Origin of the sequence: Microcoleus sp. F4-D5, assembly GCF_036704885.1 — a bacterium.
Lineage (GTDB): Bacteria > Cyanobacteriota > Cyanobacteriia > Cyanobacteriales > Microcoleaceae > Microcoleus.
The window spans coordinates 246-53,561 of the sequence record NZ_JAUBSX010000051.1; the positions used below are offsets into that span (position 1 = coordinate 246).

46 protein-coding genes, 1 rRNA gene and 3 pseudogenes are annotated in these 53,316 nt (G+C 46.6%); 24 read left to right on the forward strand and 26 right to left on the reverse strand.

Going from position 1 to position 53,316, the window contains the following annotated elements:
- Positions 1 to 419: 419 nt before the first annotated feature.
- Entirely contained in the window at positions 420 to 1,112 is a 693-nt protein-coding gene (locus QUA80_RS21480; RefSeq protein ID WP_333427111.1) for an SRPBCC family protein, read from the reverse strand.
- A gap of 18 nt (positions 1,113 to 1,130) precedes the next feature.
- Complete coding sequence (locus tag QUA80_RS21485; RefSeq protein ID WP_333427112.1) at positions 1,131 to 2,294, reverse strand: baeRF3 domain-containing protein; 1,164 nt, start codon at positions 2,292 to 2,294, stop codon at positions 1,131 to 1,133.
- Positions 2,295 to 2,545: 251 nt separating this feature from the next.
- Here QUA80_RS21485 and QUA80_RS21490 point away from each other — a divergent pair, with 251 nt between their 5' ends.
- The 3 genes from QUA80_RS21490 to QUA80_RS21500 all read left to right on the forward strand — a co-directional run bounded on the left by QUA80_RS21490 (position 2,546) and on the right by QUA80_RS21500 (position 4,170).
- The gene (locus QUA80_RS21490) at positions 2,546 to 3,223 is read left to right on the forward strand and encodes a DUF2834 domain-containing protein (protein WP_333427113.1); all 678 of its coding nucleotides are present in this window, start codon (positions 2,546 to 2,548) and stop codon (positions 3,221 to 3,223) included.
- 182 nt (positions 3,224 to 3,405) lie between these two features.
- Complete coding sequence (locus QUA80_RS21495; RefSeq protein ID WP_333427114.1) at positions 3,406 to 4,005, forward strand: class I SAM-dependent methyltransferase; 600 nt, start codon at positions 3,406 to 3,408, stop codon at positions 4,003 to 4,005.
- Between the two features lie 21 nt (positions 4,006 to 4,026).
- Positions 4,027 to 4,170 carry a hypothetical protein gene (locus tag QUA80_RS21500; RefSeq protein ID WP_333427115.1) on the forward strand — a complete coding sequence of 48 codons (144 nt, stop codon included), beginning with the start codon at positions 4,027 to 4,029 and terminating at the stop codon, positions 4,168 to 4,170.
- Positions 4,171 to 4,320: 150 nt separating this feature from the next.
- Here the strand turns inward: QUA80_RS21500 and QUA80_RS21505 are convergent, their stop codons facing one another.
- Complete coding sequence (locus tag QUA80_RS21505; RefSeq protein ID WP_333427116.1) at positions 4,321 to 4,806, reverse strand: GNAT family N-acetyltransferase; 486 nt, start codon at positions 4,804 to 4,806, stop codon at positions 4,321 to 4,323.
- Between the two features lie 331 nt (positions 4,807 to 5,137).
- On the opposite strand from QUA80_RS21505, the gene ycaC reads away from it, so the two are divergent.
- The 3 genes from ycaC to QUA80_RS21520 all read left to right on the forward strand — a co-directional run bounded on the left by ycaC (position 5,138) and on the right by QUA80_RS21520 (position 7,107).
- Positions 5,138 to 5,779, forward strand: a complete 642-nt coding sequence (gene ycaC, locus QUA80_RS21510; RefSeq protein ID WP_333152046.1) for an isochorismate family cysteine hydrolase YcaC — start codon at positions 5,138 to 5,140, stop codon at positions 5,777 to 5,779.
- 215 nt (positions 5,780 to 5,994) lie between these two features.
- Entirely contained in the window at positions 5,995 to 6,675 is a 681-nt protein-coding gene (locus QUA80_RS21515) for an antibiotic biosynthesis monooxygenase (RefSeq protein ID WP_333427117.1), read from the forward strand.
- A gap of 147 nt (positions 6,676 to 6,822) precedes the next feature.
- Positions 6,823 to 7,107 (forward strand): hypothetical protein, encoded by a 285-nt coding sequence (locus QUA80_RS21520; RefSeq protein ID WP_333427118.1) that lies wholly within the window; start codon positions 6,823 to 6,825, stop codon positions 7,105 to 7,107.
- A gap of 848 nt (positions 7,108 to 7,955) precedes the next feature.
- Here QUA80_RS21520 and QUA80_RS21525 read toward each other — a convergent pair.
- The 8 genes from QUA80_RS21525 to hflX all read right to left on the reverse strand — a co-directional run bounded on the left by QUA80_RS21525 (position 7,956) and on the right by hflX (position 19,262).
- Positions 7,956 to 10,457, reverse strand: a complete 2,502-nt coding sequence (locus QUA80_RS21525; RefSeq protein WP_333427119.1) for a glycosyltransferase — start codon at positions 10,455 to 10,457, stop codon at positions 7,956 to 7,958.
- A 606-nt stretch (positions 10,458 to 11,063) separates the two neighbouring features.
- Positions 11,064 to 11,645, reverse strand: coding sequence for a hypothetical protein (locus QUA80_RS21530; RefSeq protein WP_333427120.1), 582 nt, complete (start codon positions 11,643 to 11,645; stop codon positions 11,064 to 11,066).
- A gap of 167 nt (positions 11,646 to 11,812) precedes the next feature.
- The gene (locus tag QUA80_RS21535; RefSeq protein WP_333427121.1) at positions 11,813 to 13,651 is read right to left on the reverse strand and encodes a CHAT domain-containing protein; all 1,839 of its coding nucleotides are present in this window, start codon (positions 13,649 to 13,651) and stop codon (positions 11,813 to 11,815) included.
- Between the two features lie 108 nt (positions 13,652 to 13,759).
- Positions 13,760 to 14,899 carry a Gfo/Idh/MocA family oxidoreductase gene (locus tag QUA80_RS21540; RefSeq protein ID WP_333427122.1) on the reverse strand — a complete coding sequence of 380 codons (1,140 nt, stop codon included), beginning with the start codon at positions 14,897 to 14,899 and terminating at the stop codon, positions 13,760 to 13,762.
- 101 nt (positions 14,900 to 15,000) lie between these two features.
- Positions 15,001 to 15,960 carry a glutathione synthase gene (gshB, locus tag QUA80_RS21545; RefSeq protein ID WP_333427123.1) on the reverse strand — a complete coding sequence of 320 codons (960 nt, stop codon included), beginning with the start codon at positions 15,958 to 15,960 and terminating at the stop codon, positions 15,001 to 15,003.
- 67 nt (positions 15,961 to 16,027) lie between these two features.
- Complete coding sequence (gene grxC, locus QUA80_RS21550; protein WP_333427124.1) at positions 16,028 to 16,291, reverse strand: glutaredoxin 3; 264 nt, start codon at positions 16,289 to 16,291, stop codon at positions 16,028 to 16,030.
- Positions 16,292 to 16,485: 194 nt separating this feature from the next.
- The gene (locus tag QUA80_RS21555; protein WP_333427125.1) at positions 16,486 to 17,184 is read right to left on the reverse strand and encodes a PEP-CTERM sorting domain-containing protein; all 699 of its coding nucleotides are present in this window, start codon (positions 17,182 to 17,184) and stop codon (positions 16,486 to 16,488) included.
- A gap of 482 nt (positions 17,185 to 17,666) precedes the next feature.
- Entirely contained in the window at positions 17,667 to 19,262 is a 1,596-nt protein-coding gene (hflX, locus tag QUA80_RS21560; protein ID WP_333427147.1) for a GTPase HflX, read from the reverse strand.
- A 49-nt stretch (positions 19,263 to 19,311) separates the two neighbouring features.
- On the opposite strand from hflX, the gene QUA80_RS21565 reads away from it, so the two are divergent.
- The 3 genes from QUA80_RS21565 to QUA80_RS21575 all read left to right on the forward strand — a co-directional run bounded on the left by QUA80_RS21565 (position 19,312) and on the right by QUA80_RS21575 (position 20,636).
- Complete coding sequence (locus QUA80_RS21565; RefSeq protein ID WP_263053573.1) at positions 19,312 to 19,437, forward strand: hypothetical protein; 126 nt, start codon at positions 19,312 to 19,314, stop codon at positions 19,435 to 19,437.
- A gap of 404 nt (positions 19,438 to 19,841) precedes the next feature.
- Positions 19,842 to 20,054, forward strand: coding sequence for a chlorophyll a/b-binding protein (locus tag QUA80_RS21570; RefSeq protein ID WP_333427126.1), 213 nt, complete (start codon positions 19,842 to 19,844; stop codon positions 20,052 to 20,054).
- Positions 20,055 to 20,357: 303 nt separating this feature from the next.
- Complete coding sequence (locus QUA80_RS21575; protein ID WP_333427127.1) at positions 20,358 to 20,636, forward strand: Photosystem I reaction center subunit PsaK; 279 nt, start codon at positions 20,358 to 20,360, stop codon at positions 20,634 to 20,636.
- Positions 20,637 to 22,039: 1,403 nt separating this feature from the next.
- Here the strand turns inward: QUA80_RS21575 and QUA80_RS21580 are convergent.
- Complete coding sequence (locus QUA80_RS21580; RefSeq protein WP_333427128.1) at positions 22,040 to 23,473, reverse strand: ABC transporter substrate-binding protein; 1,434 nt, start codon at positions 23,471 to 23,473, stop codon at positions 22,040 to 22,042.
- A 196-nt stretch (positions 23,474 to 23,669) separates the two neighbouring features.
- On the opposite strand from QUA80_RS21580, the gene QUA80_RS21585 reads away from it, so the two are divergent.
- Positions 23,670 to 23,804, forward strand: a complete 135-nt coding sequence (locus tag QUA80_RS21585; protein WP_333427129.1) for a hypothetical protein — start codon at positions 23,670 to 23,672, stop codon at positions 23,802 to 23,804.
- A gap of 359 nt (positions 23,805 to 24,163) precedes the next feature.
- Positions 24,164 to 24,463 (forward strand): annotated as a pseudogene (locus QUA80_RS21595) (IS701 family transposase); the annotation flags it as partial.
- A 60-nt stretch (positions 24,464 to 24,523) separates the two neighbouring features.
- Here the strand turns inward: QUA80_RS21595 and QUA80_RS21600 are convergent.
- Positions 24,524 to 28,414: a PAS domain S-box protein gene (locus QUA80_RS21600; RefSeq protein WP_445302276.1), complete on the reverse strand. Its 3,891-nt coding sequence runs from the start codon at positions 28,412 to 28,414 to the stop codon at positions 24,524 to 24,526.
- 62 nt (positions 28,415 to 28,476) lie between these two features.
- Positions 28,477 to 28,770: a helix-turn-helix transcriptional regulator gene (locus tag QUA80_RS21605; RefSeq protein ID WP_333427131.1), complete on the reverse strand. Its 294-nt coding sequence runs from the start codon at positions 28,768 to 28,770 to the stop codon at positions 28,477 to 28,479.
- A gap of 777 nt (positions 28,771 to 29,547) precedes the next feature.
- Here QUA80_RS21605 and QUA80_RS21610 point away from each other — a divergent pair.
- The 3 genes from QUA80_RS21610 to mutT all read left to right on the forward strand — a co-directional run bounded on the left by QUA80_RS21610 (position 29,548) and on the right by mutT (position 31,633).
- Positions 29,548 to 30,507 (forward strand): RNA polymerase sigma factor, RpoD/SigA family, encoded by a 960-nt coding sequence (locus QUA80_RS21610; RefSeq protein ID WP_333244335.1) that lies wholly within the window; start codon positions 29,548 to 29,550, stop codon positions 30,505 to 30,507.
- Between the two features lie 220 nt (positions 30,508 to 30,727).
- A complete protein-coding gene (locus QUA80_RS21615; protein WP_015174476.1) occupies positions 30,728 to 31,069 on the forward strand; it encodes a DUF760 domain-containing protein in 342 nt (113 codons plus the stop codon).
- Between the two features lie 159 nt (positions 31,070 to 31,228).
- A complete protein-coding gene (mutT, locus tag QUA80_RS21620) occupies positions 31,229 to 31,633 on the forward strand; it encodes an 8-oxo-dGTP diphosphatase MutT (RefSeq protein ID WP_333427132.1) in 405 nt (134 codons plus the stop codon).
- A gap of 83 nt (positions 31,634 to 31,716) precedes the next feature.
- Here mutT and QUA80_RS21625 read toward each other — a convergent pair.
- A pseudogene (locus tag QUA80_RS21625) lies at positions 31,717 to 32,010 on the reverse strand (IS1 family transposase); the annotation flags it as partial.
- A gap of 166 nt (positions 32,011 to 32,176) precedes the next feature.
- On the opposite strand from QUA80_RS21625, the pseudogene QUA80_RS21630 reads away from it, so the two are divergent.
- Positions 32,177 to 33,314, forward strand: a pseudogene (locus QUA80_RS21630) (IS4 family transposase).
- A 418-nt stretch (positions 33,315 to 33,732) separates the two neighbouring features.
- On the opposite strand, the gene QUA80_RS21635 reads toward QUA80_RS21630, so the two are convergent.
- Positions 33,733 to 34,647, reverse strand: a complete 915-nt coding sequence (locus tag QUA80_RS21635; RefSeq protein ID WP_333427134.1) for a M23 family metallopeptidase — start codon at positions 34,645 to 34,647, stop codon at positions 33,733 to 33,735.
- Position 34,648: 1 nt separating this feature from the next.
- Between QUA80_RS21635 and QUA80_RS21640 the strand changes: the two genes are divergently transcribed.
- Together QUA80_RS21640 and QUA80_RS21645 are read left to right on the forward strand one after the other, a co-directional pair.
- Positions 34,649 to 34,963, forward strand: a complete 315-nt coding sequence (locus QUA80_RS21640) for a hypothetical protein (RefSeq protein ID WP_333427135.1) — start codon at positions 34,649 to 34,651, stop codon at positions 34,961 to 34,963.
- The gene (locus QUA80_RS21645; RefSeq protein ID WP_333427136.1) at positions 34,964 to 36,184 is read left to right on the forward strand and encodes an HhoA/HhoB/HtrA family serine endopeptidase; all 1,221 of its coding nucleotides are present in this window, start codon (positions 34,964 to 34,966) and stop codon (positions 36,182 to 36,184) included.
- A gap of 298 nt (positions 36,185 to 36,482) precedes the next feature.
- On the opposite strand, the gene QUA80_RS21650 is transcribed toward QUA80_RS21645, so the two are convergent.
- From QUA80_RS21650 to QUA80_RS21680, 7 genes are all read right to left on the reverse strand, one after another.
- Positions 36,483 to 36,830 carry a DUF760 domain-containing protein gene (locus tag QUA80_RS21650; protein ID WP_333427137.1) on the reverse strand — a complete coding sequence of 116 codons (348 nt, stop codon included), beginning with the start codon at positions 36,828 to 36,830 and terminating at the stop codon, positions 36,483 to 36,485.
- Between the two features lie 42 nt (positions 36,831 to 36,872).
- Positions 36,873 to 37,388: an SMC-Scp complex subunit ScpB gene (gene scpB, locus QUA80_RS21655; RefSeq protein WP_333244348.1), complete on the reverse strand. Its 516-nt coding sequence runs from the start codon at positions 37,386 to 37,388 to the stop codon at positions 36,873 to 36,875.
- A gap of 378 nt (positions 37,389 to 37,766) precedes the next feature.
- Entirely contained in the window at positions 37,767 to 38,618 is an 852-nt protein-coding gene (locus QUA80_RS21660; RefSeq protein WP_333427138.1) for an ABC transporter ATP-binding protein, read from the reverse strand.
- A gap of 365 nt (positions 38,619 to 38,983) precedes the next feature.
- Entirely contained in the window at positions 38,984 to 39,667 is a 684-nt protein-coding gene (locus QUA80_RS21665) for a hypothetical protein (protein ID WP_333427139.1), read from the reverse strand.
- A 73-nt stretch (positions 39,668 to 39,740) separates the two neighbouring features.
- Entirely contained in the window at positions 39,741 to 39,992 is a 252-nt protein-coding gene (locus QUA80_RS21670) for a TIGR02450 family Trp-rich protein (protein WP_332943237.1), read from the reverse strand.
- A 641-nt stretch (positions 39,993 to 40,633) separates the two neighbouring features.
- Positions 40,634 to 40,858 carry a hypothetical protein gene (locus QUA80_RS21675; RefSeq protein WP_006635912.1) on the reverse strand — a complete coding sequence of 75 codons (225 nt, stop codon included), beginning with the start codon at positions 40,856 to 40,858 and terminating at the stop codon, positions 40,634 to 40,636.
- A gap of 1,369 nt (positions 40,859 to 42,227) precedes the next feature.
- Positions 42,228 to 44,060: a peptidase C14 gene (locus tag QUA80_RS21680; RefSeq protein WP_333427140.1), complete on the reverse strand. Its 1,833-nt coding sequence runs from the start codon at positions 44,058 to 44,060 to the stop codon at positions 42,228 to 42,230.
- 281 nt (positions 44,061 to 44,341) lie between these two features.
- Here QUA80_RS21680 and QUA80_RS21685 point away from each other — a divergent pair, with 281 nt between their 5' ends.
- The 5 genes from QUA80_RS21685 to QUA80_RS21705 all read left to right on the forward strand — a co-directional run bounded on the left by QUA80_RS21685 (position 44,342) and on the right by QUA80_RS21705 (position 48,160).
- Entirely contained in the window at positions 44,342 to 45,043 is a 702-nt protein-coding gene (locus QUA80_RS21685) for a V4R domain-containing protein (protein WP_333427141.1), read from the forward strand.
- Positions 45,044 to 45,140: 97 nt separating this feature from the next.
- Positions 45,141 to 45,407, forward strand: coding sequence for a hypothetical protein (locus QUA80_RS21690; RefSeq protein WP_333427142.1), 267 nt, complete (start codon positions 45,141 to 45,143; stop codon positions 45,405 to 45,407).
- 163 nt (positions 45,408 to 45,570) lie between these two features.
- The gene (locus QUA80_RS21695) at positions 45,571 to 46,041 is read left to right on the forward strand and encodes a phycobilisome protein (protein WP_333427143.1); all 471 of its coding nucleotides are present in this window, start codon (positions 45,571 to 45,573) and stop codon (positions 46,039 to 46,041) included.
- A 49-nt stretch (positions 46,042 to 46,090) separates the two neighbouring features.
- Positions 46,091 to 46,753, forward strand: a complete 663-nt coding sequence (locus QUA80_RS21700; RefSeq protein ID WP_333427148.1) for a V4R domain-containing protein — start codon at positions 46,091 to 46,093, stop codon at positions 46,751 to 46,753.
- 240 nt (positions 46,754 to 46,993) lie between these two features.
- The gene (locus QUA80_RS21705) at positions 46,994 to 48,160 is read left to right on the forward strand and encodes a pentapeptide repeat-containing protein (RefSeq protein ID WP_333427144.1); all 1,167 of its coding nucleotides are present in this window, start codon (positions 46,994 to 46,996) and stop codon (positions 48,158 to 48,160) included.
- A 17-nt stretch (positions 48,161 to 48,177) separates the two neighbouring features.
- Here QUA80_RS21705 and QUA80_RS21710 read toward each other — a convergent pair whose 3' ends face one another.
- The 3 genes from QUA80_RS21710 to QUA80_RS21720 form a co-directional block, all read right to left on the reverse strand.
- Positions 48,178 to 48,648: a phycobilisome protein gene (locus QUA80_RS21710; RefSeq protein ID WP_333427145.1), complete on the reverse strand. Its 471-nt coding sequence runs from the start codon at positions 48,646 to 48,648 to the stop codon at positions 48,178 to 48,180.
- A 38-nt stretch (positions 48,649 to 48,686) separates the two neighbouring features.
- A complete protein-coding gene (locus QUA80_RS21715) occupies positions 48,687 to 49,169 on the reverse strand; it encodes a 2Fe-2S iron-sulfur cluster-binding protein (protein ID WP_333244769.1) in 483 nt (160 codons plus the stop codon).
- A gap of 125 nt (positions 49,170 to 49,294) precedes the next feature.
- A complete protein-coding gene (locus QUA80_RS21720) occupies positions 49,295 to 49,447 on the reverse strand; it encodes a hypothetical protein (RefSeq protein WP_333244767.1) in 153 nt (50 codons plus the stop codon).
- Between the two features lie 219 nt (positions 49,448 to 49,666).
- Here QUA80_RS21720 and QUA80_RS21725 point away from each other — a divergent pair, with 219 nt between their 5' ends.
- Entirely contained in the window at positions 49,667 to 51,601 is a 1,935-nt protein-coding gene (locus tag QUA80_RS21725; RefSeq protein ID WP_333427146.1) for a serine/threonine-protein kinase, read from the forward strand.
- Between the two features lie 777 nt (positions 51,602 to 52,378).
- Positions 52,379 to 53,316: ribosomal RNA gene (locus QUA80_RS21730) — 16S ribosomal RNA — on the forward strand; the annotation flags it as partial.

Genomic DNA, 53,316 nt, shown 5'->3' on the forward strand with positions numbered 1-53,316 from the left:
AACCCCTGCCTCAAAGCTAAAGTCGTCTGAAGACGACTAATGAGTTTTTCAGTCCTCTTTGAGAGGACTTTCGCTATAAGCCCCGTGGAATTCATTCCCTGGCTCGATCGCTCGTGTCGTAGGGACACTCCAAGAGTCCATAGGTCTCAACTTAACGTACAACCGATAGTCCGACAGGGGTTGAAACCCCTGCCTCAAAGCTAAAGTCGTCTGAAGACGACTAATGAGTTTTTCAGTCCTCTTTGAGAGGACTTTCGCTATGAGACAGGGAATTCATTCCCTGGCGGACTTGCCGGGTGGGCGGGAGGACTGGTGGACAAAAAGCTTAAGTTGAACACCTATGTGAACACCTATGGGCTTGTCCTAAGTCCCTACACTCGCCGTGTTCCTACAAGGGCTTACGACCAAAAGTGCGATACTTACTTGCGGCCCGAAGGTTGACCTTCCGTAGTCGCTATTTCCCCAGCTTCCATCAACTGCTTAAAGCGGCGCAAATCATTTGCAATTTGCTGTTCGGGAGCTTCGCCAAATAGTTTAGCAGCACCAGCACCGATCGCACCGCCCGGAGGGTTGTATTCGATGACAACTTTTACCTCTGTACCGCGTCCTGCAGGTGCCTGTTGAAAGCGCACAAAGCCAGAATTGTCAACATCAGCCCCTTCCACAGACGCCCAAGCAATTAAGCGATTTTCTTCTTCGCGGACAATCTCTGCATCCCATTCCACACTATTGTCCATCGGCGCGCTGGCAATCCAGTGAGAACGCTTTTCATCGATGACCGTAACGTGTTTGAGATGCTTCATAAACCGAGGCAAATTTTCAAAATTGCGCCATAAACGGTACAATTCATCAGCCGGTTTGTCGATCGTCACCGTCTTTTCAACTTTAATGCTTTGATTCGGATCGGCAGCAGACTGCAAACCCTCCACAACCCCCAGACCGCGCGCCGCTAAACCGCCGCCCGCAACCGCCAGCAAAGCACCTCGCAAAGAACGCTGCGACAAACCAAAAAGCACCAGCGCCCCGCCGCCAATTAAAGATGCCCAGCGTTCGGTATCGCCGCTGCTACTTTGGTTTTGTTTGTCAGAATTTGTCATTGAACTAGATTCCATTGCTTTAAACCTGGTAAATTAATAGCGAAAAATAGCAGCTAAAGGCGCCTCGTCCGGAACTTGTTCCGGCGGCACCGCGTAAACAGTTCCGCCGTTGAGAATAGTTTGAATTGCTGCCGCATTCAACAAATCTTCGTCGCCCAATTCTGCATCTGGGTGGATTTGCACCGCATTCGTATCGGGATTAAAAGTACCCCACTTCTGAACGCCAAGAGCAACAAACAGTCGATCGACCCGTCCAAAATAAGCAGCCGAAACAGCTTCTTTCAAATCGGCAGAAATTTTATCGCTTCCTGTCAGATCGCGGTATTGTGCGATCGCCTCTGACTGAGCCTGCAAAAACAAAGGTTCCACCAGCGGCAAAGCTTCTGCCCGCATCTCTTCCGGCTTGAGAAGTTTTTGATTGCCTGTAATTCCTTCTTCAACTAAATGCGGGTAGGTATTCGCTTCTCGGTAAAGCGGCAGCAAATACTCAACTCCAGCTAACACTAAAGGAGCTTTTTTATTGTGCAAATATTTGTGCAGCGCGGCATCGATTATGTGGAAATACTGCAATATTTCCTGCTGGGGTTCATCTCGATCCGGACTTCCTTGGCCGTGAAAACTTCCCGGATGCTGAAAAGAATTATTAGTACCTCCTTTTGAAGTAGCAATCCGAAACTGACCATCTTTAGCTGTCGGGTCATATTGCAGAGCCTCCTCAAGACTTTTCGGCAAGTTTTCAACTTCAACTTCCCTAGCACTGTAAGCCGTACACTCAATCAGCCTCACTTCCTTTTGACTGAGAGATAAAACATAAAATAAATTATCTCCTGTCAGCAGAGGCATCAGCGGTTTAACGTGAAAATTGTCGCTCACAACCACTAATTCCTCAAAATCCACCGGACAGCTATAGTAGCGGAAAAATCCCGAACCAACAAAAATCGCCAGCAGATTGCTTTGATTTTCCCAAAAGTTTTCCCTGTCAATTTCTGCTCGGACTGGCTCTAGCAATTCCGCAGCTTCTTTTTTGTCAAATCCGTACTCTACTATTTTGTCTTCAGCCTCTCTGATTAAATTTTTGAACCGAATCGGATTTTGTTGAATTTCTGTTCCTTGAGCGACTGGCATATAAATTGAGACGCACAATCCAGGAGATTGTTGTACCAGCGCTTTGAGTTCCTCTACAGATATTAAGTTCACCGCTGAAACTCCTTTGCTAAGAGGTTTTGTAATAAAAACAACCGATTCTTTAAAATGTATCTCTCCTGACATGGCCCCTGCGTCTGCCTAAAGTAATGATCGGCTGCTGTAGAGCATTTCATCCCCGAACTAAAACGGGGTTTGCAGCCCTGTTCAAATCCTACTGCTTATCACCTAAGATAGACGGCGCTAACTCGGCCGCTACTCTACCATAATTTAGTTTAGTCGGGTTCCACTACTCGTTATATCTGATGAAAACAAAACTGTTTCTGGGGTTGCTGTGGGCAACATTTATTGCCTACACCTTGCTGCTAGCTCCTCTCGATCGGCCCGGAACGCTAACAGTTATGGAAAAAATGCTCAAATTCCAGCTAGAAGGAATTAACCCCTACCTCGTCACCATATTCGCTCTCATGGGAGTGTGGCCGATGGTCTACGCTTGCTTTCTATTCATTGATGAGAAAACCCAAAATATATCCGCTTGGCCTGCTTTCATCGCTTCCAACGGCGCCGGCATCATCGGCTTAATTCCCTACTTACTCCTCCGCCAGCCCCAGCCACAATTTTCCGGTCGCAAAGATATGTTGCTCAAAATATCAGACTCCCGCTGGACAGGGATTGTACTTTTACTAACTACTATCTGGCTGTTAGCTTGGGCTTGGTTAAATGGAGATTGGGGAGATTATGTCAGGCAGTGGCAATCAATTCCTTTTGTGCATTTAATAACTTGGGATTGTTGCTTGATGGCTGTAATATTTCCCTCACTTCTGGGAGACGACATGGCACGCCGCAGACTCTCGGACGATCGCATTTTTTGGGCAGTCTCTCTCATTCCGCTGTTAGGGCCACTAGCTTATCTTTGTCTGCGCCCCCCTGTGCCAGAATCTGCAACAGAAATCGCCACTTTCCCACTCACAGCCGGAAATTGAAACAGTGAAAAATTTGGTAGTTTCAAGATTTAATGATATAGGAGTAAAGTTTATTTCCTTCTCGTCTGCTCGTGCCTGCCTCTCCAACGAAAGCGTTAAGGGCATTGGTGTAGTCTGTGCGTAGCGTGGACAAAAATTGTAATTGTTCTGAAAATCTCGATCGACACTTGTGAGGTGACTCTATGGAGCCAAATGATACATCGGCCCGCTACGACCGAATTGCCCAATGGTGGCAAACTAAGCATCAAGATTCAACCTACGGGATTGCCCAATTAGAACGGGCGATTAAATTTACTTCTAAGCAGCACGCAGCACTTGATGTCGGGTGTGGAAGCAGCGGACGTTTTATTAACAGTTTATCCAAGCATGGATTTGGGCCTGAAGGACTTGATATTTCTAGGGAAATGATCGATTTAGCCCAGCGGCTACATCCAGAAATCACGTTTTACCGGGAAGACATTTGTGATTGGCTGCCGCCGAAACTTTACAGCCTGATTGCAGCGTGGGATAGCACGTTTCATCTGCCAATCAACAAGCAAGCGCCTGTGATAAAAAAGCTATGCGATGCGCTTGAACCCGATGGAGTGCTTCTATTCACCTGTGGCGGCGGACATACAAGCAGCGAGGTTTCGGGAGCATTTCAAGGTCAAGACTTTGATTACAGCACTTTGGGTGTAGATACTTTCCTGCAAATTCTGGTTGAGCATCATTGCACCTGCCGCCATCTCGAATATGACCAGTATCCCGAAAATCATGTTTATATCATTGCCCAAAAGACCTAATCTATAATTCGCACCATTAAAGTGTGGGATGTCGCAACTGGTGGCTGTATTAGGACGTTGATGGGCGATCGGCTCTATGAAGGTATGAATATTCAAGAGGTAACGGGATTGACCAACGCTCAAAAATCGACTCTGAGAGCATTAGGGGCGTTGACACAATCATAAATACAAATGTGCGTTGACCTAGCCTCTCCTGTGGAGAATCGCCTTAACTTTCCTGTTGAACAGTTGCAAGTAATCTTTGCGACTCCAGCAAGATATCTCGCTAGTTCCCTGCAACGCCAGTTGTGTCGGCCCATTGCCCCAGACCGCGGTCTAGTCTGCGCTTAACACTTTGCGGAACACGACTTTATCATCGCCGGCCGCGTAGAAGTCGCGAATGCGCGCCTCCTCCTCGTAGCCGCATTTCGCGTAGAACACCCGCGTGCGATCGAACTCCGGCAGCCCTGACGTTTCCACCAGCAATATGCGCCCGCCCCGCGCCGTCAAGGTTTGTTCAAGGTAGCGCAGCAGTGCCGCACCGCGTCCTTGTCCTTGGCGATCGGGCCGGATCGCGATCAATTGTAGGTTCCACGTCTGATTGGTCATCCGTTCGGGTTCGCAGTAGGCAACCCCAACTGGCCCATTGTCGTCATCGGTCAGCCAGAAACGAGCACTGTCGCTGTCGCCACTGAAGTAATCAGCCAGCATTTGGCTCAGTTCCTCAACCTCATTTGGCCCGAAGCCGATCGCCTCGGCTATTGCCATGAGCGCAGTCCTGTCATCCGGTGTGGTCGGTCGAATCATGGCGAACTCCAGCATATTGAGTTCAGTAGATTGTCCTACGGTATACTACAAAAGGCAATTAGTTTGGCTCTAAATCCTCACAAATAACTTTTAAGCTGCTGTCCTCACTGACCAACTAGCGACCTAACTCAGCGCTTAACTTGCCGATCTTGAGTGGTGAAATTTGGTAAGATTTTGCAAACTGAGTTCATCCCGCAACAGGTTACGCCATAAGTTATTTAGAGGAAATAGACGTTTCGCTTTTAATAAAAAAGCACATTTAAGTTGTACAACTCAAAGCTTTCTGATTCTTGACTGCATTCTGCAATACCTCATTCACCCATAACCCAAATAGGAGAAATACCTCATGTCTACATTCAAATACAACCGTCTAGACAAGAATAATGCTGCGGTTCTGCTGGTCGATCATCAAACTGGACTCTTCTCACTTGTGCGTGATATTGGTGCCGCCGACTTCAAAAATAATGTGCTGGCGCTGGCAAGTGCAGCCAAATTTTTCAACTTGCCTACAATTTTGACAACTAGCTTTGAGCAAGGCCCCAATGGAGTCCTCATCCCTGAACTGAAGGAGAAGTTTCCAGATGCTCCCTTTATTCCGCGTCCCGGACAAATCAACGCTTGGGACAACGAGGACTTTGTTAAAGCAGTAGAAGCAACAGGTAAAAAGCAATTGATAATTGCCGGAATTGTCACTGATGTATGTGTTACTTTTTGTGCGCTTTCGGCATTGGAGGCAGGTTATGAGGTTTTTGTTGTCACCGATGCCTCTGGAACCTTCGATGAAGCCTGTCGCTATGCAGCTTGGGATCGAATGTCTCGTGCTGGAGTTCAGTTGGTCAATTGGTTTAGCGTTGTGTGTGAATTGCACCGTGACTGGCGCAACGATATTGAAGGACTGGGTAGTCTCTTAGCAGAGTTTATTCCTGACTACAAAAACCTGATGACCAGCTATGCAGCAACGGCAAATGCTGGATCTCCCAGTAAGTAGTGAGAAAGCGCCTAGTTTATTTAGCTCGTCTGTAACTGAGTTAATATTGTCATCGCTAGGTTATCAATTTTACGTGAAACGTAGCGGTGGCAACTACTTCTTTGTAAGTCACGTAGAGGGTGTTTTCAATAGCTCTTATGTCAATGATAGTAAGTCTTTTTCTAGTCATTTCCTCTCATGCCAAACCCTCTCGATCGCATTCGTTAATCTCCTGAATGTTTCAAGACGTGCTGCCGAAAATTGCCCAGCAATTTGGTGTGTCTGGGGTGGTTGTTCTGAATCAAACTTTTCTCTCAGTTAATTCTCTAAATTCTATGTTGGAAGAACCGTTGGCGAGCAATACCAGTGAAGAAAACTATCTAGTCACCGCTGTCATCTCTCATGTAGTGAAACCGGGGCGCGAGCAAGGTTACGAAGCATGGTTTCATGGCATCGCCGCAGATGCACGAAAATTCAAGGGACATCTGGGTGTCAGCACTATTCGACCCCATCATCACGCCCATCCTGAGTACGTGGTCATTCTCAAGTTCGATTGCTACGACAATCTCAAGACATGGCTAGAATCTGATGTTCGGCGAGAGTGGATTGAGCGATTGCAGCCATTGATTGAAAGGCCAGAAGATATTCAAACCCTGACGGGATTGGAAACCTGGTTTACGCTGCCCAATAGGTCGATGAAAGCTCCACCCCCTCGCTACAAAATGGCGTTAGTTACATGGTTGGGAGTGTTTTGTACGATTTCTATTCTCAATCGTTTGCTGGTACCGCTACTATCAGGGCTTCCTGCCTTGCTGACATCTCTGGCGATCACTGGTCTGACTGTTATCCTGCTCACCTATTTGGTCATGCCGCGCTTAACACAATTATTTCGCAAATGGCTATATCCCATTTCCTAAAATGATATGAATTTGTGGCGATCGCTGCCGCAACCGGGATAATCGGTTTGGCTGGATAATTTTGAGGGAAGTTGGATTACCAATGGCAAGTTGCAGCACTACATTGATGACCGCGGACTACGAGGGGCGCTGTCAAACTTTCAAAGCTTGCAAGCTGCAATTGAAGCGAAGAAATACGATCGCGACTTCAGTACACTAGCCAACCAAAATATCAAGTTATCCGCTGGGGATAAATACGATTATTTAATCAGACGAGACCTAAAATTAGCAGCCGACTTGCTGAAACCAACCCATTCTCAGACTTGCGGTCGAGATGGTTTTGTTCAAGTTGATATCCCGCCTCACGCGCTATTGCAGTCCCAAAGTGCGATCGTTGAATATCAAATCCTTTGGCGTTCTGTTGGCTGGTGTAATTTAATACTATTTCCCTAAAAATAGGCTAGAATGACATGGATATGTTGAGGACTGTTGCATGAAAGTAGATTACCAAGAAAGAATTGATTTAAGCATTGAGGAGTTAAAAATAATTTTGTCGGAGCGCCGTCAACGATAACTCTTTCGGCAAATAATTCAGGCACTTTATTGAGAACTGCTATATCCTAAAAAAACTCACTCAAATCTGCAGATATAGAGTTTAAAAAAAGACTAAAAAAGTTACTTAAAGTCTCTGACTGGTTGCAATTTATGACCTCAAAGCCAACAATAAATGGGTTAAATATTGGTGTCAAGATAAACAATAATTGACTTGAAAACGATTGAAAGGCAAAGAATTACAGCTTGGGTAGCTAAACGAATTGGTAAAGTTTCATGAAAATTTAAAGCCTACTATTTATATGGTGCAGTTGCACCACAAATAGGAGAAAGTTTTTGGTTGGAGTTTTCACATTTAGATAGTATGTGCTTTCAATTATTTTTCGACCCATCAGTCGAAAAATATTCAGATAATTTAAATGTTGTTCAATTGGATAATGGCAGGTTTCATCATAGCAGTCTTCTAAAAATACCTTCTGGATATTCTATTGATTTTTCAACCAAATTGTTGTCCAGAATTGAATCCAATTGATAGAATATGGGGTATATCCAACAAGAACTTAGTTGGATTATCTCTGATAATTTAGATGAGCTTAAATAAAAAATTGGCGCTTTTATTAGTAAAAATTTAAGATAAAAAATAGCGTCTACAGCCGGATGTAATTACATTTTATCAGCTTTAAATACTGTAGCATAACTTTGAAAATTTGGTATAAGATAGAAAGATAAATTGCGATGGGAAAATCGATTTAAAGTTGCGAAACTCTGATCGGCCTAATTTGTCTATTCCTCTCAAAAACGGCTCTCGGTTTCAAAGCGATTCTCAACAATAACCACAGAGATCGCCATTCTCCTGGAGTTTCCTGCCGCTTCCACTGACCCGGGCGACAGTACAGCATTTCGATCAAACAGCGGTGCTGGCTAATGTTCAGGCGATCGAACGCAATTCGGGCCGTGGGAAACTCCATCAAACTGCACCCAACACGATCGCGAAAACTCGACTCCAACTGAGATTTATTGCTCACCAATTCAATCTTAGCCACAGGAATAAAACATTTCTCTTCCATAATTTCTAGAGTCGCCGAATCGCAATCAATCAAACCTTGGGTTAAACGACCCTCACCGCCCAATTCAACAACAGACGGTGCTAGCGAGTTCCTCGCTTTGACTGCCGCAATGCGAGGGAGCGCTTTTATTTTACCCTGCGATAAACTTGTCTCAAAGGCATATTTTGGCAAAATCTCTGCAGCAGTAAAACTCTCTTTACTGCCTTGATTTTCCACCGCAAAACTTGGCCACTGTGTCAGAGTAACTTCAGCGCCACTTTCCGAAATGACAGTGGTTATACCCCAAAAACTTTTACCGCCAATATTTAATTGCACCACCCTGCGTAAATTGAACCATTCGTAAATGTCCGGCTTAGGAATGTCCACCAAAATCAGCAATGCAATCCCGATCATCAGCAGGTTGTAAGCGCTCCAAATCCATCCCAAACTCATTCCTTTTGACAAATATGCACTTTCTGATATTGACTGTACGGTGCCAAGATTTTTAACTAAATTAATGTTTAAATTGTGACACAAACTGACTGCTGTAGCTGCGAACAAAACAATCAAAGGCCATCCCAAATTCCAGTTAAAACTAAAGCGATCGCTCGCCATTCCTTTTGGCGTCACCTGAAACCCTTTCCCAAAGGGATTCAGCATGGAACTCACCACCGTCACCGCTAAAGGAATACACTGGACAAACGAATAAATATCGGACAGCAAAGCCGATCCAGATCTGCGGTTCAGCCAAGAAAACACAGTAAGTTGCACCAAATAGTAAGGCAGGAAAAAGTACAGCAATTCCCGCGCGCTTGCCCGCAAAGGAATTATGCCGAAAAATGAATAACCTATAGGTATCAACAGATATAAAACCTTGGTTAAACTGGTAAACCAGTGCAGCAATCCTTCCAAATGAGACAGCCTTTGTACGAATGTGAGACCGCGAATTGTTAAAGGATTGGAATCAATAAAAAATGCCTGAAGCGTGCCTCGCGCCCAGCGTAGCCTTTGATTTAGATGAGCCTCTATATTTTCAGCCGCCAAACCAGCACTCAATTTTTCATCTAAATAAACTAAGCGGTATCCGGTTGCTGACAGCCGAATTCCGGTAAAATAATCTTCGCAGATTGAATCTGTGACCAAGCCACCCGCTATTTCTAAAGCAGTTCGCCTCACTACAAAAGATGTACCGCAACAAACCACGCTGTCGGCGCTGTCTTTGATGATTTCAATTTGTCGGTAAAAGATTTCTTCTTCCGGCGCGAGCACATTTTCTAAGCCTAAATTACGGGAGATGGGGTCGTGGTTGTAAAAGCTTTGCGGTGTTTGAACGAGGGCGATTTCAGGATTTTGAAAAAATCCAACTGTTCGAGTTAAAAAGTTTTTAGTGGGAATAAAATCTGCATCGAAAACTACAATTAGTTCTCCATGAGTTAGGGCTGTGGCATGGTTAATGTTTCCAGCTTTGGCGTGAATATTATCGGGTCTGGTTATATATTCGCATCCCAGTTCTTTTGCCAGCAACTTGATTTCATGCCGCTTGGTATCGTCGAGCAAATATACTTTTTTGTTGGGATAATCTAAAGCTTGACAGCCGATTACAGTGCGCCGTAAAATAAATGCCGGTTCGTTGTAAGTTGGGATAAAAATATCTACGGGCGGGGTGAAGTTTCCAGCTTCAACTGCAATTGCCATGCGATCGGCTTCTCGACGGCGGTCTTTCACTTTCAGCATTAAATACAGTTGAATGCTGGTGGTGAAAATCATTAACATTTCTAGGAAAAACATCCCCAAACTAAAGATACCGTTGAGGGGATCGCTTAAATTGATAGTAGCCAGCGATCGCCACAAAACGTAGCGAATAGTTAAAGCCAGAACTATTGCAACTACGACAGCGCGCGACCATTTCTGCGGTTGAGGCGAAATTTTAATTGCAGCTAAAGCAACAGAGACAAGCGCGACAGTCGGCACTAACAAATACCTCTTGCTCGTAGCAGGCACTTGCAGCCACACAGGCGGGTTTTGCTGCCAAGTGTTGATTGTGGCAAAAATCGCGCTGACAGTGCCTTCACGCGCAAACCATGCTCCGGCGATCGCACCTGCGAAAGCAACCGCCCCCAAAACGACTAGCGTTGCCGCTGGCACCCGCGAAATCCGCCAAAAGCGACGTTTCAAGTCTTGAAGGTCAAATCTTGAAGTTGTCATAAAATATATTTAAAATTCCCGATCGTGCCTGCAACAGTCAGGGTTTCCTCCTGTCCATTTTTTAATTGAGTTGAAAATTTCCACACCCCCAATTATTATATTTACATTTTTTAACATTCTAACCATTGTATGATAATTCATCTTGCTTCCTAGTGGCAAACTGCCCAGCGAGTCCCAACCCGGCAAAATATAGCAGAAGGAACAAGGAAGAAGGCTTTAGTTAGCTAGGAAAGAAGTTAGAAGCAATCTTCGGCAAGGATTTCAGCAATTAACAACTTCATAGCTTACATCTTGCACCAATGTCACCAATAGACAAGATCCCTGTTCCACAAAAAAATATTTCTTGTGGGTTTTCGCTCCAACACCGCCGATAAAAAGCTGATTGAAAATGCTCCAATATTTCAGTCCTAACCGTCGGGTGCCGTTGCTATCTTTCAAAAAAATTATATTGTCTACAAACCAAATAAAATTGCTATATCAAACTATAGCAATCCTATTTGGTTTAACAATTAGACGATTTTGACATCTAACTAAAGGTAGATTAATTGTATATTAATTTTAAAAAAATTACTGCTATCGCAGCACAAAAACTCAGCCATCAAAGAACTAATCAGCAATTGCTAATTGCGAGATTGCATAGCGGGCAACAGCCAAACTAACTCTAGCTTGTTCTATTTCAGACAATTGGGCCCAAGGTCTTTTAGTCGCCATGACCAGTTCCACGCCTTCGGAATCAACATCTCGCATGGCATAAGCCAAAGGACGCGCCAACACTTGCAAGTCTTCCTCACCCCACTGAGGCAAAATATCTAACACGCACTCTACCATTTGGTCAGCTAAAGATTGATACTTAACAGTTGCGTTTTGCACGCTTTGAGCGATGCTGGCCAGGAAATCTTGAGGAACGCGAGCAAATTTTTCGCGCAAAGACTTTTGCAGAGCAGTCGTCAGCCAAACTTGTTCTAATTGCGAAAATAAAACTTGCGACTTCAGGGCAATATCGCTGTCGCTGAAGCAATCAGACAGCGCAAACTCCTGCTCTAGGGCACTCAAATAAGATTCTGATTCAAGCTGTGCAGGATTCCAGGGATAGGCAACATCAGTCTGAACTATTGTGGCGAGAAGTTCCATCTGGGCTTGAGTTTGTGAGTCGCCAAAATATTGAGAATCAGGAGATTGGGTAGCCATGATGTAATACCTCAGGGGGAAAAGGAAAATTATAGAAGGGGGACTGTGCCAAGAGCTAGTTGCGAGCTTTCAGTGGTAAGTAACTCTTTTAAATTCAGAGTGGAGATTCAACGCCCAGAACTTGGCTGTGCCGCTCGCCCCTCGCCTTCATTAGCTACACCCGCATCTTAATTCGTTCCGCAATCAGTATCACTGTAGCCCGAAGTTTTGGGAACCTCAATAGTAAACTCAAAAATCTGACCTTGAGAACTGCCAAATTTTAGTTGAGTGCCGCTGCGCAGCAGCAATTCTTGGTGGTGAACTCTCAGCCATCCCTCAGAGCCCAAAACTAGAGTCCCGTAGCGAGAAAAATCCCGCAGGAAGTAGCTAGGTTCTTCCCGGCTATCTCCGATACTGTTTCTGCAGAAAATCTCGGCGTGTTTTTGAGAAACCCACTGTTCTCGAATCACTACGTCGTTTTCTTCCCAGCGTCCGACTCGAACCATGCCCGCGCGAATCGGCCAAACCTGATTGGTCGAGTCGGTGGATTTGGCATTTGGTCGATCGCGCCCCCGCAAATAAGCACAAGACGGCAACCGTCCCAGCCAAGTAGAAGAATTTAAAGGCAATTCAGTTTTGAGGTCATCAACCGGCTCAGTTAGCTGACCGTCAAACTCAGGGTGCATATACAGCACAGGCAGCGTCCAAGCTGGTTGATTGAACTTGTAGAGGGTCAGTAGCTGCTGTCTGGCAACGGCGACGGCCCGATCGACCGACATCCGTCCGGCCAAAGCTTGAGCAAAACTTTGGATAAAACTCAGGGCCTCGCGATCGGCGATCGAGTCCCGCATCCCCAATACCGCCGGCACCCCGTGATGGATCAGTACCTCAGCCAAACTGCTGCGGGCGATCGCCTGTTGCTGGCCGTTAGTTGAGTGCAGCCTCTCCATCGCCGGCTGAGCTCCCCAGCAGGCATTAAACACCGCCAGAGTCACCCGAGACCGAACTAAAACCTGAGCCAGTTCAGTGCCATTAATCGCGGTTTCCGGCCCCAAAAACAGCAAACCGCCGTCGGGGCCCGGTATCCCGTGCCCGGCGTAAAACAGAATGTTATAAGCTTGCGTTTCCAGCCGAGAAATTAGTTCCGCCGCAGTAGGTTCGATCAGAGTATCGACGCGACTCGGAACGCTGATATCCGAATATTTGCCGCTGTCGTCGGTTTGAAAAGCGCTCTCCAGAACCCCAGCTAGGGCGAGTGCTTCTGCTTCCAACTGCAAATGACGGTTGTTGCTGCTGGAAAATTGAGAATTAGCACCGCGGCCGGGTTCTGCTTGTCCCAAAACTAGCAAAATGTTGAGCGACTCCGCAGGATGCAGGGGTGGCAAAGGTTCAACATTGCTGGTAGTGCGGCTGAACAGCAGTTGTTGTGACAGAGAAATTGCCGGTTGACCGGCTTGAGGCTGCATAATTTCCCAAGGTAAAGCTATTAAATACGGTTCGCGCAAGTCTACGCGCACTCGCAGGGGTAGATTTTGCCCGATCGCGATACCTTTACTTTCCTGGAGACTACCCTGAATCGGTCCTTCAAACAGCCACTGCCAAAGATTAATCCCCAAATGCTGCATCAGGCGGCTGCTGTAGCTTGCCGGTGGCCGAGGCGGATGCTGATCCCCCTTGTCGCCCCACCCCCGTTGACCGAGGTGGAGCGGCACAGAGGGCGTCGGTGGAGCGAGGTCGAGCGAATGAAGACTTCGTTGTTCAGTTTCTACCAGTATATTCTGGTTGTTTTCCGGCGAGACGAAACTGCCATCAGGATTTAGGGGCAATTCGTGAATTGTCCCGGAGGGCGAAAACATTTCCTGCCAAGCTTTCCATGATTGGGATAGGGTATCGGGCCACATACAGTCATGGTGAACGTACCCGCTGGGATAGGGAGCTTGTAGAACCCAAGTGGCAAAATGGTTTGCCCCAGCGGTTCTCAGGCGAGCGATCGCTATACTGAGGCAAGGACTTTCAGGGCGCGCCATTCACAACTACCGACTCTGGATATAGGGTTGGATTGAGTTTCTCTATTAGTAGTTTATCGGGTTTGGGGTGTGATGGAGTGCGTGAGATTGCTTTGGGAGTTATTACTTTTACTTAGTGCCCAAAAATTTATCTAAATTCGGTACATCTACCCAAGTACCCGTAGCATTCGACTCCTGGGTCAAATCCATCAACAACTGCGAGTAAACCCCTTCTCTGAGGGACGGTATCAAAGATTTACCGGCATCTATTGCTTCTACCCACCTATCTACTACTCGAATAAACGGTGCAATTCTCCCGTCTGGATAAACTTGAGGAAACTCCAATCTTTGAGGAATTTTGATTTCAGCTAAAGGTTCTCCACCTTGGGAACCCCACAAGCGAAATCCGTGGACGTAATCTTGCTGGTTGTCGCTTCCCAACACCAAAGTACCCTTATTCCCGTATATTTCCACCCAGTGTCCCCGCCCTTGATAAGTAACAGAACTCAAACAAACTTGACAAGGCGTTCCTCCGGCTAATTCCAACATCAACGTGCAAGAATCATCTGCATCAACTAATTTTAAATTTCCCGAATCATTCGGGTCTGGCCGCGCCGAAATGCCTGTAATTAAGTGCCCAGAAAGCCTATGCAGCGGGCCGAACAGCCAGCTAATATAATCAAAAACGTGAGAACCCGTCGCGCCCAAAACTCCGCCGCCGCGATCTTTTTGCGCGTACCAATTCCAGGGGCGAGTCGCATCAGCGCGGCTCGACACCAGCCAATCAATCTTAATTAAACGCTTTTCTCCCACATATCCTGCTGCCAATAGTTCTGCTAGCATTTGCCATGCGGGGATGAATCGAAATTCAAAATCCATTGTGGCAATTGCTCTCGAACCACCATTTTTTAAATCGGTTTGAGATTCGCTGTTTGTCAATCGGTAAAGTTCCCTGGCTTCATTTGCTGTCAGGGCTGTGGGTTTTTCTAATAATAAATGCTTGCCTGCTTCCAATACCGTTTTTGCCATTTCATAATGCAAAAATGGTGGCGTGGAAATGCTGACGCCCGCTACTTGGGGGATGGCAACTATATCTGCGAGCGAGTTGCAAGCGTAGGAGATATTGTGGGTAGAGGCGATCGCCTTTGCTTTGTCTAAATTCCGGTGGTAAACAGCCACAACCTCTGTCCGGTGATGTGCCTGGAATCCGGGAATGTGAACTTTTTGACCGTAACCTGTACCGACTACTGCAACGCCAATTTTTGACATGATTTAATAATTGCGAATTGGGAATTGGGCATCGGGTATTGGTCATTGCTAATTAGCAGTAAATAACCAATAACTAATAACGATTAACCAATGACTACTTACTAATGACTAACTACCCATTCAATTACTTGTTTGCCCAAACTAACACCGTCAAACAAGTCAATTTCTCTGATCCCTGTTGGGCTGGTGACATTAACTTCTGTGAGATAACCGCCAATAATATCAATGCCGACAAAGTACAGTCCGTCCCGTTGCAGCACTGGTTCTAACTGAGTGCAAATTTGCAGTTCGCGATCGGTAATTTCTGTTTTTGCGACTCGGCCGCCGACGGCCATGTTTCCGCGAAATTCATTGCCGGTGGGAATGCGGTTGACAGCACCGATGGGCTTGCCGTTCAACAGCACTATCCGCTTGTCTCCGTCTTTGGCTTCCGGTAGATAAGTCTGAACCATCACTGGAATTTGCCCTTGTTGAGTGCTAATTTCGACCAGGGAATTGAGATTGCGATCGCCCGATTCCAGAAACAAAATCCCCTCGCCAGCTTTGCCACCCAAGGGTTTAAGAACTACCTCTCCTTTTCGATCGACAAATTGCAGAATTACCTGTTTGTTTTGAGAAACAATTGTCTCGGGTATCGCTCCTTGAAATTGCAAAGCATACATCTTTTCATTCGCAGCCCGCAATCCTTTGGGACTGTTAACTACCAAAGTTTTAGTGGGATCGATGCCATCTAAAAGGTAAGTAGCGTAGAGGTAAGCAGTGTTGACTGGGGGGTCTGTCCGCATAAATACTGCATCCATTGATTCCAGAGGCTGCAAAGTAGGCTGTTCTACCTCGTACCAAGCCTCAGCAGCCTCCCAGCGTCCATCTACAAGTTTGACTGGGGTCAGGGCTACCCGACTCAGCATTGCCCAGGTTTTGCCGCCGATGACGCTTAATTCCTTAGCTTGAGTCGCCCAGACTTCGTGACCCAACTCTTGAGCGGCTTCCATCAGCGCTACGCTGGTATCGTGTCCTGGAATTAGTCGCGCGAGGGGATCTATGATGAATGCAAATTTCATTGTCAGTTAAAATTAAGAATTGGTCGCCGGAAAATTTGGGCTAACTGAAAATTTAACAGGGAATGCCTCATTTTGCTGCTAGCAGAGGATCGAGCAGGCCTTGACTATCGAGTTGGTGGATGTCGTCGCAGCCGCCTATGTGTTGGTCGTTAATGAATATTTGGGGCAGGGTACGGCCTCCGTTGGCTCGATCGGTCATTTGAGCCCGTGCTGCTTCATCTCCGTCGATCGCGTACTCTGTAAAATGAACCCCTTTTCGCTTCAGCAGTGCTTTAGCACGAATGCAAAACGGACAGGTTCTCCAAGTGTAAATTTCTACTTTAGGGGTCATCGGACACTCTTACAATAACAATATTTTTTTATTGTAATCTTAACCAATCTTATTTTAATTTTTATATAGTTGTAGCCAGCAACGTGTAAAGTTATTATTTATACAATTTTCTTTTATTTTACCGTCCAAATAAAAAACCACCCACGTTTCAACAAACGGAGAGATGTTGAAAACAAGCAGCAGCTTCGGCCTGCCTACCGCTGCTGACCGACCTGCTTGTTTCGTTTTCTGCCGAAACCGATGATTCCTGCGCCTGTCAGGAGGAGTGCTACCACAGTACCCGGTTCTGGGATCGCTGTTGTCCTGACCGAGGTATTTTCGTATATATTAGGAAAATTCGGCGTTGGTGCAACTATGGGTGCAGGTAGCACTATCGGGTTTGTGATGACATCAGGTGGTTGGGTCTCAGGCAATTGCCCTGTAGGCTCTGGCGCGGTGAGTGGCGATTCTACTGCCGGCGGCGTCGGCGCTACGGTGTCTAATGTCGGTTCTGGTGATTGCTCTACTATCGGCGCTGCCGACAACGGATCTGGCGAGGGCTGTTGCTCTACTACCGGCGCTGCCGATAACGGATCTGGCGATGGTTCTTGCTCTACTGCCGGCGCTGCCGATAACGGATCTGGCGATGGTTCTTGCTCTACTGTCGGCGCTGCCGATAACGGATCTGGCGAGGGCTGTTGCTCTAATGCCGGCGCAGCAGGTACGGGGTCTCGCAGGGATGTTGATGATGAGGCCGATGTTGATTGCTGACCCTTCACGCACTCATCTGAAAAGTTTCCGGGCCCGCACACATCAATGGCTGCTGAAGCCGGAGGGGCTGCAGCTAGATAGTAGAACGCTGTTGCCATTGTGGCAGAGAGTCCAATTGCTAGTTTTGCCAGTGGCGTACACATAACTATTTAGTTAAACATTGGTAAAATCGGAAAATAGAAAAAGTGCTAGAGATTAGCGATGTACGACGGGGAAGGATTTTAGATATCTTAGAATAAATTGATGTTTTCTCTCGCGGGCATCTGTAAAAGATAGTATAGCGCTTGAGGCGGTCGCCCAAACACTTTAGTCATACTATTCTCTTTCACCTTAGCCCCGCCTAGCGTGGTTTGCACTGATTAGTGGTTTGCACGGAGTGAAGCCACATCTTTTTGCACCTCTCAAGTAAGAGCCGTTACAGCCATTAACAAAGAGTGTTTTTACCTTGACCGCCGCCTCCTGAAATTAATTATTTAACGGCTCGCAAACTAGCTCTGCTGTATTGTACTTTGCACAATGCACAATCTGACTACTATTAGATCATCTCATGGTTCGAGGAGATCTGTCCTCAGTATATGTACGTGTATTCCGGAATGTCAACTACTTAAAAGTAATATTTAAGTATTTACCGAGGGTAGAGGGCGTATTGAATGAGCTGAGCTAGTCTGTCGCGGAGAGTTTCAATCCCGAGACCTTTGGCGGCCGAAATAAATACTGCTTGAGGAAATTCTTCTCGCGCGAGGGCGAGAGTCTCTCCATCTACGGCATCGATTTTGTTAAAAACTACAAGGGCTGGCCCGGGTGTTACGGGCATATCTGTCAAAATATTCATGACCGATCGAATTTGGCTCTGCCACGCGGGATGGGAGAGATCGACGAGGTGCAGCAAAGCATCGGCGTCAGTGACTTCTTCGAGGGTAGCCCGAAAAGCGTCGATCAAGGCGGGGGGCAGTTCGCGAATAAAGCCCACTGTATCTGTGAGGACGATCGACAAGGATTCCCCGGTGACAGTGCCGGGAATGGTCAACCGTCGGGTTGTGGGGTCCAGGGTGGCAAATAACTGGTCGGCGGCGTAGACCTCGGAATTGGTGAGCAGGTTGAGCAGAGTCGATTTACCTGCGTTGGTGTAGCCGACGATCGCCACTGAGGGTACGTTGTGATGGTGCCGGTTCTGTCGCAGCCGAAAGCGGTGGGCCAGCAGTTGATTTACTTCTTGCTGCAATCGAGAAATGCGTTTGGCGATCGTCCGCCGTTCGGTTTCAAGTTTGGTTTCCCCTGGGCCTCTGGTACCGATGCCGCCGCCCTGCCTGGACATTGCCTGACCGCGACCTGTGAGCCGGGGCAGGGCGTACTCTAGCTGAGCGAGTTCGACTTGCAATTTACCCTCGCTCGATCGAGCTCTTTGGGCAAAGATGTCGAGAATTACCTCTGTTCGATCGACGACGCGGATACCTATCTGAGTTTCCAAGTTCCGTATTTGTGCGGGGGCCAGGTCGCGATCGAATACCACGAGGTTAGCGCTAATCGTCTGAGCGGTGAGGGAAATTTCCTGAACTTTGCCTTCGCCGACCACTGTCTGCGGATGGGGGCGCGATCGTTTTTGGCGCACTGTTTGCAGAACCTGACCCCCGGCGCTTTCAACCAGCCGCGTGATTTCTGCGAGCCCGTCCTCAAACTCCAACTGAGTCATGTGCTGAGTCATCACACCTACCAACAGCACTTTGTCTTGGTCTGCATCGACCTGCTTGGCCACAAACTCTGCTTCAAACTCTGCTTCGAGTCCTTCCACTAAATCCAGAAAGTCTTGGTCGGCGAGTTCGTCCAAATTCAGCGGTTCTGATATTTTCCAAGGAAAGTGTGGAGTTTGAATTAGTGACTTTTGAATTGAAGGTTCTTCTCTTTCATCAGTTGCATCTGGTTCTAACCGAGCGCTCAAAACAGAAAACTCAAAATTTGGCCCATCTCCCTGGGGTATCAAGTGAGCGAGATAAGTTTCTTGGATGTAACCAGTCGCACCGCCGCCGCGGCGCTGAAATCCTCCGCCGGTCAGTGTCAGCCAAACGAGGGCGTCGAGGCGCTGAATTGCCATTGCTGTGAGAGCTGCTTCGCTTGGGGTTTCTGGCTTCAGGTGGGTGGCGATGCAGCGAATGCCGCTGAGGCGACCTCCCCCGTAGCGGGGCAGTTCTAGGGGCGCAATTTGCGTTTGGCGGGGTGTACCCACCCCCACGCGAATTACTTGTCCGCGGCGGTTGATGTAGGTGCAGATTGGTTTGTCTATTTCCGTGCTGATGGCGGCGACGCGCTGGGCGAATTCTGCAGTGGTGATGCGATCGCCCGGTAGTCGCTGGTGGTACAGCTTTTCGAGTTGCTTGAGCTGGCTGGACTTTAAACCTTGAAGATTGCCGTAGATGGTTTCGATAACTGTTTCTCCCGATCGATCTGTTTATTTCCTATTTTAATTAACTCCAGCGCGATCGTGTTTGGGTTTTAAATTTAAATTTACTAAATTTTCTTGCCTCTAGCAGAGCGCGGGTTCAGTATTGTCGAGTCACCAGCGCCGTTGTTTGTCACTAAGGGGCGATCGGACATTTCACTGCTGCCCTATAAACTTGCGGTTGTATTCAGTATCTACAGATACAAGCGCTCGCTTAAATCATCGGGAGCAATAAAACTTTACACATATTTTTTGTCTCAAACTCCTCCTTTAGACTTGTGTGTATCTTGAGCCTATCGGCAGATAGCAAAGTAGAAATTAGGTCGCTACCATGAGAAGCGAAACATTGTTAAGGAATGTAAAAACATGGAAACTCGTCCTACTAACTTGCCTCCTACGGCTAATGCTTACAACGGCAAAGATCGCAATGCCTTTCTGTTTGGTTTAAACCCGCAAGCAGAACTTTGGAACGGTCGCTTAGCGATGATCGGTTTCTTAGCTTATTTGCTTTGGGACGCGGCTGGATTTAGCGTTCTGCGCGACATACTTCACCTTCTGCCTACCTACATTGCTCGCTAATGAGTAGCTGTTTTTCCTGTCTGGCAATGTGAGGAAATGCCGCTACTGCCAGACAGGCTAGAAGTTACAAATGGCAGCGAGTATAGTTTCGTCCTTTTGTATCTTTCGTTACTTTTGAAAGGCATTAAAAGACTTCGTGCTGTGATTCGATGATTCTGGGTGGGGGCGCTGTCGCTGGCGCGATGAATATTAATAGCAACAGATATTTACTGCGTAAAGCCGATCGTCCCTGCTGGATTTTTGATAAGAAATCTCATCGAGCATTTTGGATAGTTTATGAAAAATAGGAGAGGAGCATCCACAATGATTAACTCAAATTTACTGGCAATAGTAGAATCGAATCTAGCTGACACAGCATCAGGAAATTGGCAAAAGCCTCTAGTGATGTTTGTTTGCAATATCTTGGCATTGCTAGTTCTCAGCCGGCGAATTTGGCATCCCCACGTCGGGCAGAAAATGCCTTTGCCCTTCCCGTCTTTGTTCAACAATGTTAGCGTACCGGCATTTCTGGCTTGCATTAGCGCAGGTCATTTGCTGGGAACATTCATGATTTTGACCCTCAAAATCGACAAGTATTTTTAGGAGCAATTTCCGCTATTCTGCGGCAATTTATTACTAAACTGGTTGTTAAAATCCGGACAATAAATGGCAGGGTAAGTGGAAATATCTCAACCATAGTTGATTTTAATTTTAGCTCGCCAGTGATGCAGAAATCGTTGCTTTTTTCAGGTATATATAACTAACGAAACTTAAACAAATTTCAAGATCAAACTAGCTTTATCTGCTGCACATACGTCACTGTGGCATGATACTGCACCCACCAATCTATTATAAGATATACAGCATATTCCATGTAATTGTATTACAAAGAAACTGGGTTTCGAACAACAGAATCATTACCAGGGGCGATAACTGTAAAGAAACCCGGTTAGGAGTGTGTATTTCATAAACCTGGAAGACGCTGTAGCTGTTGTCAAGGCTTATAAGACCTCCATAAAAGTAGTTAAATTTTGTGAGGTTCTTAGAAATGACACCATCTAGCAATCAACTCATTCTCTGTTACCAATGTAGTGCTTACATGACGGTCGCTCTCTATACCAAGTCTAATACAGCCGTCAGCTCCCGGACTCGATCACCCACCACTTCATCCGCAAAAAACTGCCCCATTTTTCACCGCTTTGAGCAACATCAAGACGCTTGATGAAAAAACAGTTGGAAGAGCAATCTAAAACACTTGAAATTAATGCTGCAACCTTTAATTAGCTTTAACTTGATGAAACAGTGGCTAAAAGTTTTTCCCATTCCACAATTATCTACAAGCGTGACTTGATTAATGGCGTTAATGAAATTTAATCCAAATTCCATCTCTTACTTGATTGAGGACAGTGAATTTTTATTTTATTCTGCCGCTTAGTGACAGAAAATGGGTAACGATATTGCTCATTATCCAAAATGGTTTGCACGTCATATTCTTGCGTATTGCGTTGTATTTAAATACGCTTTTGCCGTTATGAAATAAAATGACGAATGTATTGCCGATTTCGAGCTATAGCCATTGAACAATAACCTTTTGTTCACATCATAAATCATCAATACAAGCTTTATAGTTGGCGATAATATCAACTTTGGTTGCACGAGAGATGATAGGTAACGGAGGAAACGGCAATGCCGTTTCCCTACGCTCAATTAATCACAAACACTTAATTATAGATGTAACTATCACCAGGTTAATTGTAAGGGTAAACGGTACTGCCCTGTCCGGATTGGGGGTAATATTAATTTCGATGTAACTGGATTTGATATATAGCTTTTCTCAAAAAGGTGAGGTACGAATTTTGACCTAGAAAGCTTGACAATACTGGGTTTCTGTATACCTCATTTATCTGAGAACCGCTATAGCTACTCATCTTGTAAGCATTTTTGCTAGACCCGCCCTAGAACTTACGACTAAATATAATAACATAGATTTCGCGCTCGCCAATAGTTTACAAACCAGATATCGGCACAAACTCGTAACCGTAACTGGTGCGATTTCCGGGTTTAACAGTTACTAATTGAACTGCTCGATTGCGATCGCCCGAAGGTAAAAACCGAATCGGGCCTGATGCTCCTTTTGCCGAAAAATTTGAGGCCGATAAAGCTTGTTGAATACCTGTGCGAGTCGGATTGCGCTCTAAACCGACAATTAACGCGATCGCCGCGTCATAGGCTAAAGCTGTGCGCCAACTTACTTCAGCATTCCAAAGTTGTTTGGATGTTTGGGGAAAGTTTGACTGCGGATCTGCGAGAATGTGCCAAGGAACAGCCAGCACCATATCTGTTGCTCCTGCGCCACCGATTTGCAGTGTTTTAGCAGTATAAGCCCCGTCTCCTGCTAGTAATGGCAGCCGTTTGGCATTTACTTGTACTACTTGCAAAGCTTGGTCTATCGTGGCTGAATTGGATGCTAACATAATGACTTCTGCTCCTTGGGCGATCGCACTTTTAAGGCTCTCGGCCGCATTAAAATTGCCCTTAGCAAAATCGAATTCCGATACTATTTGTCCTCCATCTCCGTAAAGAGCCGTAGTGAATTCATCTTTTAATGATTTGCTGTAACTGCTGGCAGAATTGAAAAATACAGCAGCTTTTTGCTTTTGCAATTTTACCAGCATATAGCGGGAAAGAGCATTAGCTGAAAACCGATCGCTCGGCACTGTCCGAAATACATTGCTGCTAACTCCTGAAATCTGCACAGACGTACTTGTCGGAGAAATTGCTACTAATTGTTTTTGCTGGTAAATCTTGCTGGCTGCTAGCGTTGTATCTGAACCAAAATGCCCAATTACTCCTAAAATTTCCGAATTGTTTGCTAGAGCAGTGGCAATTTGTGCTGCGATTTCAGGGTTGTTGTCATCGTTAGTAATTAGCACTTTTAATGGAGTACCGCTAATGCCGCCAGTTTGGTTGATTTCATTTTGAGCTTGAGCAACGCCCCGCAGAATTTCTAGAGCAGCATTGATATCGCCACCAATGGGAACTGCGGCAGCAATTGTGTAGGATTTTCGATCGCCGATGCGGGCGTTGTTGAGGTAAATTAGGGCTTCTGGATCGTTGCGATTGGTTTTCAGGGAAGCTTGTAAGTCGGAAATAGCTGCGTTATAGTTGCCAGATGCGATCGCCTGTACCGCTGCTTGTTTGGTTGTTGTTGCTTGCTCTGGAATTAACAGTTTTTGTCCGACACTCAGACGCTGCTGAATTGGCTGCTCTGACTGGGGGGAATTCCCCGTCGGAGACTTGGGAAATGTCTGATTTTCGGGTGATAAACCTCCGAGATTGATGCCGCCGCGACTTGTCAGCCACCAAATACCTGCACCGGCTAGCCCGATCGTAATTAGGAGCGATAATACGAGAACAGCGGTTTCGTTTTTTTGGGACATGGCTGCACTGTTTTAGATTTTAGGTTTTAGATTCAACGACTCAAGCATTCGTCATTTGGCATTCGTGATTCGACATTCGGCAGAAAAACTAATCTAATTATATTTTTACATTTTTTTATTAATCTTAGACTAACTGCGAGGCACTCAGCAGTATAATATGCCGAGTGCAAGGCCGGATATGATTTTTTTGGGAACTATGTATAAACTAACTTGGGAACGGATCAAAGGCAATCAGGAGCGCTCCCAAACATTCACTTCTGAACAAGCCAAACAAACCGCCGAAGTACAATTCGCATCGGCTGCGACCGACAGCAGTGCGGTTGGGTACTAAGTGAGAAGGAAAGAAGTTTGTCTCGCTTGCACTTTGAAATATTTCTGGCGTTGCTGAATAGAGGTACGATCGGTGCGATCGCAGGGATGTTTTGGCTACCCGATTTGCCTAGGAAAGAGCGCGAGTTAAATGATACCCTGCATAGGGGGAACCGGAACATCGCAAAACTTAAGATAATCAATTACTAACCTCATTGAATATTTGAGCATCTCTCCCTCATGGAGAATACGGGATGTGTGTGGCGATGAAGTCGTGCTTGCGTAAGGTCGCATTCGCGTATTTTCGCCCTCTACTCTGGTCATGTAAGTTTTACAGATAATTTGGTCTCCATCGGAACTGGAGTTTAGTCTACACTCCCGTACCTCATGGTTAGTCTTCATTCAGAACAAATGCGCCCCCGGACATCAGATTCTCAATTCTTATTCGCTTCTCATCTCTGGTGGGAGAATGGTAAGGGGTGGAAGAATATTTTGAACAATCTTCGTCTACTACTTCAACCTTTTACCCTATTTAACTTAATTCATCCTTGGCTTACAATCTTTCCTGTTCCTCAATTATTTTTAGGGTTTGCTAAACTTCAATCTATCGTTGATAGGCTTACTTCCTCAATTTTTATATTCCTGTCTCACCATGATTTCTATTTTTCCTCTGCCGCTTAGTGACATAAGAGGGTTAATTAGGCAAGATTTGAGAGCCAGGTGGCGTTTAGTTTGCCTGATTTAGCCTGATGATACTAATGTGGTGACGATCGCGACGACGGCCTCGGGGTCAACAGGTTTGGCAAGGTGACGTTGAAAGCCTGCTGCGATCGCCTGCTGTCGATCGATCTCTCCAGCATAGGCAGTCAGGGCGATCGCGGGAATTTGTCCGCTTTGTTCTAGCGGCAGGCTGCGAATCTGACGCAGCAGCATATAGCCATCCATTCCTGGCATCCCAATGTCACTCACAATAATATCTGGAACTGCTTGAGAGAAAGCTTGTAGTGCCTCAGTTCCAGAGGCGATGGCGGTGACGGTCGCCCCCGCTTGTTCTAAAACAAACGCCACAAACTCGCGTGAGTCTGCCTCATCATCGACAACTAAGACATGAATGCCGCTTAAATCTCCGGTTGAGTCCGATGGCTGCTCGATCGCTGGCAATTCATGATATCGACGCGCAAGCGGAATGCGAACAGTAAACGTAGCTCCTTGTCCTTCACCCTGGCTCTCAACTGCAACCGTTCCCCCGTGCAACTCCACAATTTGCCGCACGATCGCCAGTCCCAACCCCAAGCCGCCAAATTTGCGGGTGGTGGCTCCATCTTCCTGCCGGAAATGGTCAAAGGCATAGGGCAAAAAATCAGAGCGCATCCCTTTTCCAGTATCGCTAACTTGAATTTGAGCGTGGGTTTCATCGGAAGCTAGAGTGACAGCCACTTGTCCCCGATGAGGTGTAAATTTGACTGCGTTAGACAAGAGATTCCACACCACCTGCTGCAACCGTCCAGCATCTCCGATTACCATGCCAACACTCGGTAAAATCGTTGTGTAAATTTGAATGGCTTTCGCTTCTGCTGCTAAGCGAACCGTTTCTAGGGCTTCAGAAATGACGGCAGTGAGATCGACAGGTATCACGGTTAAACCAAGTTTACCGCGCAAAATCCGGGAGATGTCGAGCAGATCGTCAATCAGTTGCACTTGGAGTCGGGCGTTACGCTCGATTGTTTTTAATGCCATTGTGGTTTCTGCGGCATCTAATTTTCCCTGCAGCAATAGCTTTGACCAACCGAGAATCGGATTGAGGGGCGATCGCAATTCATGGGACAGCACCGCCAAAAACTCATCTTTGATCCGGTTGGCGCGATCGGCCGCCTCTCTTGCGGCTTGTTCGCGGGCAAGGAGTTGTTCTCGTTCTGCCTCAATGCGTTTTTGCTCGGTGATATTGAGTACAGTGCCGACAAAGCGTTGTGGATTGCCGGCAGCATCAAAGTAAGCCTGTCCTCTGGCGGCAATCCACCGTTCAACCCCATCTTGAATCCCGATCGTGCGATATTCTACGTCATACTTGCCGTTGCTAGCTGGGTTCAAAGTCAATTGCACCACCTGTTCTAGTCGTTCGCGATCGTCGGGGTGCAGTCCGGCAAAAAAGACCTCAATGCTGCTGTTGGCTTCTGGCGGTAAGCCAAACATGGCTTTGCAACCCTCATCCCAAATCAATTGATTGGTGATGAGATGCCAGTCCCAAGTGCCTAATTGGGCAGCTTCGATCGCCATGCGGAAGCGGTTTTCACTGTCGCGCAAGGCTGCTTCGGCGCAGGCGCGTTCGACTGCCGCCCAAGTGCGATCGGCTACTTCTTCCGCTAGGGAAACCTCCTCTGGTGTCCAAGCTCGCGGACCTGATGTGTGGACTGCCAGCCCAGCTACAAACTCGCCCTCCTCGATCAGCGGTATGCCGATGTAGGCACCGATCTGGATGGCGGCGTAAGCCGATCGCCGATCGGGGGATAGGTTGGGATCGGCTTCCACATCAGATACGGACACGGCGCGACCAGTGCGGTACGCCGCGAGCAGCTTGGGGTCGAACGAATCAACCGAGCAACCGCCAGCGAGCGGTTCGGCTCCGTTTACGTAATCGCGCTCGACGACGCAATCAGCGCCGCGAACCTCGAAGTAGGCTACCCTGTTCGCGCCGAGATATTCGCCCAGCACGCGGCTGGCTGTAGCCTGAATCTCTACTGGGTCGGCAAGGGGGCGGAGCGCGTCGGCGAGAGAGACGCGGAAAGCATTAAATTCGGCGTTTCGCCGCAAAATTTCTTCTGCCCGTTTGCGATCGCTAATATCTTTGAAGACAACAGCGACTTTTCGCGCCTCCGGCTCACCCATGCGACAGGCATAGACATCGAACCATCGGTTCATTGGTTCAGAGCCATTTTCAAAGCGAGCCGATTCACCCGTTATAGCAACTTGACCGTAAATCTGAATCCAATGGTCTTCTAAATCTGGAACTAACTGACGCACTGTTTTACCGACTGCTTTTTGAAGTCCTGTTTGCTGTTCGAAGGTGGGATTGATTTCTAAGAAGCGGTAGTCGATCGGCGTATCATTTTCGTCAAATAGCACTTCAATAATGCAGAAGCCTTCGTCGATCGACTCAAATAGAGTTCGGTAGCGTTCTTCAGATTGACGCAGAGTTGCGGCAGTTTGAATCTGCTCGGTAACATTTTTGAAATAAACGGTAATGCCGTTTGGGGCGGGGTAAGTGCGAACTTCGTACCAGCGGCCGTGATTTGGGTAAAACGCGGTTAGTGACGCAGCCACACGATCGCGCATGGCGCTCCAGTAAACCTGCGCTAACTCATTGTCAGTAAGTTCTGGATATTCTGCCCACAAATTCTTGCCAATTAAATCGCCTGGAGTACGATCTAGTAGTGTTTCGGCAGATGGATTCATATAAGTAAACATCCAGTTCTCATCCAGAGCCAAGAATGCGTCTGTAATACTCTCCAGAATATTCCGAGTCTGCTCCTCGCTTTGGCGCAGGGCTTGTTCTACACGTTTGCGATCGGTGATGTCTCGCGTCACGCCTGCCACTGCTTCTACTGTGCCGTTTATCCCTAAAAGCGGCACAAAAATGTATTCGTAGGCGCGTGTACCGATTGCGCTAGTGTAGCGGGATTCATCCTTGAGCTGCTGGCGCGTGGCGATCACCTGTTGAATCTGTTGCTGATGTCGGGCCGCTAAATCGGTTGGATAATCCAGCTCAAAAAAGTTCTTTCCCAAAGCTTCATCCGAAGTTTTCTGCCAAAGATTGAGCAACGCCGGACTGACATACGTGAACCGTCCCGCCAAATCAAAGGTGTAAATAAAATCGGGAATTGCAGCGACGATCGCGTCGAACTTCCGGAGTTGCCGTTCGAGTTCGGTGCGACTTTCACGCGAAACAGCTTCAGCACGGGCACGTTCAACGGCTGCCCACGTCTGCTGTGCGGTTTCCTCGACTCGTTTCACCTCATCTTCCGTCCACGGACGGGGGTTTGCCTGATGCACCGCCAGCAATGCGACAAATTGATGGTTCTTGATCAGCGGCACATCAATGTGCGCGGCAATATCAATTGTTTGATACCTTGCCTTCTGGCTGGCTGTGTATTTAGGGTAGTTCGCCACATCGGGAACGATCGCCGTTTGTCCCGCTTGATGGTCGTCTGTCAGGTTGCGTCCAAAGTCTTTCAGATAGTACAGCCCGCTTAGTTCGGCAACACCGTTCGTGTAGTTTTTATGAACGATGACTTCCTTGCCGCCTGGTAACACTTCAATGTAAATGACGCGGCTGGCGCCTAGAGACTCGCCTAGAACACGGGCTGCGATCGCCTGAATCTCGTTGGCATCAGTCAGAGGGCTTAACGCATTGGTGAGCTTAACTCGAAACGCATCGGCTCGGGCAGCTTGACGCAAGGCATCTGTTGAGGGGCGCTCCTGTGGCAGATGAGATTCTGGCTGCGCCTTGTCTGGTTGCTGGGTGCGTTCGAGTTCGGTCAACAGGATTTGCACAGCCGTTTTCAGGCTGTCCGACCAGGTTTCGACCGCCCCCAGTGGCGTTTGCGACCAATCGTGCGATCGCATCCGCATCGCCATCTCGCTGTCGCCTGCAAATAAGTTTTTAGGATCGGCCCCCTCTACTGAATCACTCACACACCCTACCTCTGTGAAAAATACTGAGCTAAAAGCTTTTTGCTACCTTCTCGAACGGCGATTGAAGAGGATTGACCCAGTTCTGCAACCAGCGTCCGAATTTGCCTTAATGCTAAAGGGGAGGGTTGAATCCGTTGATTCTCCCAGCGATTAATCGTCTCGTAAGCAACACCCAGCGATTCTCCGAGTTGCACTTGGGTCAGTTGGGTTAGTTGCCGAAGTTCACGAATAACATAGCTAACCTCTGGTTGCACCAGTGCAAAAGATTGTTTGGACACCGAACTTTTAGAAGATTTCATACAGTTTAAGTACGTGGCATCTGTCATATTCAATATCCGCCCAAAATTAAACCGACTAATCTCCCTTAAGAAAGAGTTCTTCAACCCCAGCAGCCGTCTTGTATTCAGGGGATGTTTAGATTCACTGCTTGTATTGATAGAAATTAGCCAGACTCAAACAAAATTCAAGTCTAAACATTACCCAAAGCTGCTATGTGTCTGGCAAATACGTCATCATCATGAAGGCAACGGACAAATCTATAAGATATGGCTGTTCTAACGGGACTTAAACGAATAGCCTTGCAGCAGTTAGGTAGGATTGATGCGGCGAGCAATTAATAGAAAAAAAATTCAACCCAAGTCATATTCAGCAATATTCGTCTCCCGCGGTCGCGCCGATCGTACCTCGCTCCAGCAACGCCTTTTACCGAGTCTAGCGGCCCCAACGCCTCTTTTCCCAAAAAACCGGGTTTCACCAGTCCCCATGCCTAAGCCCTAGGTAAATTAGGTACTCTTAAATTCAGTGCAGCTCAGGCTGGCATGAAATAAATATGAAGAAGTGTAGCCAAAGGAACTCAAAAATGTTAAGATTCTTAATATAATGTAGCATTGTGTGCGCCCCAACCAAAACCTAACCTGAGATGGTGCTGAGTGGGAGCAGCAGCTAGCTACCATAAAACTAAGCCTCTTTAAATGAAAGGAAAGCGCAAGTCCCCGCCCGCTTTCCTTCCCAGCTAAAGCTAGGGGTTTGCGATGTCGCAAACCTTTAGAGGCACAGATCCTCAGCGGGAAAAGCTCATGAAAACTCTTAAGTCCTCAGATACAGATTCTGTTCGCGCTTACTTGCGGGAAATCGGCCGTGTTCCGCTGTTGACCCACGAGCAAGAAATACTCTACGGGAAACAGGTACAGCGCTCAACCGCACTGCATCAGGAGAAAAATATTTTAGCCGAAGAGTTAGGCCGCGACCCGACGGCGGCTGAATGGGCGCAGGCAGTAGGGCTGTCTGAGGAACAGTTGCAGCGGACGATCGACCACGGGGAAAGGGCAAAGCGCCAAATGGTGGAAGCGAATCTGCGCCTGGTAGTGTCTGTTGCCAAGAAATACATCAAGCGCAATGTAGATTTGCTCGATTTAATTCAGGAAGGCACGATCGGGATGCAGCGGGGAGTAGAAAAATTTGACCCGACTAAGGGCTACAGATTTTCTACTTATGCTTATTGGTGGATTCGTCAAGCAATTACTCGGGCGATCGCCGAAAAAGGCCGCACAATCCGCTTGCCCATCCACATTACCGAAAAGCTCAACAAAATTAAAAAGGCTCAGCGCCAACTTGCTCAACAGCTAGGCCGCGCGGCTACTGCTGCTGAGTTGGCATCTGAGCTAGAATTGACTCCCAAACAGATTCGGGAATACCTCGAACGCGCGCGCCTGCCACTTTCTCTTGACTTACGTGTGGGAGACAATCAAGACACAGAGTTGGGCGATTTGTTGGAAGATACGGGTACTACCCCAGAAGATTTTGCCCTGCAATCTTCCCTGCGGACTGACTTAGACCACCTGATGGCAGAGCTGACTCAGCAACAGCGAGAAGTCCTCGCCTTGCGGTTCGGTTTAGAAGACGGGCAAACCTTAACCTTGGCAAAAATAGGCGATCGTCTCAACATCAGTCGGGAACGAGTGCGGCAAATAGAACGGGAAGCTTTGACCAAACTCCGCAAGCGCAAGCAAGATATCAACGATTATCTAGCCAGCTAGGTAGATTGGGGATGGCGATCGGGTCTCCACCCCTGGCAATCCCCAATCTAAAATCGTAAAAACCGCCGCTTTTAATTCGGTTGTGCCTACTTGGTTGCTGCGACTGTCCTGCTACATTAGTAATTACTTAGTAATAAAGATCGGCAGCGATCGGATAATGGTTATTTAATTTAACCGCCCGTGTGTAACATAACAAGCTGTCTCTGAAACGGAGGTACTCGTGAGTAATTCATCTAATAAATCCCCAGAATTCTTTGAAGAAGACGGAGAAAATACCAACTTATTATGGCAATACGTGCAGTCCATGGCTCCCGACACTGTTTCTCAGTTGTCTAAACCGACTTCTCACGAAGTGTTCCAAGTAATGGAACGAAATATTGTCGGACTTTTGGGGAATTTGCCTTCGGAACACTTCGGGGTGACAGTTACTACCAGTCGCGAACATTTGGGTAGATTGCTCGCTTCCGCGATGATTAGCGGTTATTTTCTCAAAAATGCCGAACAGCGAATGACTTTTGAAAAGTCCATACAAGCCAGTGAGAGACACGGCTCGGACGATTAGTCGATTCTTAACATTTAAGTTGTACAAGTGTCAAGCCCCCCTCCCAAGATGGGGGCTTGAGATTTTAGATTTTAGATTTTAGATTTTAGATTTTAGATGAAATAATTGAATAATTATTGATTTTATTCTTAAATTCCCAATTCCCAATTCCTAATTAATATGTCTGTTTATCCTTTGACCCACAAAGTTATCGGCGTTGCTGCAATCTGGAACGACCGAAAACAAATTTTGATTGACAAGCGCCGACAACACGGACTGCACGGGGGTTTCTGGGAGTTTCCGGGCGGTAAAATAGAGCCTGGGGAAACAATTGAAGCTTGCATAGAACGGGAAATAATGGAGGAGTTGGGAATTGTTGTAGAAGTTGGCGATCGCTTGATTACAATTGACCACGACTACACTAATTTTACAGTTAGGCTTTACGTGCACCACTGTCGCCACATCAGCGGTGAACCGCAAACGATCGAATGCGATGAAATTCGTTGGGTGACTCTCGACGAAATTGACCAATTTACTTTTCCCAAGGCAAACGCACAGATTATTGCTGCACTGCGGAAAAGTTGAACTGTGATATCAAATTCGGTTGCTACTGACAACAGACCAATGAAAACTAACTTTTACTTTTGGGTAGTGGTGAATAGTAATGGTCAATAGCCAAGAGAGGCATTGTAATGAGGTACAAAGTAAAAAATTGCACCAATACGGCTACTCAATTTCTTCGAGAACGACAAGGTTTTACGAACCAATCGCCCCACTCGCTGCCACAGGGTGTTGTTGAATTGCTTTTGGGTAAATGGTTTTTCCCGTTTCTTTGCCAACGGCTTTTCGGACGCTTGCAGGCGTAGTACCTGTTCGTATGCTTCCCAAAAATCGGTGTAGCCGATCCCACACGGGCGGTAAACGGCCGGCAAGGATTGCCAAAGCTTTGTTGCTGGCTGCCGATAACCCAATACGGTTTACTTAAGGTCGAACAAGCGGTACACTAAGTATGATGTATAAAAAAGTAAATCGAGTATAATGCCGTACAAAAAAATATTATTAGAATCTCCAAAGCTCAAAAGTAGCGACATATTCAAAGCAATAGAGATAGCGATTCCATCAACAGAAATAGAAGCGGCTATCTTGAAAACAAAATCAAGAGAAAAACGGCATCGTGCGCTACCATCACAACTGGTAGTATGTTTGATCGTAGCAATGAGCTTATGGTCAAAAGACTCAATGCGCGACGTACTAAAGAATCTGATTGATGGACTTAATGAAGTCTGGTTGAAAACAGGTAGATATTGGAAAATTCCGTGCAAGGCCGCTATTACTAAAGCCAGAAAAAGATTAGGATGTCTTGTAATGAGCCAGTTATTTCATCAGTTGGTACGACCAATGGCTACAACTGAAACAGTAGGAGCTTTTCTGAATGGATTGAGAGTTGTAGCAATAGATGGAACCTGCTTAGACATCCCAGACAGTGATGAAAATGCCAGAGTTTTTGGCCGTCCAGGTAGCCGTCCAGGTACAAGAGCTGCTTTTCCCTTTCGCTAGATTAGTTATTTTAGTAGAAGCAGGAACACATTTAATATTTGATGCTTTAATATGCCCATACAAGATGGGAGAAAGAGTCAGAGCGTTAAGATTATTGCGGTCAGTTACTAAAGAAATGTTGCTAATGTGGGATAGAGGTTTGCATTCGTATGCAATGGTATCATCCACGCTCAGCAAAGGTTGTGGCTATTTAGGAAGAATTCCATCAAATGTTAAATTCCTCAACGAAACACAGCTAGAAGATGGTTCTTACTTAAGTTTTATTAATCCCCCAGGCAAATTCAGAAAAAAAGGATTTAAACCAATCCAAATCAGAGTAATCGAGTATACAATTGAAAACTTAAATGACCCAACAGCAGAAATTAGATATCGTTTAATTACAAGTTTATTAGACCCTCAAAAATTTCCGGCAAAGTTATTGGCTGCCGAATATCATCAACGTTGGGAAGTGGAAAATACAATTGATGAATTCAAAGTACACCTGTTAGAACGAAAAACTCATATTCGTTCTCAAAGACCAAGAGAAGTAGTGCAAGAAATTTATGGTCTATTATTAGGACATTGGGCTGTGCGGTCATTAATTTTTCAAACAGCGAATAGTGTAGAAATTTCCCCGTTAAGTATTTCTTTCACGGGTACATTACGAGTTATTCGTCGCGCTCTCCCAAAATTTCAGCGACTAGAAGCACAAGAAATTCCCTTTTTTTAACTTGGTTGAATTTGGAGATTCTTGATGCGACTTTGCCACAAAGAGTTGAGAGAAATAACCCAAGAGTTGTGAAAAAACCTGTTTCAAAATTTAAATCTAAAAAAGTTAGACACAGAGGTACTGGAATAAAAATTAATTCTCCTGTTTTTAATATTTTCAAGCCTCCCAACCCTTAAGTAAACCGTATTGGCCGATAACCATCTCCAACAAAGACCCCAACAATCTCACAGCCATCGACATCAATGGCTAACCAGACCCATTGTTTCTTCTATTTGGAACTCATAAATGACCACATCTGCGGCAAGCTGAATCGTCAGCAGACCTACTTTTTTTTAGTGACTTCTATGGTCTTTGGAATCTCGTAGAACTTCTGATTGACATACAGTTGTAGCTCATATTCCGCTCAAACTACCCAATCCTATTTTTTAACAGTCGCTTGCAAATAAAGCAGCGGGTCTTCAGCAACCCAACCCAAACCCGAATTGTACCGAACTTCAAAATGCAAATGAGATGGCGGAATGTCCCGTTTTCCCGTCGTCCCCACAGTTCCCAAAACTTCTCCAGACTGCACTTTTTGACCGACTTTTACGGCAAGATCTTTCAAATGAGCGTAGCGCGTTTGCTTCCCCGCTTGATGGTTGACCACCACTAAATTCCCGTAATCCCCCTGGGACCCGGCAAAGGCGACAGTCCCCTCGCCCGCCGCCAAAACCTGGGTACCCTCCGACGCCAAAAAATCTACGCCGCTGTGGAAAAAAAATTCGCGCAGGACTGGATGAAATTGCCGCCCGTAACGCAAAGCTTCCACCGCTGGGGCCGGCAGCGGAAATCCTTGCACCGATCGCGCTGCATCGAGATTGATAGAAGGCCCGACCGACATATTCACCGCAGGCACAAATACCGTTTTCCCCAAAGGCCTACACCCATTCGCCTCAAATAGCAAATCTGCGCGCACTTTGTAAGCTTCTGCCAGTTTTTGCCAATTCCAGCCCGCAGGCACTTCTACCTCGATGCCACTGTACGGAGGAATGACGATCGTACTTCCAGCAGATACTCCACCGCCCCGCAACATCGGATTTATCCCGATCAGCGCCGCAGGAATCACATTGTACTGCCGCGCGATGCTTTCTATAGTTTCGCCCTGGGCCGCAGTGTGGCGGCGCAACCGAGACATAGCCGGACTCGGGCAATCGCGGGCGGGGTCGGGGTTTTCTACAGGTGTACCTGAAGGAAGATTTGCAGGTAGGATCTCGGTATTTGCCACCGCTTTCCCAACGGGTACGATCGACCACATTAGTGCAGAAATCAGCGGAAACAAGCGTTTAAAAGTCATTATGTCTAGACAAAAAAGTATTCATTATGGACAATTGACAGTTTTCGAGTCGAGCGAAACTGCATATTTGAAAGCTCTAGCCGCCCCCCAGACCGTAAATCCCAGGCTAAGCCAAGTTAGGATGAGAATTATTAGTTTTGGTCGCTCTTGGGAAATCAGGCAAAAATTGCTTGTGATGCCTGTCAGCGCCTGCCTGTTAACAGCTATGTTCTTGAGGAAGCGGTACGCCCCGCCCCGCTTCCTTCCCGTGGTCAAGACAAAAATGCTCGATCCGGAACGTGTCTGCGGGGATGAGGTATTTAGCGGGAGTTATTAAATGAGTTTATCTTTTAAGCAAGCGACCCTTTATGTGACTTTGCTGTCGATCGGGGGAGGTATGGGATGGTTGGGCAATCGCTATCTCCAAGGCTCAAATAATCTGGAAACCGGATCGGTTGTGCCCGTAGTGCGGAACCAAATCCCCCCCTATCCGTCTCCTCCTATTGAGGAAAATCAGGCGGTCGATCGCAGCAATCCCAATTTTATTGCTGAAGCAGCCGAAAAAGTCGGCCCTGCTGTAGTGCGGATTGACGCATCGAGCAAAGTGGCCAATCAAGTACCGGAAGCTTTCAAAAATCCTTTGTTTCGCCGGTTTTTTGGGGACAATTTGCCGCAGCCGGAAGAACGAGTCAAGAGAGGTACGGGTTCGGGGTTTATTCTCACTCCTGACGGCCGCATAGTTACTAATGCTCACGTCGTCTCCGGGACGGATACTGTCAAGGTGACTCTCAAAGACGGCCGCGAGTTTGAGGGTAAGGTGCAGGGAGTCGATCCGTTGACGGATGTGGCTGTTGTTAAGATTAATGCCAAGGAACTGCCGCAGGTGGCTTTGGGTCGATCGGACAATATCGTACCGGGACAGTGGGCGATCGCGATCGGCAATCCTTTAGGTCTCGACAATACCGTGACTGTGGGCATTATCAGCGCTACGGGTCGATCGAGTTCCCAAGTAGGCATCCCCGACAAGCGCGTCCGCTTCATCCAAACCGACGCCGCCATCAACCCCGGCAATTCTGGCGGCCCCCTGCTCAACGACCAAGGCGAAGTAATTGGTATCAATACAGCCATTCGCGCCGACGCTCAAGGCTTGGGATTTGCAATTCCGATCGAAACCGCCAAACGAGTTTCCGATCAGTTATTCGCCAAAGGTAAAGCCGAACATCCCTATCTCGGCATTCAAATGGTCAGCTTGAGTCCCGCCACCAAGGCAGAACTCAATAAACAGCTCGATAATAATAAAATTACCCTCGATCGAGGCGTAGCCGTGACGCGAGTCGTGGAAAATTCCCCCGCTCAAAAAGCCGACTTGCGCGCCGGAGATGTCATTCAAAAAGTTGATGGAATTGCGGTTAACACTCCCGGGGACGTGCAAGAACGGGTGGAAAACACTGCTGTGGGCAAAGAACTCCAAATAGAAATTAACCGTTTGGGTCAAGTTGAGACAATCAAAGTACGTCCCGGTGCTTTTCCCTTATCAGGTAGCCCCGCTGGTGGCTGATACCATTTTCGATTTTCGATTAAAGAATTGGGAATGACTTACTGCATAAGGATTTGGAGCTTACCTGCAGTTGCATTCTTTTTTGAAACTGGTATTAGTGGCAAACAGTGAAGGATGAAAGATGAATCTGATAGTTTACAGTCCTGGACGTAGCAACCGGGTTTTTTCACCAAAACCCTCGGTGTAGCGCAAGGGATATCCGGTTAAAAACCCGGTTTCTTAATTCCCTGTGCGTTCAGGACTGTTTATTTTTTTGAACAGCTTTCATCTTTCTCCCTTCCCCAACTCGTTGATATTTTTACTTCTCTTTGGAAGAGTTTGGTTGAATCGAGCTGGTGTTTGTTAAATTTTCTTCTAGGTGCATCCTCTGCTCCATTTGCCTCAGAAAATAGCCAGTCATCATTGCTGAAGCTAGCAAACCTGCTAAGTTTTCGCGGTCAGTGGTAATTTGGACGTTAAAATTGTCTGAAGGCAAGATGCCGACAAGTCCTTGAACGTTATGAGAGATAATTTCTTTGATTTCTGGGCTGACGGACTTGGCGACGCGGGCTAGAACCTCCGGGGATTGGTGTTGGAGGTACTTCAGAAGTGGATTGGCTGCTGTTTGTTGGGCATTGGAACTGTCAAAGTCAGGGTGAAAAACCATTTGGCGATTCTTAATTTCTGGCTTGTTACATTCTACTTTAAACTACTCGTCTTTGCTTGGGTACAAATTTGCCTGAAAGTCAATTTGCAATTGTTTTGGCAGTTGGTCTACTTGAAAGTACCGATGAAATTTATCGGTAACTTGTAACCAATACGATCGCCCCTCAGTCGGTCGCCGTTTGCGGACGAAACCCATTTCTACAAGTTCCTGCACTTGTTGGTAAGCTCCTGAACCTCGTAAGTTAACTAAGTCAGGCTGAGCGATGCCGCCTTTGAGGGCGATCGCAGCCAGCGTTCGCAAAGCTCCAACACCTAATTCTGGAGGTATTAAAGTTTGCATTAAACTAGCAAACTCTTCTCTGAGTTGCAGGCTGTATCCCGTCGGAGTTTCGACGACTTCTAATGCACTCTCGCGGCGGGACGAGTCAGACATGAGTTCAATGATGGCGTCTTCGGCTTCGGATCGATCGCACTTGGCAATTTCTGCAATTTCTGCCAGCGGCACTGGCTGACCTTTTAGGTACAATATGGCTTCTATTGTTGTGGCTAAGCGAGTCATTTTGGAATTATTAATTGGGACGTTGAAAGAAGAAGGAACCAGGAAGCAGGAAAAGAACAGCTATCCGTATTTCCATAACTTCCGTGTCGTGAATCAAGAGAATTAGTAAGAAACATTCCCCTTACACAAATCATTGAAAGTATATGTTAGGTTGAGGAAGGAAACCCAACTCTTTCAATTTTCTTTTTTTTTCAATTTCAGTCGGGGACGCATAAAATTTCAATTTATGATGCGTAATGGCGCACCTAAACGCTATAATTAGAGCGTTTAGCCTTTTTTTGCATCCCGGAGTGAATCTGAGATTTTTGCTCAAACAAATTGCCGTTTTCATCGCCAATTTTCAAATTTAAAATATTACATTTAGCGTTCTGCCATTGATCAATCTAACTGTCGGCCAGTCAATTCTACAAAAATATCCTCTAAATTAGAAGGACGAACCATCATCCCAGTTTTATCGGCTTTGCCATCCAGATATAAATTAGCTTCTTCCAGAGTAGGGAAAAACTTGTATTCCCAGCGATCGCCTATTTGCTTCATCACTAACCCTTGACCATGTTCCTGCCGCAGTTGGGCCAATGTTCCCAGTTTAATTAACTTGCCGCCGTCCATAATGCCGATGCGATCGCACAAATACTCCACTTCATCCATATAATGCGTTGTCAACAGCATTGTCATTCCCTGCTTGTTCAAATCTAGAATAATTTCCCACAACCGACGCCGCGTTTGTGGGTCTAACCCTACAGTCGGTTCGTCCAAAAATAAGATTTTCGGCTGATGCAAAAGAGCTCTGGCAATTTGCAACCTCCGCTTCATTCCTCCCGACAAAGTTTTTACTAAATCATCTCGCCTTTCTGATAATTCTACATATTCCAACCACCGTTTAATTAACTGTTGCCGTTTCGGGTTTGGGATGTGGTGCATCCGCCCGTGAAACTCCATATTTTCCCAGACGGAAAGCTCAGTATCAACGCTAGTTTGTTGGAGTACGACGCCGATGGACTGTTTTACTTGCAAGCTTTGCCGCATCACGTCATATCCAGCTACCTGAATTTGACCGCTGGTGAGTTTAGTCAGGGTAGTCAGCATCCGAATAGTCGTCGATTTGCCGGCACCGTTGGGGCCAAGGAGACCGAACATTTCTCCTGCTTCAATCGTGAACGAAAGGTCATTGACAACCGGGATTTTGTTGTAGATTTTGCAGGCATTTTGTAGGGAAACAGCGGCAACCATAGGTATTGCGGTCTTAATATATTGTAATCATGCTCTGTCTTATCAGTCATATCATTTCGGGTAACTCAACCACCATACTTGTAGTGGTAGCTTTTACCAACAATCTGTAATTCACATTCACAATATCTATAAACTAGCCTCTACTTTTTTGACAAAATTTTATAACAGGTACGCCAACAAACATGATATCATTCCTGGACGCAGCACTAAGGTTTTATCGACGAAAATTTCTGCTGGCCGACATCTGTACAAATAAAAGAAAATCCCGGTTTCTCTGCTATTTGTGCCCGAGTTTTGTTACTGTAACTAATTTCAGTATCATCTGCAGGTATCAGGCTAATTTTTTTAGAGGTTGCACCACCCACTTATTGCGGTTGAGTTAAATCAGGTTTCAATTCCATCATCCGGCTGTCGAATTTGCGCGCTGCTTCGCTAATCGTGATAGTCGGTGTAGTGCCGTCGAGATATATAGTTGTCATAAAAACCCCTATTTTACCCCGTCGAAATAGCGTCATATCGACATTCATGAGTATATTTTTTATTTTTCCTTGACTTCTCCACCCGGCGGATACTTCGCCAATCTTGTCTTGCAAAGTTAAAGCGGCGGGATGAGTGAACGGCAATTCCTTGTTAAGGTTTAAACCTTGAGAGAATGCTTTTGCAGCAAACCCTTCACGGATTGCTCGATCGAACGTAGCTTGTTGGATCGGATTTGACAGTTGCACTGTAAATCCTATTAGCAATTGAAGTTGAAACAGCTTGCGATCGATTTTTTGGTACGCAAAGATGCTAGCTGGTTTAAAGTCAGGGCCCTGGCTGAGTTGATTTTTGAAATTTGCCACATCGTCGGATGACATCTCTGTAAAACCTTGGGGCAAGTCTTGTAAAGTCAAGACTAAGCCGGACAAGTCCGCTGCTGCTTCTGGAATATCGGCAGACAGAATTTTGGTACGATCGATCGCTGGAGTTGCGATCGACACTTTGCCAAATCCACCGCCCCATGCAGCACTAATTAGCAAACAGATCGATAACACAACTTTTTTTTTCATTACATTATTTTATCCTGTTGCTATTATTCATAAGCAATCTCTACCTCACTTTACCCTAAAGCGCTGTCTTTGATTATTCGGCTGCTTCTAATTCCTCTAATTCTTGCGTAGACTGCCATCCAGCTTGCCAGAGCGATCTGTCTTTGAGCTGTGTGGCATTCAGCCAAAAACGGACATTTGGATCGCAAGCCGCCACCATTTCCGCAAATACCCATTTACCTTCATTTTTTCGGTTGACTACTTGAAAGTGCCGCCACCCCCAAGTTTTTTGGTGTGAAGTCCATCGAGAACCAACTAAATAAGGAAATTTTTGTTTTTTTGGCACAGTATTTTTGTTGACCAATATATTAGAAAGCAAGTTAATTGTAATAAATCTTTCTGTTTGATGATATTAATTCCCTATCCAAACTCGTCAAATCCTCTCCTTCTCTCCTCTTCTCCCCCTCCCCTCTCGAACATAACAGAAAATATAGAGGCCCGGCAGCTTAAACGAGATTTCGCTTAAACTCTATCTGCAAGTAGATGCGTTGATTGTAACTTGCAGCATTTACGCCTTCTGGTTCAAAAGTAAGGGCAGTTCAGTGACTGCCCCTGTAATTAGTTATACCTATTGAATAGGATAATTTTTCAGGCGATCCACAAATAGCAAATTTATGCAGTACGAGCTAAATCGTGAATCTCAAATCTAAAAGCAAATAACCCAGGTTATAGTTGTGCACAATAATCCGTTTTGTGAAACTTACTCAAATCTACTTTTCGAGCAGGTTTGATGTTCACTTCCTGCTTCTACCAAGGCGGTAGGCCGCTTCTTGTCCGCAGGCGTCTTTCGAGCCCAACTCTCCCTACAAACATTTTTTCAATCTTATACTGTGTCTCATTGATGCTGTAAAGCTCAATAAAAAAGCACTTTTCGGCAAGATTGACTAATTTCTTTGATTCTGTCGCTACCCCTTGATTACTTCCCTGTTAAGGCTTTTGGCCCGATAAATCCAGAGGAAGTTGGGGAAGCCGGAGGCGAACCGCATTTGTTTGCAGCCAGAGAGTGATGGCGTGCTTCCGCTGGGGAGTCACGTACTCTCCGGGTCTGATCACTCCAGCACAGACGCCGATGTTTTTAATAAGGGTTTCTCGCTCCGATGAACTTGCACCCTGTAGCAACCTGACTTGGGCTTTGATAAAATCCACGTTCATAGCTGAAAGTAAAAGTAACTAAAGAACTCAGTTAAATAGCGATGCTTTGGTTCCAATTGTAACTCTAAAACCACTTGGTATGAATCAAATTGATTCAATATCCCCTAGATGGGGATCGGGCCGTCTAGAGCTAGCTAACTTTATTTACTTTATCTGTTTTTGCTAGCAAAAGTGTCACTATGCTAGCAGTTTTGGTAGAATTATTCATAGTTAAGAACTGTTACAAATTTTGCTTGTATCCGACAATACGGCTGAGTTTAGTGCTAACGCTACTTTTGAGAACTCAAAAAGTTCAGCACTGTCTCCCGATCTTTGCCTCCCTAAGTTTTATCATCCCCCATTGGGAAGCGATCGCTCGCCGAACTTTCCTCTTCGAGAGCCCCTCTTAACACCCGAACACTGCCACCTCACCCTATTTAATTAGATCTGCCCGCAAGCCTCGCTGTGGACTATAACTTCAGGCATACGTGTTGTTACCTGGGCTACCATAAGCGAGCAAGTTTTTATTCTTTTTTCTCAAGAATATATTTTTTACTTTTCTTGCAAAGCCCTTATTTGTGTTAATTAAGGCAGCTTTGTGATGTGCGCGCCAACCAAGACTCCCAGCTTGAGAACGCTGACATTTTGCACTCTGTGGCGGTGAATCTGTTTTCTGAATTCATTGGGGGCGATCGCTCGCCAATTACAATTACTACTCAGGGCTGATTTTGTATAATTTATAACAAATAGATTTATGCTTGTTAGCTAAAAACAGCACAAGTTTAAACAGTATTCCACCCGTCGCTTGTTTTTAAAAGCAAAAAATCTGGGGTAATCAACACGGCAATACCCGCGCTGTCAAGGTTTAACGTGCAGATTTTGCCCTCGTTCTTAGTATTTAACCGCAATTATATCTAGCGCAATTTGCTGACTATTAAAGTTCAAAATAAGAAGAAATTAACCGTCTAAGCGGAACTGATAAAAACCCAATCAAATCTTATAGTTTGAGATTAAAACTGACTTATTTATGACTGGCAAAGCAACTTTTTTACAAAAAACATCTCTCCAGCCATGTTTGGGGTCAAAAAAATCTGGTTTTTGACTGTGGAAGGGCTGGTTTATCGAGATTTGGGCGTGAATTAGAGATATTAATTAACCTCCCGATATGATATCTTTCACTATACAAAAACGAATCGATATGCCAGGATATAAAATCCCCTCGCACCGAAGCTGCGGGGGGGAAATGGTGAAGAAAATTATTGTTTTAAATTATCGATATGTAGATCTATTTTTGCAGTATCAAGAGGTATTGAGCGATCGACCTATCAACCTATTTCGGCGACTTCCTAAGATAATTTCCCGGTGGGAAACCGAGAAATTATCAACTAAATCAACCTTTTTTCTGACGTTGCAGCTTAGTTTTCCAATTGGCTATCTCCTTCTGAGCCGGCTGATAACTCTTAGTACCCGACGGCACCAGCAATGCAGCTTCAACTGCCTCTTTGAGCTTTCCTTGAGAGCTGCGCAACTGAGCAATTTTGAGAATACTTTCGCTCCACTCTCCAATTAACTGCTGAGCTTCTTCATACTTCGGCTGACCGGGCTCAATTTTATTAGCTTGCTGGATACCTTTACTGTAAGAAGACGCAACCCCCCGCTTAATTTGACCCTTAGCAGCTGATAGCAAAGCAACATTTACGTCCTGGTCTTTGGATAGCTCGTCCCACTGAGCGATCGCCTGTTTCGACTGATTGTAAACAGGCTTGTTGACATCAGGCATCAATTTAGCAGCCCCGATCGCCCCCTGGAAATCGCCCCGAGCAGCCCGCCCGTTAGCTATATCCAAAATCGTTAAACTCCAGCGCTCAATATCCTGCTGAGCCTGCGGGTAGAGCGGATCGCTAGCCGGAATCGTTCGAGCCTTAGCCACTGCTTTATTAAAACTAGAAGCCGAACCATCCTTGAGGAAAGTTTTCGCCTCAGCCCACACCTGCTGGCTCGATTGTGGCTGCTTGCTTCCAGTCACTGCTTGCACCGCCCGAGGTTGGTTCTGCGACCCCCCAGCACCAGCAGAGTTTTGAGATCCAGAGTTTTGGGCATTTTCAGCAGGCGATCGAGGATCTCCTTCCTGCTGACCGATAAAAATTGATTTGTTCGTCAGAAAAACACCCAACAGCAGCACCAAAGCCGTAGCTGAGCTCCACAAAACTAGCTGCTGCAAAAATGACTTGTCCGACCCGCCGTTATCCCGATCCTCCGGCTTTTGCAAGTTGGGTGGATCGCCTCCCCGATCGGCAGGACCTGCAGCATCCGGCTGCAACGCAGGTGGCATCTCAACCGACGAATCCTCAGCGTTGCGAACTGCCGGAGGCAGTTCCACTCGAGCCGTAGCCGTCGCCATTTGCGGGCGATCGAACCCATCAGCGGCATTAACCGCCATATTGCCATTGCGTCCTGCCAATACAGCAGTTGGCACCCCAGAAACATCCGGCAAAATCACCAAATGAGCCTTTCCCGGAGGATTCACCACCATCAAAGGTTCTTGTTTGGGACGCAAATGGTGGTCGCACAGCTCCGGCAGCCGATCGCTCAAAAAACGGTCTAAACCCTTAAGGGTCGTGCACTGTCCCGATCGCAGTCCCTCCAAAAGCGCCGTCGTAAAAAATCCCTGACGCAAAGCCGAAGTTTCGCGCGAAACTTGATTCGGGCGGCAAGAAAGCACCGTCGGGATTTCCAGTTCCCGCGCCAGCTCGGCCGTTTGAGAGCCGATCGTGTCCCCCGCTTTCACAATCTGGCTGCGGTTCATATCAACCAGCACCAACACCGTTTCCGTAGGAGCGTTTTTCAGAGTATTCAACAGCAACTCTACCGGAATCCCCGTACCCTGAATGTCCGCCGGATTGCCGTCAACCGGCATTAAATAATCCTTGCCTTCATAACTGACACCGTAGCCGCTAAAAAAACACCAGAGTAAATCTCCCTGTTGCAGATGTTCCGCACACAGGCTTTGGGTCAACCTCAGAATATTTTCCCGATTCGGATATGTTGATTGACCCCACAGCGACGGCGAGCTATCGGTCATCAGCAGACACCCGTCCGGCGCAAAACCCGCCTCCTCAGTCAAAAAACCGTACAGTGCCTCTGCATCCTCTTGGGCATAACTCAAAGGCTGGAGTAACTGATATTGATTGATGCCTATTGCAATACAAGCGTGATTTTTCATCTCATATGCCCTATACACATAGTGGACAGCTTGCACAAAACGATAACACATAGCCGTTTAAGGTTATACCTACTTTCGCCAGCACTCTGACAGCAGTTGTCCGAAGGCAGAAGTCCCAACAAGCGCCCAAATTTAGCATCCTAGAATTTTCAACTTTTATATTGCAGTAAAAATTTATACCCTGTGCCTGCTTTCAGAAAAATGAAGTTAAATTGGATACACAGGCCAGTGTATTTGAGTCTAATTTTCAGCAAACAACACCAAAAAGGAATAACCCGCCAATGGTCTCTACTGCCCAAAAAGAAATCTCCACCCGCAGCGAATCGCGACTGAAGCAAAAGCATCCGAAAACTCACAGCCATTATAGGTTTCAGGATTTTTTTGCCTTCGACAGCCAGATAGGTACAATTAACGACTGGAATAAGTCGCGCAACATTTTTACCAGCGAAGACTTCATTATCGGTTTGGTGGAGGGACTCGAAGAAGAAGTAGGTCCGGCTTCCTCTGTCATCATGTATACTATTGGTTGCCATTGGGGACTGCAAGATTCAGAATTTTTTCAAAAATGGTTTAGTGCCGAATTCAGCCAGAACATTCGCCAGTCCAATCTCATGTTTCTGCTAGAAACTTGGTGGTGGCCTTTCACTGCTCAAGGTTGGGGTCGCTGGGAAGTTGACATGAGCGATCGCAAACACGGCTGCATCTTCATCAATATCTTTGACTCAGCAGTTGCTCGCACTTTGGGCGACGTAGGCAAACCGGTTTGTCACCTATATGCCGGTTTGTTCGCTGGTTTCTTCGGATCTCTAGTCAAAAAGCCTCTGAGCTGCATAGAACTCCAATGTTACTCAATGGGAGAAACCTATTGCAAGTTCCTGCTCGGCAACCCTGATAAAATTGATGCAGCAGCATTCTGGCTCAACGAAGGTGCCAACGCCCGCGATATTCAAACTCGACTGCAACACGGTGAAATATTGCGGTAAACAACAAAGTGGAAAGGCACATCCCCTGCCCTGCCTTTCCTCCCACCAATTTCGCGATCGAGAGTCCGATGGTGGGCCTCTCCAGGCAGGAAAAAAGATGAAAAGTCAAACTTCATGGTTGGACAAGTCTGTCCAAGATTTCTTTGGTCACTATAATTGGTTGGGAAAACCTTTAGAAACCGAAAATGGCTCGACCCCCGGTCAAGTTATGACTTTAACCCAGTCAGTAGCAGACTTTTTTCAAGCTATTTCTTGGGAAGGAATTCCCGAAGTAGGTGCTCTACCCCTACCGCCACCCTTGCCAGTAATTTCTATTTCTGAACCAGCAGAAGTCACCATTGATGACCTATTCGACTTGTTTTAATCTGTGTGCGAAATGGAAAACAAAAAATATGGCAATCTCTCATCCCTCATTTTTCATATCTCTTCTCTCAAAATCCCTCCGTTAAATCCGTTAAATCCCGTACACTGCTTTTTGCCGAACTTCCTTCTTTATATCAGTTACCGACTACCACTTAATAAAAATCATGCACCCTGAGATTGAGTCGCTGCTGGATCAGGCAGAAAACCGATTTTTAAAAGGCGAAGAACTTATAGCTTTTAAGCGTCAAGCTGCAACTCTTGCCCAGCGCTTAAAAATTTACGAATTTTTGCGAGATAAGGAAGCAAGCATCTTCCAACCAATAGCCAACCAGCTACAAGAAACATTCCCCGACGAAAAACAAGAAACCTTAGAACGATCGCTCAAACACTGGCTGTTAGTCTTGCGGTACTGCGCTATGGCCATGCTGCTGAACGATCGAGATTTGCTCGAACAGCGCCTCCTAAACTGGCTTTCCGGCATAGTCGAAGCCCACCAAACTCAAAAGCTCGAAGCAACTGTTTGCGATCTGCTGCAAACTCGTTTAAAAGAACTGCTTTCCGAGCAAGCCAGGGCTATATTACAGCCATTTTTAGACCAAGCGCAGTCAATAGTTATTGACCGAGGTAATAAATAATCAGCAAATTCCCAATTCCCAATTCCCAATTCCCAATTCCCAATTCCCGATGATTAATATTGCCGACTTGCTCAAACAGCCCCGACTCCCTGGAAACTACTTTGCCAGCGATGCCTACGTCCGAGGCGACCTCGAACTAGGCTTGCTCGAAAACCGCCGGGGCGATCGACTCATAGCGCTCCCAGAAACACTGATTCAAGCGATTTATATCGGCTTGGAAAAAGAAACCGGTCAAGCCTCCCGCCTCGTGCTTTTCAACTGCGGCCGCTGGTGGGGTAAAAACTTCTACGTGCGTTTTTGCGAAGAAGTCAGCGAATACTACGGTCAGCCAGTTTCTGAAATGGAAATGGTAGAATTTCTTCAGTCCTTGCAACAGTGCTGGAAAACTCACGGATGGGGAACACTTGAACTGGACCCCAGCTATTCCGAACACGGATTTTTAATAGTAAAAACTGCTAATTCTCTTTTTGCCAAAACAGCCCCCAAGTCTAAGCAGCCAGCCTGTTTTCTAGAAGCAGGTATTTTAAGTTCGTTCTTTAGTCAGCTTACAGGTCGAGAACTCCACTGCCTGCAAACCTCCTGCGAATCCTTGGGCTCGGACTGCAATCGCTTTATTTTAGGGCTGCGCGATCGCCTCCAACCAGCAGATAATTTCGTCGAAGAAGGACAACAACACGAAGCTATTATCAGTCAACTTACCCAAAAAATTTGACTTGTTTGACAGCTATTAGCAACTAACTAATAGCTGTCAAATCGATGGCTGCCCAGCCCTAAAATCCACTATAATCAAAACTGTGAGTTAAATTATAAAAAAGCTAAAGAGTTGGAAAATCCGATTTTAGCTATTTAAATAAAACCAGATTATAACTAGGAGCTAGATAATTCATAACCGCTCCTAGAAACTCATAAAAATTAAAAGCAATCACAACCTAAAACATTTTGCTAGAACTTAATGGACGCCAACGAACTTCTAAATCGATATGCAGCCGGCGAAAGAGATTTTAGACTGGCAAATCTGCGCGGCATTGTCTTGAGTCCGATCGATTTATACCGTTCCAGCGATGCCCCAACTCTAATCTTGGCAAACCTCAACCAACACCAGCACCGACCCTACTTAATCGGTGCTAACCTCAGCGGTGCCGACCTCACCAAAGCCCATCTGAGCCGAGCAAACCTCAGCAAAGCTGACCTCAGCGGAGCCAATCTCACCGGCGCCAACCTCATGGCAGCAAGTCTCAGCGGAGCCAATCTCAGCGGAGCCAATCTCACCGGCGCCAACCTCGCCGGATGTCACCTGAATTGGGCCAATTTGACCGGAGCAATTCTCCCCAAGGCCAATCTCGCAGGTGCAGATCTGAGCGCTGCCAACCTCACCAAAGCCGTTCTGGGCGAGGCAAATCTAAGTAAAGCTTATCTGATTAAAGCCAATCTCAACGGGGTCAATTTCAAATATTCCTGCTTAAGTTTGGCGAGTCTCAAAGAGGCAGACTTGACCGAAGCACAGCTCACCGGATCTGAATTGTTCAAAGCCAACCTAGCCGGAGCCAACTTAACCCGTGCTAACCTCAGCAAAGCCAAGCTGTTGCAAGCTAACCTCAGGCGAACTAACTTCACTCAAGCCTATTTAAACGGCGCCTGCTTGAGCGAATCAGACCTCAGCGAAGCTTGCTTGGATAGAGCCAATTTGTGCAAAGCAGACCTGAGCAAAACCTACCTGAGAAATATTACGTTGAATGGCTGCCATTTAAGCGGTATCAACCTCAGCGGGGCCGATCTCGGCGGTGTAGACTTGAGCCGCAAACTTTTAACTGGAATTAATATGGCAGAGGCATTGTTGAACGAAGCTAACTTGAGCGGTGCTTATCTGATAGAAGCTAACTTGAGCGGAGCCTACCTCAGCAAAGCCAACTTGAGCGGAGCCTACCTGATCAATGCCGACCTGTCTAATTCTTGCCTGCAGGAAATTGACTTGAGCAAAGCTAACCTGAGTAAAGCCAACTTGCAGAAAGCTGACTTAACAGGAGCGAACCTCCGGGGAGCCATTCTCACTGAGGCGGATTTGAGGGGAGCCAAGTTGATTGGAGCCATTCTTCCTAACGGCACAGTTTATCGCCATTAACCTGTCAACCCCCTTGATTATTTGCCCAATAAAGTGCGGTTGTTGTCCAGAATCGGAAAAAATAAGTTCCTTTCTTCCACGGTGAGATATTGTTTGAGTACCTTTTTCATCACATCGTAGGTCACGGTCGCAGTATTGCGAACTTGAACAGCGCCTAAAATAGTTTGCAACCAAAGCAGGAGCCGATCGCGCAACCGTTCAGTATCGTCAATCAACATTGCAGCAGCCGAATGCCTCAAGACCTGCACAATATCTCCACGGCACTTTTGGGTCACATCTTGAGTCCCCCGGCGAAATAAATTGGGGTCGAGAGACTGCATTTGTGCTTCCACTTGTTGCATAATTTCTGTTTCAGACGCTTGAATTTTTTTATAAGCACTGATCCGGTGATTCAAAGACTGAAGGTAGTCTTTCAAAAATTGGAGTTCTTCAGCACTGGCGTAGCGTCCGTCTGCTTCCGTACTCAAACGTGCAAGTTGGCTCAACATAAGTTTTTCTCTACTACTAAAATACAAACATATCAGTTTTAAGCTTCTTTAGTCCGAACTAAATACTGTCCTACTTGAAAGCGGGTTTCATTAAGCTGTGTAACAATCGAACGAGTAATTAACTTTCCTGATTCTACAACTACTTGACCCGTGATTGGGTGTAATAAATCTTGCTGAGCCCGGCGGCCAATTAGAGCTTCCACATTTTCAATAGCATTAATGTACATCCCTGCAGGCAACTGTACAACTACACCCTCGCCCATAATTTGAGCCTGACAAGCAAGTCGCGAATTGGCTTGAGCTGTAGTAATGACTTCCAACGTCCTCTTCTCGCGCCGGTTCATGTCAGATAAGCCTTCCATGCCTTCTTTAATGTAAACGTGGCAGGTAGCGCACATTCCCCGCCCCCCGCATTCCTTGAGAACGTCTAAGTCTTTGGAAAGTAAGGCAGACAGGATATTAGATCGGGTTTCGACTGCCATTTCCTCGGAAATTGGATCTAGTCTAATAATTTTAACCATATTGATTTTTGCTCCTGTCAAGTTCAGTATTTAGCAAGTACGATCGACATATTTAAAGCCAAAAAAATTTGGCTAACACTCAAAAAGGTTAAAATGGCTCGATCGCACCATCGGCTTCCGCCTCTCTAACCCTGATAGTATAACCGCGCTTCTGTTTTGGTAATCGCTGTTCCGTCTGCCCTATTCTCCAGCTTAGCTGCGATTGCTAAAATCTTAGATTTTTCGTTGACAGTCTTGAAAAAACTGTAATAGTCGCGATCGACTAAAATAGCAGCCACAGGTACTTATATATCTCGCACCCGAATCCGGCAAGATTGCTACTGATTCCGAAACTCAAGGATTTTAGTAGGCGCGACCGTGCGATCGCTCGATTGTCGGCTCAGAATCAACCTGAGATAACATAGGCTGTACCTGGCTAGCAATTTAAAAATTTGAATTTTTGTCAGAATTCTTTACAGATTTTAATACTAGCTCAAGCATTTTCTACAATTAGACCGATGCAACATTCTAAGTACCGCATTTTAGGGCTAGTCGGACAAGGACAATTTGGTCAAGTCTTTTGTGCCAGCGTTCGAGAAGCTCCCGCCAAGGACTCCCGCCTCACCAGCCAACTGGTCGCTCTCAAAGAACTCAGCCATCAAAAAGCCCCAACTAGCGAATTTTTGCGAGAGTTATGGTTTCTGATCACATTGCAGCACCCTAACATTGTCACCTGCCGAGCTCTAGAACACACAGCTACAGGCAGGTACTTGGTTATGGACTACTGCGAGGGAGGAACCCTCCGCAACCTGCTCAAACAAGACCGCCCCTTGCGACTGATCGAAGGTTTGCAGCTAGTCATGGAAGTTTTAGCAGGCTTAGACTACGCCCACCGCCGAGGCGTAGTTCACTGCGACATCAAACCCGAAAATATCCTCCTAACTTTGGGCTCCAAAGGTTGGTCGCCCCGGCTGTCTGACTTTGGCATCGCGCGCCGCCTGCCAGAAATCGGTACCACTCGCCTCCACCAAGAAATTTCTCCCGACGCTACCGTAGGTTCCCCTGCTTACATGGCCCCAGAGAGGTTTTACGGTCTTTACTCTCCCATGTCAGATATATATGCAGTTGGAATTTTGCTGTTTGAGTTGCTAATGGGCTACCGCCCTTTCGGCGGAACCCCCGGAGACTTGAGATGGGCACACCTGAATCAACGCTTGCAACTTCCCGATGCCATCCCGGAACCTTTGCAAGTAATAGTCAAAAAATCTTTGGAAAAGCTGCCAGCCCGCCGTTTTGCGAGTGCTTCCCAAATGGCTCAAGCTCTGCGGCTGATCGTGTACGACCCCGCAGTCAGGGAATTGGGGAACTGCATTATTCCTTGGGAAAATCCCGCAACTAAGGAGGCTAAAAATCAGAAGTCGGAAAATGAGTCTTTGCTGGAAGTCCAAGAAGACAAAGCATCACAGTCGGCTATTAATTTACTTCGGACTGTGCGCCCCAAGCTTTCGCACCCAAAGCCACTGATACTTCCTGCACCGCTGACGGCTTTAATTGCCACTGAAACGTATCTCTATGCTGCTGTAGGTAAAGAGGTGAAGGTTTGGTGTCACCCAGGAAAACAGCTAGTTACAGGAGAAATCTCTACTTCTATATTAATGCCGGAAATCGTGCGCGGCATTTTACCTGGTTCCTCGGGCTGCTACGTTCTCACTCCGCAAAAACTTTACTGGCTCAACGAGCGATATTGGGAGCCTCAGTGCTTGTTGGATATTGGTTTCAGGCAAGGGTCAGAGGCTTTAAGAGCTGCTGTTGATTCTCACGGTAGCTGGTTGACAGTAGCGGTTCCCGGCGAACTGCGTTTTTATTCTTTAGCTGCAAACAGCACTGCGGGCGATCGGGAAAAAACCCTGAAGCCGATGGCTACTGTGCCTTTAGCGGAACACTATTTACCAGAACTAATGTTTTTGGATCGGCGACACGTCTTAGCAATTTGGTCGGACAACGAACCCAAAAATCCCCAAACTATTTTTAGAGTTTACACTCGCCGCGGCACGCCGGTGGGTTCTGTGCGGTTGTCAACCAGTGTCGGACAGACGCTGCTGACACCTGAACCGTATACTTTGCTAGGAATTCCTCAATCTGGTAAAGCGGCCGTGCTGTTGATGAAATTGTGGCCGCTCAAGGTAGCGCGAATTCCCCTTGAAACTTGGCCAGTGTCTGCTTGTGTGACAAATTGGGGATGGGTTTTGGCAGATGTTGGAGGACAGATTCTGGTGTTAAACAGTCAAGGCATTCAAGTAGGGAATTTTAGCAGCCCCGCCGCACCCCGGGCGATCGCCCCTTGGGGAAATACAGGTTTAGCGATTGCGGTCAATACTGAGGAAGGGAGTCACTTGCACTTTTTAGATTTAGATGTTGAGGAGACAAACTCGCGATCGAGCATCAAAGGCTGATGACTGGGGTAACTGAAGCTGTTTCGGCGTTGCTGTAATTCAGGAGAGTCTATTTGCGGGCGATCGATTCCTGGGAGTTTGAGCGGGGTTAGAGAACCGTGTCGTGCCGACTTCAGGATTTTGAATCTGAGGAATTGTTAAGGGCGATCGGCTCAATCCCATACCCAAAACTCCCTCCGTCAAGTCCTAGAAATGCAGACACCACTTAAATATATATGACTCATACAGCAACCTGCTTTTGTTCTGCTGAACCCAAGTGATGCAGCCTCACACCTCACACTCTAACGAAAGCCTAACCTCTACTCTAAGTCAGCCCCATCATCTTGAACAACCTAGTTCTTCTACCCATCCGCTGCAGATTGTCCGGCCAAAAACCCTATTTGGGGGTCAAAAAGCAGGGCCTTGGGCGAAAGAGGAATCAACCACCGGATGCCGGAGTCGGGCTAACTAGCCGAAACCCTTGGTGTGTATGGCTTCTAAAAAGTTTAAAAATATTTTGTCAAAAAGCTTGACAACCCTGGGGAGAGTTGATACATTAATAAAGCGCCAGAAGGGAAGCGGTTCACCGAACCGCCAACTCAAGGCAAACAACTGAACCTAGAAAAAAGAATAGTTTGAAAGCTTAAAGCACTATTAACCTCGTCAAAAAAATTAACAGCGAAAGTAAAAGCGAAAGCTGATACTTAATATCGCAAACAACGAGAAAAAAGTCAAGGGAAAAAAACCCAGTTTCATCGCTGAGTGGCAAGAACTTGACGAGCCAAAAAAGAACTCAACAACACGGAGAGTTTGATCCTGGCTCAGGATGAACGCTGGCGGTCTGCTTAACACATGCAAGTCGAACGGAGTAGAAATACTTAGTGGCGGACGGGTGAGTAACGCGTGAGAATCTGCCTTCAGGACGGAGACAACAGTTGGAAACGACTGCTAAGCCCCGATGAACCGCAAGGGAAAATATTTATAGCCTGAAGATGAGCTCGCGTCCGATTAGCTAGTTGGGGGGGTAAAGGCCCACCAAGGCGACGATCGGTAGCTGGTCTGAGAGGACGATCAGCCACACTGGGACTGAGACACGGCCCAGACTCCTACGGGAGGCAGCAGTGGGGAATTTTCCGCAATGGGCGAAAGCCTGACGGAGCAAGACCGCGTGGGGGAAGAAGGCTCTTGGGTTGTAAACCCCTTTTCTCTGGGAAGAAAGTTGTGAAAGCAACCTGACGGTACCAGAGGAATCAGCATCGGCTAACTCCGTGCCAGCAGCCGCGGTAAGACGGAGGATGCAAGCGTTATCCGGAATGATTGGGCGTAAAGCGTCCGCAGGTGGCAGTTCAAGTCTGCTGTCAAAGACCGGGGCTTAACTTCGGAAAGGCAGTGGAAACTGAACAGCTAGAGTATGGTAGGGGCAGAGGGAATTCCTGGTGTAGCGGTGAAATGCGTAGAGATCAGGAAGAACATCGGTGGCGAAGGCGCTCTGCTGGACCATAACTGACACTCAGGGACGAAAGCTAGGGGAGCGAATGGGATTAGATACCCCAGTAGTCCTAGCCGTAAACGATGGATACTAGGTGTTGTCTGTATCGACCCGGACAGTGCCGTAGCTAACGCGTTAAGTATCCCGCCTGGGGAGTACGCACGCAAGTGTGAAACTCAAAGGAATTGACGGGGGCCCGCACAAGCGGTGGAGTATGTGGTTTAATTCGATGCAACGCGAAGAACCT

Coding starts and splice junctions, on each gene's coding strand:
- QUA80_RS21695 (WP_333427143.1), top strand. CDS start 45,571: ATGCACCCTGAGATTGAGTCGCTGCTGGATCAGGCAGAAAACCGATTT.
- grxC (WP_333427124.1), bottom strand. CDS start 16,291: ATGACCCCTAAAGTAGAAATTTACACTTGGAGAACCTGTCCGTTTTGC.
- gshB (WP_333427123.1), bottom strand. CDS start 15,960: ATGAAATTTGCATTCATCATAGATCCCCTCGCGCGACTAATTCCAGGA.
- QUA80_RS21675 (WP_006635912.1), bottom strand. CDS start 40,858: ATGAACGTGGATTTTATCAAAGCCCAAGTCAGGTTGCTACAGGGTGCA.
- QUA80_RS21600 (WP_445302276.1), bottom strand. CDS start 28,414: ATGGCGATGCGGATGCGATCGCACGATTGGTCGCAAACGCCACTGGGG.
- mutT (WP_333427132.1), top strand. CDS start 31,229: ATGTCTGTTTATCCTTTGACCCACAAAGTTATCGGCGTTGCTGCAATC.
- QUA80_RS21515 (WP_333427117.1), top strand. CDS start 5,995: ATGTTTCAAGACGTGCTGCCGAAAATTGCCCAGCAATTTGGTGTGTCT.
- QUA80_RS21665 (WP_333427139.1), bottom strand. CDS start 39,667: ATGAAAAAAAAAGTTGTGTTATCGATCTGTTTGCTAATTAGTGCTGCA.
- QUA80_RS21535 (WP_333427121.1), bottom strand. CDS start 13,651: ATGGCGCGCCCTGAAAGTCCTTGCCTCAGTATAGCGATCGCTCGCCTG.
- QUA80_RS21645 (WP_333427136.1), top strand. CDS start 34,964: ATGAGTTTATCTTTTAAGCAAGCGACCCTTTATGTGACTTTGCTGTCG.
- QUA80_RS21715 (WP_333244769.1), bottom strand. CDS start 49,169: ATGGTTAAAATTATTAGACTAGATCCAATTTCCGAGGAAATGGCAGTC.
- QUA80_RS21685 (WP_333427141.1), top strand. CDS start 44,342: ATGGTCTCTACTGCCCAAAAAGAAATCTCCACCCGCAGCGAATCGCGA.
- QUA80_RS21525 (WP_333427119.1), bottom strand. CDS start 10,457: ATGACAACTTCAAGATTTGACCTTCAAGACTTGAAACGTCGCTTTTGG.
- scpB (WP_333244348.1), bottom strand. CDS start 37,388: ATGACTCGCTTAGCCACAACAATAGAAGCCATATTGTACCTAAAAGGT.
- QUA80_RS21575 (WP_333427127.1), top strand. CDS start 20,358: ATGATTAACTCAAATTTACTGGCAATAGTAGAATCGAATCTAGCTGAC.
- QUA80_RS21585 (WP_333427129.1), top strand. CDS start 23,670: ATGTATAAACTAACTTGGGAACGGATCAAAGGCAATCAGGAGCGCTCC.
- QUA80_RS21640 (WP_333427135.1), top strand. CDS start 34,649: ATGTCTAGACAAAAAAGTATTCATTATGGACAATTGACAGTTTTCGAG.
- QUA80_RS21690 (WP_333427142.1), top strand. CDS start 45,141: ATGAAAAGTCAAACTTCATGGTTGGACAAGTCTGTCCAAGATTTCTTT.
- ycaC (WP_333152046.1), top strand. CDS start 5,138: ATGTCTACATTCAAATACAACCGTCTAGACAAGAATAATGCTGCGGTT.
- QUA80_RS21570 (WP_333427126.1), top strand. CDS start 19,842: ATGGAAACTCGTCCTACTAACTTGCCTCCTACGGCTAATGCTTACAAC.
- QUA80_RS21505 (WP_333427116.1), bottom strand. CDS start 4,806: ATGCTGGAGTTCGCCATGATTCGACCGACCACACCGGATGACAGGACT.
- QUA80_RS21480 (WP_333427111.1), bottom strand. CDS start 1,112: ATGGAATCTAGTTCAATGACAAATTCTGACAAACAAAACCAAAGTAGC.
- QUA80_RS21540 (WP_333427122.1), bottom strand. CDS start 14,899: ATGTCAAAAATTGGCGTTGCAGTAGTCGGTACAGGTTACGGTCAAAAA.
- QUA80_RS21700 (WP_333427148.1), top strand. CDS start 46,091: ATGATTAATATTGCCGACTTGCTCAAACAGCCCCGACTCCCTGGAAAC.
- QUA80_RS21490 (WP_333427113.1), top strand. CDS start 2,546: ATGAAAACAAAACTGTTTCTGGGGTTGCTGTGGGCAACATTTATTGCC.
- QUA80_RS21605 (WP_333427131.1), bottom strand. CDS start 28,770: ATGAAATCTTCTAAAAGTTCGGTGTCCAAACAATCTTTTGCACTGGTG.
- QUA80_RS21660 (WP_333427138.1), bottom strand. CDS start 38,618: ATGGTTGCCGCTGTTTCCCTACAAAATGCCTGCAAAATCTACAACAAA.
- QUA80_RS21610 (WP_333244335.1), top strand. CDS start 29,548: ATGAAAACTCTTAAGTCCTCAGATACAGATTCTGTTCGCGCTTACTTG.
- QUA80_RS21495 (WP_333427114.1), top strand. CDS start 3,406: ATGGAGCCAAATGATACATCGGCCCGCTACGACCGAATTGCCCAATGG.
- QUA80_RS21555 (WP_333427125.1), bottom strand. CDS start 17,184: ATGTGTACGCCACTGGCAAAACTAGCAATTGGACTCTCTGCCACAATG.
- QUA80_RS21680 (WP_333427140.1), bottom strand. CDS start 44,060: ATGAAAAATCACGCTTGTATTGCAATAGGCATCAATCAATATCAGTTA.
- QUA80_RS21530 (WP_333427120.1), bottom strand. CDS start 11,645: ATGGCTACCCAATCTCCTGATTCTCAATATTTTGGCGACTCACAAACT.
- QUA80_RS21635 (WP_333427134.1), bottom strand. CDS start 34,647: ATGACTTTTAAACGCTTGTTTCCGCTGATTTCTGCACTAATGTGGTCG.
- QUA80_RS21725 (WP_333427146.1), top strand. CDS start 49,667: ATGCAACATTCTAAGTACCGCATTTTAGGGCTAGTCGGACAAGGACAA.
- QUA80_RS21710 (WP_333427145.1), bottom strand. CDS start 48,648: ATGTTGAGCCAACTTGCACGTTTGAGTACGGAAGCAGACGGACGCTAC.
- QUA80_RS21705 (WP_333427144.1), top strand. CDS start 46,994: ATGGACGCCAACGAACTTCTAAATCGATATGCAGCCGGCGAAAGAGAT.
- QUA80_RS21580 (WP_333427128.1), bottom strand. CDS start 23,473: ATGTCCCAAAAAAACGAAACCGCTGTTCTCGTATTATCGCTCCTAATT.
- QUA80_RS21650 (WP_333427137.1), bottom strand. CDS start 36,830: ATGGTTTTTCACCCTGACTTTGACAGTTCCAATGCCCAACAAACAGCA.